This is a genomic window from Pseudomonas sp. NY15354 (genome assembly GCF_048068075.1).
Taxonomy (GTDB): domain Bacteria; phylum Pseudomonadota; class Gammaproteobacteria; order Pseudomonadales; family Pseudomonadaceae; genus Aquipseudomonas; species Aquipseudomonas guariconensis_C.
This window is the reverse complement of the sequence record NZ_JBLUPV010000031.1, coordinates 1-55,542: the sequence shown is the minus strand read 5'-3', so window position 1 is coordinate 55,542 and position 55,542 is coordinate 1. Positions and strand designations below refer to the sequence as shown.

At 60.3% G+C, this 55,542-nt stretch carries 56 protein-coding genes, 1 tRNA gene and 5 pseudogenes (1 of these 62 only partly in view); 24 read left to right on the top strand and 38 right to left on the bottom strand.

Annotation, left to right across the window (positions count from 1 at the left end; genetic code table 11):
• The 23 genes from ACNFCH_RS21995 to ACNFCH_RS21885 form a co-directional block, all read right to left on the bottom strand.
• Window positions 1-1,909 carry the 5' portion of a phage tail tape measure protein gene (locus ACNFCH_RS21995; RefSeq protein WP_182817609.1) on the bottom strand. Its footprint begins 113 nt before the window's first position, so the window shows 1,909 of its 2,022 coding nt (coding positions 1-1,909); the start codon lies at window positions 1,907-1,909; its stop codon lies beyond the left edge, outside the window.
• Window positions 1,910-2,038: 129 nt separating this feature from the next.
• Window positions 2,039-2,401: a phage tail assembly protein gene (locus tag ACNFCH_RS21990; protein ID WP_416743787.1), complete on the bottom strand. Its 363-nt coding sequence runs from the start codon at window positions 2,399-2,401 to the stop codon at window positions 2,039-2,041.
• Window positions 2,401-2,748 (bottom strand): phage tail tube protein, encoded by a 348-nt coding sequence (locus ACNFCH_RS21985; protein ID WP_416743785.1) that lies wholly within the window; start codon window positions 2,746-2,748, stop codon window positions 2,401-2,403. Before ACNFCH_RS21985 ends, ACNFCH_RS21990 begins: the two co-directional genes overlap by 1 nt.
• A gap of 58 nt (window positions 2,749-2,806) precedes the next feature.
• Window positions 2,807-4,309: a phage tail sheath subtilisin-like domain-containing protein gene (locus ACNFCH_RS21980; RefSeq protein WP_416743783.1), complete on the bottom strand. Its 1,503-nt coding sequence runs from the start codon at window positions 4,307-4,309 to the stop codon at window positions 2,807-2,809.
• Window positions 4,306-4,497 (bottom strand): DUF2635 domain-containing protein, encoded by a 192-nt coding sequence (locus tag ACNFCH_RS21975; RefSeq protein ID WP_416743781.1) that lies wholly within the window; start codon window positions 4,495-4,497, stop codon window positions 4,306-4,308. The genes ACNFCH_RS21980 and ACNFCH_RS21975 overlap by 4 nt, the downstream gene beginning before the upstream one ends.
• The gene (locus tag ACNFCH_RS21970) at window positions 4,494-5,090 is read right to left on the bottom strand and encodes a hypothetical protein (protein ID WP_416743779.1); all 597 of its coding nucleotides are present in this window, start codon (window positions 5,088-5,090) and stop codon (window positions 4,494-4,496) included. The genes ACNFCH_RS21975 and ACNFCH_RS21970 overlap by 4 nt, the downstream gene beginning before the upstream one ends.
• Before the next feature lie 7 nt (window positions 5,091-5,097).
• A complete protein-coding gene (locus ACNFCH_RS21965) occupies window positions 5,098-5,610 on the bottom strand; it encodes a hypothetical protein (RefSeq protein WP_416743777.1) in 513 nt (170 codons plus the stop codon).
• Window positions 5,588-5,971, bottom strand: a complete 384-nt coding sequence (locus ACNFCH_RS21960; protein ID WP_416743775.1) for a head-tail adaptor protein — start codon at window positions 5,969-5,971, stop codon at window positions 5,588-5,590. Before ACNFCH_RS21960 ends, ACNFCH_RS21965 begins: the two co-directional genes overlap by 23 nt.
• A 2-nt stretch (window positions 5,972-5,973) precedes the next feature.
• Window positions 5,974-6,522, bottom strand: coding sequence for a hypothetical protein (locus ACNFCH_RS21955; protein WP_416743773.1), 549 nt, complete (start codon window positions 6,520-6,522; stop codon window positions 5,974-5,976).
• A gap of 2 nt (window positions 6,523-6,524) precedes the next feature.
• Window positions 6,525-6,791, bottom strand: a complete 267-nt coding sequence (locus ACNFCH_RS21950; protein WP_416743771.1) for a hypothetical protein — start codon at window positions 6,789-6,791, stop codon at window positions 6,525-6,527.
• A gap of 48 nt (window positions 6,792-6,839) precedes the next feature.
• On the bottom strand, window positions 6,840-8,162 hold the full coding sequence (locus ACNFCH_RS21945; RefSeq protein WP_416743769.1) for a phage major capsid protein: 1,323 nt from the start codon (window positions 8,160-8,162) through the stop codon (window positions 6,840-6,842).
• A gap of 62 nt (window positions 8,163-8,224) precedes the next feature.
• Window positions 8,225-9,172, bottom strand: a complete 948-nt coding sequence (locus ACNFCH_RS21940; RefSeq protein WP_416743767.1) for a S49 family peptidase — start codon at window positions 9,170-9,172, stop codon at window positions 8,225-8,227.
• Window positions 9,169-10,434 (bottom strand): phage portal protein, encoded by a 1,266-nt coding sequence (locus ACNFCH_RS21935; protein ID WP_416743765.1) that lies wholly within the window; start codon window positions 10,432-10,434, stop codon window positions 9,169-9,171. Before ACNFCH_RS21935 ends, ACNFCH_RS21940 begins: the two co-directional genes overlap by 4 nt.
• A 2-nt stretch (window positions 10,435-10,436) precedes the next feature.
• Entirely contained in the window at window positions 10,437-10,613 is a 177-nt protein-coding gene (locus ACNFCH_RS21930) for a hypothetical protein (protein WP_416743763.1), read from the bottom strand.
• Window positions 10,610-12,451 (bottom strand): terminase large subunit, encoded by a 1,842-nt coding sequence (locus tag ACNFCH_RS21925; protein ID WP_416743761.1) that lies wholly within the window; start codon window positions 12,449-12,451, stop codon window positions 10,610-10,612. The genes ACNFCH_RS21930 and ACNFCH_RS21925 overlap by 4 nt, the downstream gene beginning before the upstream one ends.
• On the bottom strand, window positions 12,414-12,947 hold the full coding sequence (locus ACNFCH_RS21920; protein WP_416743759.1) for a phage terminase small subunit P27 family: 534 nt from the start codon (window positions 12,945-12,947) through the stop codon (window positions 12,414-12,416). Before ACNFCH_RS21920 ends, ACNFCH_RS21925 begins: the two co-directional genes overlap by 38 nt.
• 141 nt (window positions 12,948-13,088) lie before the next feature.
• Window positions 13,089-13,472, bottom strand: a complete 384-nt coding sequence (locus tag ACNFCH_RS21915) for an HNH endonuclease signature motif containing protein (protein WP_416743757.1) — start codon at window positions 13,470-13,472, stop codon at window positions 13,089-13,091.
• Window positions 13,444-13,785, bottom strand: a complete 342-nt coding sequence (locus ACNFCH_RS21910; RefSeq protein ID WP_416743756.1) for a phage holin family protein — start codon at window positions 13,783-13,785, stop codon at window positions 13,444-13,446. The genes ACNFCH_RS21915 and ACNFCH_RS21910 overlap by 29 nt, the downstream gene beginning before the upstream one ends.
• Window positions 13,786-13,968: 183 nt before the next feature.
• Window positions 13,969-14,517 (bottom strand): hypothetical protein, encoded by a 549-nt coding sequence (locus ACNFCH_RS21905; protein ID WP_416743754.1) that lies wholly within the window; start codon window positions 14,515-14,517, stop codon window positions 13,969-13,971.
• Between the two features lie 325 nt (window positions 14,518-14,842).
• The gene (locus ACNFCH_RS21900) at window positions 14,843-17,605 is read right to left on the bottom strand and encodes a bifunctional DNA primase/polymerase (protein WP_416743752.1); all 2,763 of its coding nucleotides are present in this window, start codon (window positions 17,603-17,605) and stop codon (window positions 14,843-14,845) included.
• A complete protein-coding gene (locus ACNFCH_RS21895) occupies window positions 17,602-17,805 on the bottom strand; it encodes a TraR/DksA C4-type zinc finger protein (protein ID WP_256815655.1) in 204 nt (67 codons plus the stop codon). The genes ACNFCH_RS21900 and ACNFCH_RS21895 overlap by 4 nt, the downstream gene beginning before the upstream one ends.
• Window positions 17,798-18,286, bottom strand: a complete 489-nt coding sequence (locus ACNFCH_RS21890) for a phage regulatory CII family protein (protein ID WP_416743750.1) — start codon at window positions 18,284-18,286, stop codon at window positions 17,798-17,800. Before ACNFCH_RS21890 ends, ACNFCH_RS21895 begins: the two co-directional genes overlap by 8 nt.
• Before the next feature lie 126 nt (window positions 18,287-18,412).
• Window positions 18,413-18,616, bottom strand: coding sequence for a Cro/CI family transcriptional regulator (locus tag ACNFCH_RS21885; protein WP_197853079.1), 204 nt, complete (start codon window positions 18,614-18,616; stop codon window positions 18,413-18,415).
• 115 nt (window positions 18,617-18,731) lie between these two features.
• Here ACNFCH_RS21885 and ACNFCH_RS21880 point away from each other — a divergent pair, with 115 nt between their 5' ends.
• The 10 genes from ACNFCH_RS21880 to ACNFCH_RS21835 all read left to right on the top strand — a co-directional run bounded on the left by ACNFCH_RS21880 (window position 18,732) and on the right by ACNFCH_RS21835 (window position 24,686).
• Window positions 18,732-19,427 (top strand): LexA family protein, encoded by a 696-nt coding sequence (locus ACNFCH_RS21880; RefSeq protein WP_416743747.1) that lies wholly within the window; start codon window positions 18,732-18,734, stop codon window positions 19,425-19,427.
• Between the two features lie 287 nt (window positions 19,428-19,714).
• Window positions 19,715-20,224: a hypothetical protein gene (locus ACNFCH_RS21875; RefSeq protein ID WP_416743745.1), complete on the top strand. Its 510-nt coding sequence runs from the start codon at window positions 19,715-19,717 to the stop codon at window positions 20,222-20,224.
• A complete protein-coding gene (locus tag ACNFCH_RS21870; RefSeq protein WP_196164228.1) occupies window positions 20,221-20,466 on the top strand; it encodes a pyocin activator PrtN family protein in 246 nt (81 codons plus the stop codon). Before ACNFCH_RS21875 ends, ACNFCH_RS21870 begins: the two co-directional genes overlap by 4 nt.
• 84 nt (window positions 20,467-20,550) lie before the next feature.
• The gene (locus tag ACNFCH_RS21865) at window positions 20,551-21,156 is read left to right on the top strand and encodes a hypothetical protein (RefSeq protein ID WP_416743743.1); all 606 of its coding nucleotides are present in this window, start codon (window positions 20,551-20,553) and stop codon (window positions 21,154-21,156) included.
• Window positions 21,153-22,193 (top strand): DHHA1 domain-containing protein, encoded by a 1,041-nt coding sequence (locus ACNFCH_RS21860; protein ID WP_416743741.1) that lies wholly within the window; start codon window positions 21,153-21,155, stop codon window positions 22,191-22,193. The genes ACNFCH_RS21865 and ACNFCH_RS21860 overlap by 4 nt, the downstream gene beginning before the upstream one ends.
• Window positions 22,194-22,325: 132 nt before the next feature.
• Window positions 22,326-22,529 (top strand): hypothetical protein, encoded by a 204-nt coding sequence (locus tag ACNFCH_RS21855; protein WP_416743739.1) that lies wholly within the window; start codon window positions 22,326-22,328, stop codon window positions 22,527-22,529.
• Window positions 22,526-22,711 (top strand): hypothetical protein, encoded by a 186-nt coding sequence (locus ACNFCH_RS21850; RefSeq protein WP_416743737.1) that lies wholly within the window; start codon window positions 22,526-22,528, stop codon window positions 22,709-22,711. Before ACNFCH_RS21855 ends, ACNFCH_RS21850 begins: the two co-directional genes overlap by 4 nt.
• Complete coding sequence (locus tag ACNFCH_RS21845) at window positions 22,708-23,190, top strand: hypothetical protein (protein ID WP_416743734.1); 483 nt, start codon at window positions 22,708-22,710, stop codon at window positions 23,188-23,190. The genes ACNFCH_RS21850 and ACNFCH_RS21845 overlap by 4 nt, the downstream gene beginning before the upstream one ends.
• A gap of 15 nt (window positions 23,191-23,205) precedes the next feature.
• On the top strand, window positions 23,206-23,460 hold the full coding sequence (locus ACNFCH_RS21840; protein ID WP_090346136.1) for a hypothetical protein: 255 nt from the start codon (window positions 23,206-23,208) through the stop codon (window positions 23,458-23,460).
• A complete protein-coding gene (locus tag ACNFCH_RS21835; RefSeq protein ID WP_102082134.1) occupies window positions 23,457-24,686 on the top strand; it encodes an Arm DNA-binding domain-containing protein in 1,230 nt (409 codons plus the stop codon). The genes ACNFCH_RS21840 and ACNFCH_RS21835 overlap by 4 nt, the downstream gene beginning before the upstream one ends.
• A 49-nt stretch (window positions 24,687-24,735) precedes the next feature.
• Here ACNFCH_RS21835 and ACNFCH_RS21830 read toward each other — a convergent pair whose 3' ends face one another.
• From ACNFCH_RS21830 to dapA, 7 genes are all read right to left on the bottom strand, one after another.
• A complete protein-coding gene (locus ACNFCH_RS21830) occupies window positions 24,736-25,632 on the bottom strand; it encodes an SDH family Clp fold serine proteinase (protein ID WP_102082135.1) in 897 nt (298 codons plus the stop codon).
• A 53-nt stretch (window positions 25,633-25,685) separates the two neighbouring features.
• Complete coding sequence (locus ACNFCH_RS21825; protein ID WP_102082136.1) at window positions 25,686-25,880, bottom strand: hypothetical protein; 195 nt, start codon at window positions 25,878-25,880, stop codon at window positions 25,686-25,688.
• Window positions 25,881-26,474: 594 nt separating this feature from the next.
• A tRNA-Ser gene (locus ACNFCH_RS21820) sits at window positions 26,475-26,564 on the bottom strand.
• Between the two features lie 92 nt (window positions 26,565-26,656).
• Window positions 26,657-27,367 (bottom strand): phosphoribosylaminoimidazolesuccinocarboxamide synthase, encoded by a 711-nt coding sequence (purC, locus tag ACNFCH_RS21815; RefSeq protein ID WP_043213139.1) that lies wholly within the window; start codon window positions 27,365-27,367, stop codon window positions 26,657-26,659.
• Window positions 27,368-27,396: 29 nt separating this feature from the next.
• A complete protein-coding gene (locus ACNFCH_RS21810; RefSeq protein WP_196162694.1) occupies window positions 27,397-28,155 on the bottom strand; it encodes an MBL fold metallo-hydrolase in 759 nt (252 codons plus the stop codon).
• Window positions 28,156-29,271 carry an outer membrane protein assembly factor BamC gene (bamC, locus tag ACNFCH_RS21805; RefSeq protein ID WP_070094604.1) on the bottom strand — a complete coding sequence of 372 codons (1,116 nt, stop codon included), beginning with the start codon at window positions 29,269-29,271 and terminating at the stop codon, window positions 28,156-28,158. It lies immediately after the preceding gene.
• Window positions 29,272-29,288: 17 nt separating this feature from the next.
• On the bottom strand, window positions 29,289-30,176 hold the full coding sequence (gene dapA, locus ACNFCH_RS21800; RefSeq protein ID WP_337160297.1) for a 4-hydroxy-tetrahydrodipicolinate synthase: 888 nt from the start codon (window positions 30,174-30,176) through the stop codon (window positions 29,289-29,291).
• A 259-nt stretch (window positions 30,177-30,435) separates the two neighbouring features.
• On the opposite strand from dapA, the gene ACNFCH_RS21795 reads away from it, so the two are divergent.
• Together ACNFCH_RS21795 and ACNFCH_RS21790 are read left to right on the top strand one after the other, a co-directional pair.
• A complete protein-coding gene (locus ACNFCH_RS21795; protein ID WP_043213129.1) occupies window positions 30,436-30,996 on the top strand; it encodes a glycine cleavage system protein R in 561 nt (186 codons plus the stop codon).
• 11 nt (window positions 30,997-31,007) lie between these two features.
• Window positions 31,008-31,481 carry a peroxiredoxin gene (locus ACNFCH_RS21790; RefSeq protein WP_196162695.1) on the top strand — a complete coding sequence of 158 codons (474 nt, stop codon included), beginning with the start codon at window positions 31,008-31,010 and terminating at the stop codon, window positions 31,479-31,481.
• Window positions 31,482-31,528: 47 nt separating this feature from the next.
• Here ACNFCH_RS21790 and ACNFCH_RS21785 read toward each other — a convergent pair whose 3' ends face one another.
• Window positions 31,529-32,599, bottom strand: a complete 1,071-nt coding sequence (locus ACNFCH_RS21785; protein WP_070094607.1) for an AI-2E family transporter — start codon at window positions 32,597-32,599, stop codon at window positions 31,529-31,531.
• A gap of 21 nt (window positions 32,600-32,620) precedes the next feature.
• Window positions 32,621-32,860, bottom strand: a complete 240-nt coding sequence (locus ACNFCH_RS21780) for a sulfurtransferase TusA family protein (protein ID WP_043213126.1) — start codon at window positions 32,858-32,860, stop codon at window positions 32,621-32,623.
• Window positions 32,861-32,977: 117 nt separating this feature from the next.
• Between ACNFCH_RS21780 and ACNFCH_RS21775 the strand changes: the two genes are divergently transcribed.
• Window positions 32,978-34,414, top strand: coding sequence for a M48 family metalloprotease (locus ACNFCH_RS21775; protein ID WP_043213125.1), 1,437 nt, complete (start codon window positions 32,978-32,980; stop codon window positions 34,412-34,414).
• A 49-nt stretch (window positions 34,415-34,463) separates the two neighbouring features.
• Here ACNFCH_RS21775 and nadA read toward each other — a convergent pair whose 3' ends face one another.
• Together nadA and ACNFCH_RS21765 are read right to left on the bottom strand one after the other, a co-directional pair.
• Entirely contained in the window at window positions 34,464-35,522 is a 1,059-nt protein-coding gene (nadA, locus tag ACNFCH_RS21770) for a quinolinate synthase NadA (protein WP_337160296.1), read from the bottom strand.
• 226 nt (window positions 35,523-35,748) lie between these two features.
• A complete protein-coding gene (locus ACNFCH_RS21765; RefSeq protein WP_337160295.1) occupies window positions 35,749-37,257 on the bottom strand; it encodes a YdgA family protein in 1,509 nt (502 codons plus the stop codon).
• Between the two features lie 507 nt (window positions 37,258-37,764).
• Here ACNFCH_RS21765 and ACNFCH_RS21760 point away from each other — a divergent pair.
• The 4 genes and pseudogenes from ACNFCH_RS21760 (at window position 37,765) to ACNFCH_RS21745 (ending at window position 42,322) form a co-directional block, all read left to right on the top strand.
• On the top strand, window positions 37,765-39,117 hold the full coding sequence (locus ACNFCH_RS21760; RefSeq protein WP_337160294.1) for an APC family permease: 1,353 nt from the start codon (window positions 37,765-37,767) through the stop codon (window positions 39,115-39,117).
• A 47-nt stretch (window positions 39,118-39,164) separates the two neighbouring features.
• A pseudogene (locus tag ACNFCH_RS21755) lies at window positions 39,165-40,403 on the top strand (chemotaxis protein); the annotation flags it as partial.
• A 390-nt stretch (window positions 40,404-40,793) separates the two neighbouring features.
• Window positions 40,794-41,309: pseudogene (locus ACNFCH_RS21750) on the top strand (methyl-accepting chemotaxis protein); the annotation flags it as partial.
• 65 nt (window positions 41,310-41,374) lie between these two features.
• Complete coding sequence (locus ACNFCH_RS21745; protein WP_196162700.1) at window positions 41,375-42,322, top strand: cation diffusion facilitator family transporter; 948 nt, start codon at window positions 41,375-41,377, stop codon at window positions 42,320-42,322.
• 34 nt (window positions 42,323-42,356) lie between these two features.
• On the opposite strand, the gene ACNFCH_RS21740 is transcribed toward ACNFCH_RS21745, so the two are convergent.
• A complete protein-coding gene (locus ACNFCH_RS21740) occupies window positions 42,357-43,157 on the bottom strand; it encodes a polysaccharide pyruvyl transferase family protein (protein ID WP_337160292.1) in 801 nt (266 codons plus the stop codon).
• 269 nt (window positions 43,158-43,426) lie between these two features.
• On the opposite strand from ACNFCH_RS21740, the gene ACNFCH_RS21735 reads away from it, so the two are divergent.
• The 3 genes from ACNFCH_RS21735 to ACNFCH_RS21725 all read left to right on the top strand — a co-directional run bounded on the left by ACNFCH_RS21735 (window position 43,427) and on the right by ACNFCH_RS21725 (window position 48,616).
• Window positions 43,427-45,199 carry a phosphoethanolamine transferase CptA gene (locus ACNFCH_RS21735; protein WP_416743726.1) on the top strand — a complete coding sequence of 591 codons (1,773 nt, stop codon included), beginning with the start codon at window positions 43,427-43,429 and terminating at the stop codon, window positions 45,197-45,199.
• A 493-nt stretch (window positions 45,200-45,692) separates the two neighbouring features.
• Window positions 45,693-47,252 carry an amino acid permease gene (locus ACNFCH_RS21730; RefSeq protein WP_416743724.1) on the top strand — a complete coding sequence of 520 codons (1,560 nt, stop codon included), beginning with the start codon at window positions 45,693-45,695 and terminating at the stop codon, window positions 47,250-47,252.
• A gap of 74 nt (window positions 47,253-47,326) precedes the next feature.
• Window positions 47,327-48,616, top strand: coding sequence for an FAD-binding oxidoreductase (locus tag ACNFCH_RS21725; protein WP_337160289.1), 1,290 nt, complete (start codon window positions 47,327-47,329; stop codon window positions 48,614-48,616).
• Window positions 48,617-48,640: 24 nt separating this feature from the next.
• Here ACNFCH_RS21725 and ACNFCH_RS21720 read toward each other — a convergent pair whose 3' ends face one another.
• Window positions 48,641-49,357 carry a glycosyltransferase family 25 protein gene (locus ACNFCH_RS21720; protein WP_337160288.1) on the bottom strand — a complete coding sequence of 239 codons (717 nt, stop codon included), beginning with the start codon at window positions 49,355-49,357 and terminating at the stop codon, window positions 48,641-48,643.
• A 327-nt stretch (window positions 49,358-49,684) separates the two neighbouring features.
• Between ACNFCH_RS21720 and ACNFCH_RS21715 the strand changes: the two are divergent.
• The 4 genes and pseudogenes from ACNFCH_RS21715 to ACNFCH_RS21700 all read left to right on the top strand — a co-directional run.
• Window positions 49,685-50,092, top strand: a pseudogene (locus tag ACNFCH_RS21715) (ParA family protein); the annotation flags it as partial.
• Between the two features lie 159 nt (window positions 50,093-50,251).
• Window positions 50,252-50,956: a DUF2786 domain-containing protein gene (locus tag ACNFCH_RS21710; RefSeq protein WP_337160405.1), complete on the top strand. Its 705-nt coding sequence runs from the start codon at window positions 50,252-50,254 to the stop codon at window positions 50,954-50,956.
• A 404-nt stretch (window positions 50,957-51,360) separates the two neighbouring features.
• Window positions 51,361-51,513: pseudogene (locus tag ACNFCH_RS21705) on the top strand (prepilin peptidase); the annotation flags it as partial.
• A gap of 22 nt (window positions 51,514-51,535) precedes the next feature.
• Window positions 51,536-52,747, top strand: a pseudogene (locus ACNFCH_RS21700) (helicase-related protein); the annotation flags it as partial.
• A gap of 261 nt (window positions 52,748-53,008) precedes the next feature.
• On the opposite strand, the gene ACNFCH_RS21695 reads toward ACNFCH_RS21700, so the two are convergent.
• Both ACNFCH_RS21695 and ACNFCH_RS21690 read right to left on the bottom strand, forming a co-directional pair.
• Complete coding sequence (locus ACNFCH_RS21695; protein WP_155418818.1) at window positions 53,009-53,377, bottom strand: hypothetical protein; 369 nt, start codon at window positions 53,375-53,377, stop codon at window positions 53,009-53,011.
• Between the two features lie 143 nt (window positions 53,378-53,520).
• A complete protein-coding gene (locus ACNFCH_RS21690; protein ID WP_416743721.1) occupies window positions 53,521-55,272 on the bottom strand; it encodes a putative bifunctional diguanylate cyclase/phosphodiesterase in 1,752 nt (583 codons plus the stop codon).
• Between the last annotated feature and the right edge of the window lie 270 nt (window positions 55,273-55,542).

Genomic DNA, 55,542 nt, shown 5'->3' with positions numbered 1-55,542 from the left:
TGGAACCCTCCAGGCCCTGCCGCTGGCTTTGGGCGGTCTGCTGGATCAGCGAGCCCGGTACCGGCCCGCCGGGAGCGCGCAGCAAGTTGGCCGAACTGGCCATGCCGGGATACATCTCCGGCGTGGCTCGCATCGGACGCACCAGGGCGCCCGCCTCTCCCGCTGAGGCGCCGTTACGCGCCTGCTGCTCGGCCGTCCAACTCTTCACCTTGCTGGTAGCGGCGCCGATCACACCCTCACCGTCCGGGCTGATGTTGAAAAACTTCATCATCGGCTCGACGATGGGCTTTAACCGCTCCCATAGCCCCTTGAAAAAGGCTGTGATCGGCTCCCAGTGCTGAATGATCATCCCCAGCGGGGTGAAGTCGAACATGCTTTTCAGGTAACCCAAGAAGGGATCGGAAAGCGCCTTGATCAACTCCCAGCACGCACCGAAGAATTCCGTCAACGGCCCCCAGTTCGCAACGATCATGCCCAACGGGGTCCAGGCGAAGGCCGTCTTGAACCAACCCCACAGGACCATCGCCGGCCCCTTGATCATGTCCCAGAGTTTCTGGAAGTACGGCCCTACGGTTGACCAGTTGGCGATCAGGAAACCCGCCGCGAGGGCGATACCCCGCACGACCAAACCAATCGGGCTCATGGTCGCTACACCGTTCATCAAAGCCAGTGCCGCCGTGGCGGCGGCCGTGGCCAGACGCAGCACGGTGAAGCCCACGGCCGCACCCAAAATGCCCTTGACCAAGCCAGGATGAGCCGCCGCCAACTCAGACACCTGACTCACCAGCGGCCCAACGAACTCAAGGAAGTCATTGAACGGCGGCAGCAAGATGGAGCCGACCGAGATACCCAGGCGGGTCACACGGTTCTGCAGCAGCTGGATGGCGTTGGCGGTCGTTTCCGACCGCGACTGGTATTCAGCCTGCATCGACCCAGCAAACTCGCCTTGTTCGCCAACGTTCTTGAAGTTCTTCTGCAGGGTGTCAAGGTTGGTCAACAGGGGCGCGATTGCCCCCACCGACTCCTTGCCAAACAGGTTGGTCAGCACCGCTGCCTGCTTGCTTTTCTCCACCTTGGCCAGCGTCTTGAGCACGCGGTTAATCGTGCCTTCGCTGTCGGTCTGCATGCCCTTGGCGATTTCGTTGGCGTCCAGGCGTAACGCCTTGTAGGCCTCCTTCTGCGACTTGGTGGCCGCCGTACCGGCGGTCAAGGTCAGCATGAAGTTCTTGATGCCCGTGGCGGCCACATCCTGGGCAATGCCCACCCCGGCCAGGGCTGAGCCCATGGCAGCCAACTGCCCCGCGTTAACCCCGGCTACTTCGCCCAACGGACCGATGGCGGTCACGATGGCCGAAATCTGCGCCGTACTGGCCGCACCGGTGTTGCTCAGGTAGTTAATTTTGTCGGCCAGAGTGACGACTTCGGCCTGATTGAGGTGGAACGCGGTACGCCACTTCGCCATCATCTCGCCCGACTGCTCGGCGGTCTGATCGAAGGCGACACCCATTTTCACAGCGTCTTCCGCGAACTGGTTTAGCTCTTCACGGGCGATGCCGGACTGGCCACCGGCGGCGACAATGGCGGCAATGCCCTCGGCCGCCATCGGCAAGCGCTCGGACAGGTCCAGCACGTCGTCGTTCATCGCCTTGAACTGCTCGGGCGTTTCGAAGTTGACCACCTTCTTCACGTCCGCCATGGCGCTTTCGAAGCCGATTGCCGCCTTGACCCCCATCACGAAAGGCGCCGCCAGGGCACCGCCCTGCAGCGCATCGGCAAAGGTGATCTTGCCCAGGCCCGAGGCGTTCAACTGCTTGCGCAGCGTGGCCACGTTCTTGCGCACACCGGTCAGTACCGGCGAGAGCTTATCGACGCCGGTGATTAGCGCCTTGAGCTGGAATTTATCCGCCATCCCCTGCCCCTGCTATTGATTGAATTCGGCTGGCATTGGCGTAGCCCTCCAGTAGGTCGTCCAACGCCCAGTCCTTGACGTGCTCAGGGCTGAGCTTCCAATACCAGGCGAGGTCGTAGACCAGCTGGATTAACCCGCCGAGGCCTCCGCCTCCACTGCCGCTTTCGCTTCCTCGGCCTGCTTCTTCGGGGATGCCATGAAAAAACCGGCCAACGCCCAGCCGATGGTGTTGAGGTCGGTCACGTCCATCTGCTCGACCGACGAACCCGGAATGCCGGCGCAGACGATGATGTATTTGACGACCACGTCCAGGTTCAGGCCGACCGACTCGTCTTTCTCGATGCGGTACGGCAGCTGGCCGATCTCGCGGCACTGGCGCACCGTGGGGCGTTTCAACGTCACCGACAGGACCGGCTCACCGTGCGCCTGGATCGGCTCCAGCAGCTTGAATTCGTTGGGGTTGGTTTTCGGGGTTTGAGCTTCGGTGTTCATTACTGCCAGTCTCCTGAAACGCCTTCGAAGTTGAGTGGCACCTTGCCGTCGTCAGCAGTGAGGTTGATTTCATCTACCGCATAGGCACCGGACAGCACGTAACTGCTGCCGTCCTTGAACTCGCTGGTCACGGTCATGTTGGTGCCCTCGGCGATCTTTTCGAACGGAAACCCAGGGGTTTTCACCGCATCAACCTTCGTGAACGGGGCGCGATCTTCTTCCTTGAAGTAACCCGGCACGATGGTTTCGCGCTTGGTCTTCGACAGTGGCACCTCGACGCCACCGGTAATAACCAGCTGGACACCATCAACCTTGATGTAGCAGGTGCCCGCGACTTTCTGACCCATAAAAGGCCCTCACAAAAAAGCCCGCACAGGGCGGGCTCGGGGTGGAATGGAGCGCGGCTTATGCCGCTTCGGCGGCGTACTGCAGGCGGAACTGGTACAGCAGCGCGAACACGCGCAGCTGGTTGACCAGATCCGGTGGGTACAGCACGTTCAGGCGGTTCGGATTGGTCGCGTCGCGCTCCACGATCAAGTTGGCCTTGAACGCTTCGGTGTTCTCCACGATGCCGAGGGTTTCGAGGTAGCGATAACCCGCCACCAGTTCGCCACGAATCACCAGCGGGGTGACGATGGCCTGGCCAGGGCCGAAGACGGTACCGTCGTTGGCCAGTTTGTGGCGGCCGTACTTGCTGGTGATGATGCTGGCCAGGTAACGCAGCACGTAGGCGGTCTGGTGCAAGGGCTCGCTGTCCAGATACGAGTCGTCCGGCTGGCCGTAGGCGTTCTTTTGGTAGGTGGTCACGGCCCGCTGAATGCGCATGTAACCGCCTTCGTAGTAGAGCGTGCCGAGGCCTCGGCTCAGCAGCGATTGCCGCTCGGTCAGCGTGAAACGATCACTTGCCGGCGCTGGATCAATTGCCGGCAAAGTACCGGTCTGCGTCGGACGCGCCGGATCTGCACTGATGAACACCGCCGTGCGCGCCGCCACCTGAGCGGCGACAATCCAAACCGGCTGCGGCACCTTGGTTTCGAAGCTAACAACCGTCACATGCGGGTCATTGCGCTGCTGAGAGAAGGCCGCCAGCTGACCGACGGTGCCGCGCTTGGCGCTGTACACGTGACCCCACAACTGCTTGGCCCAGGACCAGCGACCGCTGTTCTCGTCCATGGTGTCTTTCCAGGCGTCCAGGCTGTCGCTGTCGGTCCAGGGCTGCGCGCAGAACTCGAACGGCTCATCGCCCAGCGCCGCGAGCAGCACCGCCATGTCAGGGCTTCCGACGCCGCCCGCCATGGCTGTGACCGCCAGCTGCAGGCCGCCTGGGGTTTCCTCGCCGTTGGCGCGGCCACGGCGATTCAGCTCGATACGCAGATCGTTGCCCAGCTCGCCCTTGAATTTTGCTTCCAGGGTGACCACCGCCTCGGCGGCAGTCGCCTTGATCGGCAGGTCGGGCAGCGCATTGACGCTCGCCGCCACGGCGGTGGCCACCGCCGCCGCACTCATGGTCGCGGTGACCGTGGTGCGCACGCGCATGCCGCCCACATACAGATTGATCAGCCCTGTCGCCGAGACGGTCCCCGTTACGGTAACGGTGGATTTGGCGGCAGCGCCTTCGCTCACCTTCACCGGCAGACACCAGACTTCGCCGACGACATCGATAGCGCGGTGAGCAGCGAACATACCTGCCAACATCGAACCGGCGCCGGCAATCTCGAGCGCCTCGGACTGACGGGACACCAGCACCAGGGAGCCAATTTCAGGGCTGTCAGCGTCGTCATTGACCTGGCCAACGATCAGCCGGCGCAGCGCACCACCGGCACCGCTGTTGGCCATGCTGTTATCGACCTCGGCATAGAACAAAGGCACCTTGAGGTCGCTGGGGATGAAGCTAAACGGGACGGTCATGCCGCGCTCTCCTTCGCAGCCTTAGCGGCTTTCTTGGGTGTCACCAGCAGCGCGTCGCCGTCGGCGATACGGCGCTGCCAATACGCGTTATGGGGGACCGTATCCCCCGCCTCGGGCAGCAGCTCGCCGCCCTTTTCCGGCATCGGGCAGGCACGCCCCGGCGCCGGTTTCACCGTGATCATTTTCATTGCGGTAAATCCTCGCGGACTTGGACCTCGATCCGGCCATCGGGGCCAGTCGGGCTTAGGTTGTGATCGACCATGGGATCGATGAAATCGACGCGCGTATCGATGCCTTCCAATGGCGGCAGGCGGCTTTGTTCCAGTTCCTGCCAGGTTTCCGGCTCGTCATGGGCATCGGCGCCATAGCTGCCGATCTGGCAATCCGCATAGAAGCGGTAGCCGTAGACCACCCTGGCGCGGTCCATCAGGATCAGGTCACCCCGGTCGTAACAGATCAGGTCAGAGTCGCCGACCCGAAACCCCATCAGCGCACGGCACAGCGTGGTGCGGATCAGGTGGACCAGATCCGCTGCCGCTTGGCCGCGCTCATCCTTGTTATCCAGCACGACGCACACGTCGAACGAATCGCGCACCGACTGCACGGCAGCATTCATTGCCTGGGGCTCGTCGGCGCTGTCTCCCACGGGCAGCACGAAAGCTGCCGGCGGCTTCACCTGCTGGCAGCCCGCGACCGGATCCCAGTCCAGGCCACCCGCGATGCGCCCGCCGAACTGCGGGCACTCCGCCTTCAAGTGCTCAATAATTGGTGTGATTTGCATGTCGCCCTCAGTTATCCAGCAGCGCACTGGCAAAGGTGCGCGTGAGGATCTGCTGCACCTCGGCGCGGGAATCGGCCAAGGCATCGGTCATGTAGTTGTCACGCGGCGCGATACGCCACCCGTTTTGCGCTCGCGCCGCGACCAGAGCCTGTCGCTCGCCACGGGCCCGCCGCCCTTTTCCGGCACCGCGACCAGTGACACGGGAACCGAGTCGCACGCCGTAATGCAGGTAGGCCGGGTAGAACTCCTGCATGCCATCAGTCTTGGTCGGTGAAATCCGCACCAGAAAGCCGGCACGCGAGACGCGGTACTTGATCGAATCGACCGTCTCCCCGGTGCGATTGACGGGATACCCCGACCGACCACCCGCGAGCGCCAGATTCATCTGAGCCCGGCCCGTAATGAGCTGGCCCACCTTGCGCATACCAGCGCGCACCTTGCGCATGTTGAAGGCTTCGCGGTCGAAGGCCTCATAGCCTTCAACGTGCAGGTAGCCGTCAACCGAAACCGAATTGGCCATCTTCTTCCCCTCCAGTTGCGGGGGGCGCATCCGGCCCCAGTTCTTCCACCTCAATCACCGACCACACCATGCGACCCGCCAGATCGGTGGGCCTGCGAACACGGAACACACGGCCACGCCAGACAAACTCATGAGCCGAATCCAAGCCAGGAATGTGGCGGCAGTACAAGCGATGGGTGATCTTGGTACCGGTTTGCTGGGTACTGGCGTAGGTCGCCGTACCCAACGGCTCGACCTTGACCCAGCGGTTGCAGACAGGGGTGTACTCAGGCGCTAGGCTCACCCCAGACGGCTGATCAACACGGACACGAACAGCCATCCGGGCGGTGAGCTCGCCCGAAGCAGGCTCTCGAATCGCCATGGTTAGAACCTCGGGGGAACGGTGATATCCGCCAACAGGTGGTCAACGAAGCTCGACGGGATCTCGGCGAGGGATTGCCCCACGACCAAAAGCCCCCGGTGGGTGAATGCCGTTTCCGCCGCCATCAGCAGCCAGCTGAGCACACCGGGATAGGCCTCCAAGTCCACACCGGCGCGGTAACGAATACGCAACCGCCCGGCAGGCCGGCCACCAGGGAAGTGCAGGTAACTTTCCTTCCCGCCGTGGCAGAGCTCCACCGCGCCAGCGAAGGCTGATGCATCGCCGCCATCCAGCATTGTCACAGACTCGATGGCAACCACCTGGCCAACGTCCAACGAATGGCCCGATGGGTACGTCGCCGGCCAGTCTTCCTCATAGATCGCTTCACGAATCGCCGCCCCCGTCTTCGATTCGCCCTGGGCGGTAACGCCAGGGATGATGATCTGGTCGATCAGTTCGGGCTGCAGGTCTTCCGGCTCAGCCTTGCACTGAAAGGCCACCTGCTCCAGCGTCAGCACGGGCGCCCCCGTGTAGGCGATGCGGCGCGCCATGATCAGGGCTTGACGTCATCGTCGTCCGCGCCGGTAGTGTTGCCCCCACCGTCAGGCGTCGACTCCGACGATGGGCCGGGCTGAGTCGACTCTTTCGCCACCGGGGCCGTCTTGCTTTTCGCGCCGCCAGACTTGGCACCTTTCTTATCGTAGAGCTGAGCACGACCGCCATCGATCAGCGACTGCGCCACCTCCTCTTCGAAGCCCGCGACCTCGCCCTTGCCATAGCCGCGCCAGGACCCGGTGAATTCCACAATTACCTTGGCCATACACATTCCTTATAGTTGAGCGGCCCCGGCGCATCCGGGGCCAGGGGATTACATGCCAGCGCCCCACTTCACGCCGGTCGCCACCACGATGCTTTCAACGTGACGCGGGCCAAAGTCGTGTTTAGCGATCACGCGCACCAGGGTCTGGTTACGCTGGAAGGCGCTGACCATGTTGCCCTCGGCATCCTTGTAGGAGGCTTCGCTGCTGAAGCTCAGTGTCAGGTCCATGTCTTCGCCGATCATGCAGTCGGCGAAGTTGACGAAGTAGATCTCGGTTTCATCGCCACCCGCGCCGAGGTTTACCGGGATCTGGTTGCTGAGTCCGACCGGGTAGCCCTTGAGCATGCCGCTGTCGATTTCCGGGTAGGCCTTGTTGCCGTTGCCGTCACGCAGCGCTTGCAACCAACGCAACACACGCGGCGCCATCAGCCAGCCGCACGACTTCATCATCACGTTCGCCGTTTCCAGGCGCAGCATCATGCCGCCCAGGAACAGGTCGATTTTCTCCAGCGTGAGGTCAGCAACGGCAGGAGCGGGAAGAACGTTGAACGCCGGTGCCCAGTGACGAAGCCCCTTCGGCAACACGCCGGAACCATCGGCACGGATGAAGTGGAGGTCTTCCGACAGGCCCATGCTGACGGTGAGGTCGTTGGCGACCAGCGCATCGACTCGAGGGTTCACACCACTCATGGCCAGCAGATCGTTGGAGATCGGCACGATGGCCGCTGCCGTCTTGGCCGACAGCTTGGTATCGGCGAAGGTCATGCCGGTGATCGGGATGTCAGTATCGCTACCGATATAGCTGACCACCGTATTGCCGGTAATTCGTGGCATGGTCAGGTTGCCATTGTTCAGCGGCAGGCTGGTCACGCCCATCTTGCGCACGATGGACACCGGGCGCAGCGACTCGATGATGTCAGTGGCGAAGTTCTGCGGCACCAGCACGCCGCCGGCGCCGGGGGTGACCACGCTCAACGCCATATGCACATCGGACGGATAGCCACCGTCCTTAGCCAACTGCGCGGCCATCTGCTGGTTACCCTGGGCCGATGCCAGCAGACGCGCCATTTGCGCCATACCGGTACCCGGCTTGGCCTTCTCACTGAATGGACCAGAAATGCTGCCGGGCGGCGGGCCGGTTACGCCTTGGGCCGACTCAGTGACCGGCACCGCGCCGGCCGCCGCCAATTGTTCGGCCGATTCGGCGCGCTTGATCTTGGCCGTCAGGTCGTTGATCTGTGTTTCGAGGCTGGTGAACTGCTGCAACTGCTCGGCATTCAAGCTGCCGCCTTCGGCCTCGATCTTGGCCAGGGCCTGCACCTGAGCGACCAGGCCGGCTCGCTCGTTACGCATTTGAAGTACAAGGGACATGCTGCCTCCTGGGCATAAAAAAACCCGCACTAAGCGGGTCTGGATTCAGTTGTTTCGGTTGGTCAGACGAGGGACTGCATCGCCAATGCGGCTGCTCGCACGCTGATGCGGCCCGCCTGGCGTGTTGCGCGGTTCTGCGCAACAGCCCGCGACAGTTCGTCGACGGTATGTTGGGGGTTCTGCAAACGGTCAGCTAACCCCGCATTGATCGCGTTCTGACCGCGATAAAGCGCGGCCTCGGTGGCAATCACCTTGTCGACTGACAGGCCGCGATACTCGGCCACAGCACTGACGAACATCTGGTAGCTCTCCTGCACCAGCTCGTTGAGGAACTTCATCGACTGCTCGGTGATGGGCTCGTGCGGGGAGAGGTCGTTCTTGTGGGCCCCGGCATACACCGTGGTCACCTTCACGCCCATCCCCTCCTCCATCTTCGAGCGGTCCATATGGCTTGCAATCACCCCGATGGAGCCGACGCCGCTGGTCTTGCTGACCACCAACTCGGTGCAGGCCGAACCGATCAGGTAGCCACCGCTGTAGGCCATGTAATTGACCAGACCGGTGATGGGCTTCTGTGCGGTCATCGCACGGATGTCCTCGGCCAGCTCGAAAGCACCGACGGCAGCGCCGCCCGGGCTGTCGATGTCCAACACGACGTGCTCCACCAGCGGATCGGCCACGGCGCGCTGCAGCTGGGAGCGCAGCCCCTCATAACTGGTCATGGTCTCGCAGGCGTTGAGGTGACTCCCGCGGCTGACCAGTACACCGCTGACCGGGATAACCTCGATCCCGGTCTGGGCAATGACGTTGCGCCGCTGCTCGTCCGCGTACGCTACGCGGTCGATAGGATCGTCGTCCTTCCAGAGCTGGGCCGAGCTGCCGCCGAGGTTGATGATGTTGAGGCTCATGGTCTGGTTAGCCCAGCGCACGCCCAGGTCGAGCATGTCGGGAGTCACCAGCAGGGGTTGATTGAACAGCAGGCTGGACGCCCGCAGATGTCGCTTACTCATTGGGCGAGGATCCTCCCGATCTCGGCGTGCTGCATCTCCAGCTGGGCGCGCACGGTAGGGTTATTGAGGTCGGGCTGCTTGCCAGCATCGACCATGTTGAGGGGCTGCAGGTAAATGTCGCCGCCTTGCACGGGCGGCATGTTCTCCAGGCGCCGGATGTCGTTCACGCTGAGCCAACCCCACTGGCGACCGATGGCATAAGCCTCGTACCGACTTTTCTGGTCACCGCGCAGCAGGCCGGACAGGTTGAACTCAATGAAGTAGTCGCGCCGATCCTTCGGCAGAAGGAAGTCGCGCATCATTGCCTGTTCATGGCGCTTCACCCATGGCAGCAGGGCGAACACCACGAACTGGATCATCAGCTGTTCCAGGGTGTTGTAGTTCGACTTCTCCAGGTCGTTCACCATGGGCAGCGGGATCTTATAGATCCGCGCAATGTCCAGGCCCGTCAGCTTCATGATGCCAACGATCTCGGCGTCGACGTTGGTCATCGACACCGGCTTAAAGGTCATTCCCTCCTGCAGCAAGGCGACCTTCTTGGCATTGTCCATGCCGCCGAACTTCTGCCCCCACTGATCGACGATCTTGTCGATGATTCCCTGATCTTTGATCGCAGGCGCCTCGCGGGGCCGCTCGATCACACCGGACACCGCCACACCGTTGGCGAAGCTCTTGCTGGTGTACTGGCGAACCGCCTGAGTCAGCCCGATTGCGTCAGCGTGCAACTCAATAGGCGAAAGCCCCAGATAGGGGTTCGTGCCGAACCAACGGACATGGTGAATCATCCGCATCGGCACCGCCTCGGAGAGGCCAACCCGGTAATACGGCAGCAGGTCAGCGCCTTTGAGCACCTGCACCTGGTCGTTTTTAAGCGACCAGAGCGCCGTCACGTTGCCGTCTTCACGCCGGTCGATAAAGCTGAAGGCGTTCCCCCGCAGCCCTGCCGCCCCCTGATGCCGCTCCATGTACTCGCATGGCGTCTGGAACGGGTTAGGCTGATAACGCAGCACGTCGTACAACGGATGATGAATCGCCGCCTCCCGCTGCCCGTTGCCCTTGCGCTGATACATCTCCAGCGGCAACTGCGCCACCGTCTCGGCCAGCAAGGTCACGCAGTTTTGCAGGATGGGCAGCGCAAGCGCGCTTTCGGGCGTTACCGCTACGCCCGCAGCGCTTCGACCACCACCGAGACGACCACGCCAGGAACCATCAGGACTGGTCAAGGTGCCCGCACCCGAGGCGCGCAAGCCGGAAAAGAACATGCTCAGCCCCCTTCCCTTGCCACCTGGCTAGCCGCCGCCTGATCAGCCAACTTGGCCCAGACCAACAGCCCCACTCCCGCGACAATGAATGCAGAGGGTCGATGCACCATCCAGACACCCGCTACCAGCAATGCAAAGCCCAGCAGGCCCGCCAGCCAGGACGCAATTACCAACTTCATATACCTACCCCTTCGTCGTAAACCGACGTGCCTGATGCTTCGGAAATATCGCCGCTGATGCCAACCGCCATCACGGCAGCGACAATGCCGTCGATACGGCCTGTGGCTTTGGATTTGTCGACCTTCCGGTTGTTGGCGGGGTCGAAAACGATCACCGCGTTGCCGGCATTCCAGGTCATGACAGGGTTGTCATCGTGCAGCAGGGTCTCGACCACCTCGGTGGAAGCGGTGACCTCAGACACGACTTCGTAATCTTCCGGGTCCAGCTCGATGACATCCGGTGGCTGGGCCGGATCGGCCTTGCGGCCCAGCAACCGCCGCTCGAACTCATCCACCGCCGGCCCCATGTCCTTGAAGCCCTGGCCGAAGGGCTTGAGTTCGGGCAGCGTGATGGCGTTGTCGGTCATCAGCTGCAACAAGTCCTCGATCCGCCAGCGGTCATAGGCAATTCGCCGCACGTCGAAGTAATCGCAGATCGTCTGCAGGCGCCGCAGCACGTGCAGCTTGCTGATCGCCCGGCCCGGTGTGGTTTCCAGATGGCCTTCCTTGACCCACTGCAGGTACGGCACGCGGTCGCGCTTCTCCCGCCCCGACAAGTCATCGTCAGGAATCCAGAAGTACGACAGCGAGCGCCAGTGCGGGTCGTATGGCATCGGGCTGAACATCAGTACGAACGCCGTGAGGTCCGTGGTACTAGCAAGGTCGAGCCCGCCAACGCATGGGCGGTTACGCAGGATGCGCATCGGCACCTGTTCGGCAGCGCCGCGCCAGATCTCCCACGACAACCACGGCGATGTCGCCTGGGTCCACTCGCAGAAGTTCAAGCGTCTGACCACGGCCTCCTTGGCCGGCAGGCCTTTCGCCTCGGCCACCTGCTCCCGAAGGTATTTGCGGCCGGGGATGCCGTCGGTCTGACCCTCAAGGATGTAGTCCAGGGACGGGTTCACCTTCGGCCAACACGCCTCATCCTTGAACGGATCGTCACCCTTATCCAGCGAGCAGATGAAGGCAAAGAACGCATCGTTGTGCTCCTTGCCTTCGCAGATTCGCACGCCCAGGTCGTGATACTGCCCGCACACCGAGCCCTTATCGGAGCCGCTGTTGGTGATCATCACGATCAACGCTCGGCGGCGGAACTTGGTACCGGCACGCATCATGTTCACCGCGCTGGCGGTCTTGTGTTCGTGCAGCTCATCGATCAGCGCCACATGGGGCCGAGGGCCGGACTGGCCGTCGTCAGAGCTGATCGGGCGGAAGAAACTGTTGGTCGCGGGGTAGAACAGGTTCCAGACCTTCTCGTCGCGCCCCGACTGAACCAGGCGCCCAGCAAGATGCGGCGCCATGTTCACCATCGCCACTGCATCCCGAAACAGGATCTGCGCCTGGTCCTTCTTCGTGGCGGCCGCGTAAACCTCGGCCCGCTGTTCGCCATCGGCAACCAGACCGTACAGGCCGATGCCGCCGACCAGGGGCGACTTGCCAGAGCCCTTGGCGGTTTCAATGTACGCCTGACGAAACCGGCGGTACCCATCATCGGTGTACCAACCAAACAGGCTTCCGACGATGAACGCCTGCCACGGCGCGAGTCGGAAAGGCAGGCCCTCAAAGTCGCCGCCGTTGAGGCGCAGCACGTCTTCGAAAAACCCGATGGCGCGCTGGGCCGCCTCGGCGTCCCAGATCAGTCCGCGCTCATGCCCCGCTTCAAGATCCAACAGATGGCGCCGCGCAGCGTTGCGAACGGCTGGGCCGGCGATGATCGATCCAGCCAGCACCCTGTCAGCAAACGCCTTTACCCGGCAGTCAGCTGAAATACTTTGAGGCAGCGTCTCGTTCTGCATTCGGGAACAAATCTCCTTGCGCCGCCGGTGCGGCTCTCATGTTCCGGCGCGCCAGTGGAGACAACCCGAACTGAGCACCGGCGGCGTTGGCACGCTTCTCGGCGTCGTTGGCCAGTTGCCGCAGCACATGGGTTTGCTGGGCGCCAGTCTTGAAGGTCTGAACCTCACCGCCCAAGCCGTCTGCCGACTGGGTGTTCTTTTCGGCGATCAATCTCTGGAACCGCAACCAGTCGCCGTAGGCCTGGCAGTACGTGGCGAGCGCCATCTGATCCAGGCGCGACACCCAACCCAGCGCCAACAGCGCCTCGGTGATCCGGGTCCACTCGGCTGCCGCGTCGCCGGTAAGAAAATCCGGCATCGGCGGCACACCGACTGGCACCGCAGGGTCTTTGATTTCGTTCATCAGCTGCGCCGGCGAAAGCTTGCTGCGATTGCCATTGAGCAGATGCACCGAAGCGGGCAGACCTGGCCGCCCGGAATTACCGTTTCCGGCCATGGGAACCTCCTGTTCTGATACCCCCCTCCCTCATTTTTCCCGGTTTTGCACGCGGAGTTGGGCGAGCGGTCAATGAGAGGACGAGGAAAAAGTTTTTCACCCCCCCCTACCCCGGCAGACCAGGGTGGCAGGGCGCTGGGGTCAGCGCCGATTCCAGTGGTGGTTCGGGTCGAGCGGCAGGCCGGAAGCATCGCAACCCGCGACTCGACCGCTGCGCTCCAGGCGCTGTTTCACCGAGTCGTGGCACAGCTTGCACAGCGGCTGCCAGTTGCCCTGATCCCAGAACAATTTCCAGGCAGTGCGCAGCTTCTGGGGATCGCCGCTTTCCTTCGCCTCTTGCAGGCGAGGCGCTGTCTTGTGGTCCACCACGGTGGCGGCCACCGGGCGACTGGCCGTAGAACACATGGAGCAAAAAGGATTGGCCGCAAGGAACACTTCCCGAGCCAACCGCCAGCGATGACCGTAGCCACGGGACGCGCTGTTCCCGCGACGGTCGTCAGCCTTCATGACTGGCAGGCGGTACATCGCACACGCCCAGGCGCTTTGCAGCCCAACGCTCATACAAGCTGATCGCTACGTCGGCGCCGGCCATCGCGGTCAAACAACCGAACGCCGACGCCGCCCAGAGCGATGCCCCCATCGAGTACAGCAGCATGATGGTGGACAGCCCACACACGATGCAGGCACCAGACCGCAGCACTATGCGGCGAACCAATGCCCAACCACGAACCCCCGCTTTGTCCGCCCGCCACATCTCACCCGAAACACCACCGACCAAGGACAGCAAGATCACCATCCAGATAGGCAGCTCAACTAACGCTTGTTGCTCGCTGTTCATGTCAGCCTCATTTGCAAAGCACAGCGCCGGAAACAGAAAACCCCGCCAATCGGCAGGGTTCTCGGTTCTTATTGCAGTGCTGTTGGGAGAGCGCCTAGGCGCACTTTTCATATCGTGGCGACTTTTTACCTGTCTCCGGAAAAACCGAAAAGGGGCAGTTTTCGGTACGTTGTCATGTGGTGGCTATGTCGCATCAATGTTGCACGCAAGTCGCATAGCGACCCGACGAACGGTCTGTTGGCGAACGCGACCAGCACGGGCGGCAAGTTGGGCAAACACCTGCAGGTGCAAGGCCTTGACCCAATTCCGGTAGGTACGGTCGGCATCCTCGGCAAGCCCTACCTCGCGCATCTGCTCCCTGATCGTGACCTGGTGGACGTAACGCAGCTCGGCCAACTTGGCCAGCGTTGCCCCACGCTTATCCCGGCGATCCAACTCAGCGACAGATGCATCGACTTCAGCGGCGGCGTGATCCAGGCCTGCGCCCGACACCAAGATTCGAGCACCAGAAGAACCGGTGCGGGGCGCCGCCCCCTTCCATTCCATGATCGTACCCATCTGGCTGCCGAGGCTGGCCTCCAATCCCAGCTGCCGCCGCTGTTCGCCCCAGTGCTGCATCAATTCGCCCACCAGGCGCAAGCGCTCACCTTGGTCTATCAACTCTGCCATCTCGGACTTGTGCGCCGCCTCGCGCCACAGGAGCAGATTGTGCAATCCACGGTCTGCTGTCATCGCGATCCCTCCAAAAAGTGCACCCAACACAAATTCACACAACCCAACACAAACCCAACACACTTAAATACCAATGAAATCAGCGAATTACTTGATGCTGTGTTGAGTGTGTTGGGTTTGTTGAGTTTTTGAGTGTTCGCATGGGATTTATTTGCGCCGTCAAAGGCACCGCTAAAAACGTCGCGCCTGCGCGTGCGCGAAAGCAAACCCAACACACCCACCACGGACCCCGCACAAGGCACAGCAATCGCGGCATGCACGTGTGTTGGCCCGCAAAAATCAACGCAACACAAACCCAACACACCCGACACACAAATAGGCGTACTCATGCGGCAAGCCCTTTCACGTGGTCCCAACCGTCGACGTTCCAACCCGCGAGCTTCGCCCGCTTCCGCCACTCGACAACGGTCTTGCCCAGCTCGGCCGACACCAAGGAAGGGGGAAGGGAAGGATCGCCATCACTCGGGACGAAGAACGCGGCAAACCGTCGATTGGTTCCATCCATCCAAGGAATGGCCCGAGTCTTCTCCACCGTCGCACTGATCATGAGCGAGAACTTGGTCTGACTCATGGAGTGCTCCTTGTTGCGCGCGCACCATTCAAGGAAAAGCGCATACACGTCGGTGGAGAGGCAGCAGCCCCATAGGCCGTACCCCAGCTCGCCTGTGCGCCATAGACTGAGGAATGTCTGCCAAGCCGTTCGGCTCAGCGCGACCAGCCGCTGCCGGGCTTCTGTCTCTGGTGGTCGCGTGCGCTGGTCGAATTCGCCCAGATCAATGCTGAGCAGCCAGCCGTAAAGGGCTGCCACACCTCCATTGGCCAGTTCCCTACCAATGGCCTTTTGCCTTTCGCGTGGCAGCGTCTCCATTGGCCACATCACCAACATGCGGCGGTCGCTATCGCTAATCGGCCAAGGCAGGATCTCGTTACTGAGGAAGACCGCATTCATGTGGTTGGACTCCTCCCAACCATTGATGAACTTGGACTCCATCCGCACCGTTTTGCCGGTGATCAAGTGCTTGATCTTGCCGACCTGGTTGTAACGCTGATCACGACTGACAACTTCCTCGAACACGGCCCAGAGCTTGCCGCTCTGCCAGGCGTTAAAGCTGCCCTCCAGCTGCGTCTGGCCTACGACTGCGGCGTATTGGCCATACAGCTCACCAAGAACATCGGCAAAGAGAAGACTCTTGCCCGAGCCCTCCATGACTGAGTGGGCCAATACTGCCGTGTCCATCTTGGCCCCCATGTGCTGCAACGGATAGGCGAGCCATTTAGTCAACCACTCGATCTCGACCTGGTTGTGGTTACAGAGGAACGAAATCAACCACCGCAGGTTTTCGCAGGCTGCATCATCACGCACCGGCTCAAGGGGCAAACCCTCGAAAGTGTTGATGTACTCATTGGGGTCTTTCTTCATCGCTGGGTCGAACACAATGTTGTTGACGTCCACCACCCGGCGATCCTGGCTGTTCAACCACCACTTGTAGTCCTCCCCTATAGCCATCTTCACAGCACCTTCGGGGATGCGACGCTTCTTCTCACAGTCCCAGACATCCTTGGTGCCGTCGATGTAGACATAGCGCTCCAAGGGATCGAGCTTCAACGCTCCACCCTTCTTCGCAGCCATGCGCCGCACCTGATCCAGTTGCTGCGCCTTCTCAGGGGCAATCAACTTTTTATCAGTGCTCTCCATCCACGCCTTCGCTACCGGCTTCCCTACAAGAGCCTCCAACCCTGTCCGCTTCATGGGCCTTGCCCGGTCCAGATCCCACACATTGGTGGATCCTTCGATCAAGGCAAAGCGCCGCAGCGCATCTGCCATATCCGCACCACCGCCCCCCGCGCCCCCTGCATCGGAGGAGCCGGCCGGGCCGGAGGCGCTGTTGCCCGATGGGGCGTGGGGAAGCTGGTCACCCATGCTGTCGTCGGCAATCGGCGCTATCTGACCAGACGACCCAGTCGCGGAAGGAGGCCCCCCCAACGGCGGAGGACTGGGCGGGCGTGACGCAGCATCAATACCAAGCATACGGGCTGCTGCTTTGGTCGCCGCCTTTTGGTCGCCGCCATGTTCCAGGATGCAGTACACGTCGAACGCATCGTTTCGATGCCCATTCGCCAAAGGATCGGAGCTGTGGTGCGAATACAGCTTGCCTTCGCTGATAGTGACGCCTGGATCGCCGCTGGTACTCTGGGGACAAAGCCATTTATCTCCCTTGCGCTCGTAGCCATGCGCCTCGATCAAAGCGGCGAGATCATGGCTCTCATTGAAGAGGGGAATTACTGCAGGCAAATCCGAGCCACTGCGCCCCTGGGCAAGCCGAGACTTGTGTTGCTGAGGGCGAGCGACCGGCGGGACCGCCTTCGGCAACCATGGGCAGAGCCCTTCAGCCCTCGGCTTTACTTCGTCCCAGCCCTGCCAGATGGAAAGCAATTCGGGCGGCAACACGGGCAAGCCATCAGCGCTTGGAGGGGTACGCCAAGTGTATGGTTTACCCGTGCCAGGGTGGATGGAAGGCGGGAGCACGTCCTGCACCAGGCCGGCGCGTAGTTCAAAGACAGTGATTCGCTTGAATGGCTCTGCAGCCATGCGTAAAGCATCCACCCGAACTGCATCCCCAGCATCTTTGGCCGCCTTGACCTGGGCCATGAGCGCTTTCAACACAGACCCGTCGACATCTGCCGGGTTAGGCCACGCAAGAGACCGGCGACTCAGCTCAATTCCTTCAGGCAGCCTGAACATGATGCGAAAACGCGCCGGATTACCCACCGTAGTCGGGTAGGCATCTGCGAGCGCGTCCACATCCAGGTCCAGCAACTCCCTGAGTACATGACGGGTCCACTGCACGTCGTCTACGTCGAGCGAACAAACGCGGCTCGGCCCGAGCACGACACCCAGATTGTGTTTGGGATGCTTCTGCCAGAAGCCTTCAGCAGCATCCGGATCTGTGAAGTATCCGCCCGGCTGGTTCCAAGCTTGACCCTTCGGCCCTTTCTCACCTGGCTCAATAGGGACCAGAGCAAGACCGAAGGTCTCAACGTAACGACGCGACCAATCGGCCGTGGTGGGAGTTTGACGCTCACTCATCGGCGCCGCTCCCGCAGCTCTTGGCAGCTGACGCAGGTCTCACAACCTGCGACAGCGTGCTGTCGCAGAAGCGGGATCGGCTCGTCACAATCCTCGCAAAACTGCGCACTAGGGCCCACCGCCTTACCAGCTTGGCGCTTGAGTGCAGCCTGCAGGAAATACTCGGCCTGGTCGTTGGCGCGATCAATGTCATCAGCCATTGGTGCGTTCCTCCATGGCCTGACGGGCACCCGCCATGATCGCGAGCACTTGACGTATGACATCCACGCCACGCTGCTCAAGATGCAGTACTTCATGGAGCTCCCATACGTTGTCGGCAGCACCGTCATGCATGCTTCCAACGAACTCGCCAGCCTCATCCAGCAGTTTTCCGACTGCCTTGAGTGCGCCATGCGTCGCAGGCATAGGTTCTGGGCGGTACCAGACGACCCCTGCAGCCCTGCCAATGGCGTCAAGGACGCGGTCGGACTTGGTCCACTGAAGGACTTCCTCCAACTCGTCTGGGGATAACCAGCGACGCTCTTCGTCGTGCTTGAGCTTCTTCTGCAGGGCATCAATATCAATGCCCATGTCATAGGCGAGCGCGGTGATTCCGCCCGGATAGTCACGACCAGCGCGATAGAGCGCCTGCCGCAGGGAAAGCACCGGGCCTGCGCCCGGCAGAAGATCAATTCGACTCATAACCGTAAATCCTCGGTTTACGGTGTAGCCATAGGAACAGGTAAGACCTATCCTAGAGCCACGACCGTACTGTGCTGTGCGTCGTCGTAGCTGGGCTGGGGAGGTGAGAGTCCCCAGTCCAGCACCTTAGTTTTTTGGCTTACGTTTCCGCCCTATTGGACGGATTTCGACTGCCGAACACTCCCCCGCTTGACACCGCACACGGATATCGCGCGATGAATTGAGCATCTGGGAAACCGCGCTCTGGGTCACCCCAAGCATTTCAGCCAGCTCCGGCTGACTTTTGTCCTTCGCGAACTCTCGCAAAGGCTTACCAAACTCGCTGTCCATCCCAATGTCCTCAATGGGTTAGTGCGTGGATATTAGTTCTACTTCTTTTTTTGAGCAAGAGAAAAATAAGCGTCACTCTTTGAACGCAATAAGTCATGCTAATAGGCTGGCTGGCATGACAACCAAACCTCCTTACCAGGCTGAAGAAGCCGCCCGCCTTAAGGCGATTTACAAAGCCCGCAAGGCTGCGGACCCCTCTCTCAACCAAGACCGGGTTGCCCATGAGTGCGGCTGGTCGAGCCAGAGCGTGGTTAGCCAGTACATGAATGGGAAGATCCCGCTCAATATCACCGCGCTGGTGAGCCTAAGCCGCGCTTTGCGGTTTTCCCCTGATGAAGTAAGCCCCCGGTTAGTCAAAGCCCACCAACTGGACGATGTGCAACGGGCCGCTCAAAACACTACGAATCTCGGCCCCGCTGGACGCCTTCTCCCGGTTGTCGGCTATGTGAAAGCCGGAGCGTTCTGTGAAGCCATCGAACTCTTCCCGCCTAACGAGGCTGATGAGTGGGTGGAGGCAGGAGGCCCAGCCGGGCCTCGCTCCTTTGTCTTGCGGGTTGAGGGCCTCAGCATGGAGCCTCACTTCTATCCCGGCGACAAGGTCGTGATAGACCCAGATATGCAGTGGGAGACAGGTGACTTTGTGGTCGCCAAACGCAGCCGAGACCAAGGAGCAACCCTCAAGCAAATACGGCTCGAGGGCGGCGAGTACTACCTTTACGCGACCAACCCAGATTGGCCAGAACGCATCATAAGAATGAATGAAGAATGGACAATTTGCGGGAGAGCCCGACGAAAAATAGTCGACTTATAACCAATCAAAGCCCGCTAATGCGGGCTTTTTTGTACCCCATCCTCACAAATATCAGTAGTGCTGTTGACTTATTAAATCAGTGATACTAATTTTGCCTCGGCTTCACTACTCTCACTGAAGGGCCGAGATATGACTTCTGCACAGCACCCCCCTACTTGCCAGGTCTATTTGCATCCGACTGCATGCAGCCGGGCCAACATCAATGCCTTCCAACGTCGCACTGGGCTGCACATCGTCGCCACTGCCAACGGCTACGCAAAAGCCGTTCCATTCAATGGAGACGCCGCATGAGTGAGTACAGCATCCCACTCCACCGCGTAATGCTGCTTAAGCACACTCTTGAGCAAGGCGGCGACATCACCTGCAAGCTACAGCGCCCCGAGGCAACTGTAGTTGCCCAGATCAACGTCGAAAACGACGATAGCTCCCACCACATAAAGGTGACGCTTGGACCACGCGCTAGCACCCTTACCTTGCCCCGAGCGCCAGCAACCAAGTACCAGCGACTGCGGGACTTTCTGCAAGACCTAGCCAATGGCCGAGATGAATCGGGAAGCTTGTCTGAGGAGGCAGTCGCCTTAGCGGAGGCCCAGGAGGTCGTTGAGGGGGTAATCCTTAGCGGTCAACGCGTGTACATCATCCCCACCATCAATCCGTCGCTCCCGCTCGGCGCAGTAGTGACAAACGACTCGGGCGAAGTCTGTGCCGCCGCCACCGGGCGGGACAAAGAACATCTAGCCGAAGTCATACGCGCCAAGCTCCGGCCTGCTCGAGAGGGGGCTGGGGAGTACGCATGAGCACATTGGAACAGTTGCGCATCGAGTGGACGACTCCCTGCCCAACGATGACCGCTGTACGGGAGCGATATTTCCCACACATCAGGTCAGACCGCCGGTTCAGAGAGCTGATCAACAAAGGCGAGATCCGCCTAAAACTCAGCAAGCTGCACAACTCAGCCAAGGCACAGCACGTCATCTACTTGCACCACCTAGCCCAGTTCCTTGATCACCAAGCAGAACAAGCCAAGCAAAGCGCTTGAGCATGGCGACCCCGGCCATCAGGGGCAACCTGTTCGCCACTGGCTCTCACATTCCTTGTGGCGGACGATTTTGGAGCACACCAAATGCAACCTTATCAGTACACCCTCGCAGCCGGCATTGCACTGCTTCTCACCCTGACAGTCCTGCCATGGCTGTTCGCCGTCGCCAAGCGTCGGGCCTTCGACCTGGGCAAGGAAATTGGCCTCAACACCCGCGACGCCGCCCATGCCCAGCAGATCCGAACGCTCAAAGGCGAGCTGGAAGATATCGCCACCCACCGGGAAGCCGAGCAGCGGAAACACCACACCACCAAGGCTGATCTCCAGCGTGAAACCCTCGCACTGGAGCACCGCATCAACGCACGGGACGCCCAACTGCGCGAGGCGACTGATGCCCAGGCCAAGTCCGACCAAACCATCGCCAATCTCAAACTCACCATCACCGAGCTCGAGGAGCGAATCATGTCCTACACCGGCCTGCCGGTGACCAGGGCTGACCATGACTTGCTGATCAGCGCCGCCGAGTCCTTGGAACTGGCCGAGAAGACTTGGAAAGCCCTTCCGGGCACTGAGCCAGGGCGCAAACGGGCAGCCCAGCAACAGCAGGACATCCAGGCCCTCGCCATGCGCGTCCACTTCCAACTGCGCAGCACCCCTGCCACCGCCACCCGTACGGAGGAGGCAGCATGAAGACGCTCTGCATCTATCACGGCAACTGTGCTGACGGCTTCGGTGCCGCCTGGACTGTGCGTCGCTGCCTAGGCGCAAAGAATGTCGAGTTCCTCGCTGCTCACCATGGCATGACCCCACCGGACGTAACTGACCGCGCCGTGATCATCGTCGACTTCTCCTTCCCCCTGGAAACGCTCCAGGTGATGGCCCAGCACGCCCAAGCCGTACTTATCCTCGACCACCACAAAACCGCAGCCGAGGCCCTGGCCGAGCTGGAGCGTGCCCCGACCCACTTCCATGCTTGGACGTATGACTCGCCCAAGTTGAGCGCCGTGTTCGACATGAACCGCAGCGGCGCCGGCATTGCCTGGGACTTCTTCTTCCCCGAATACCAGCGCCCGGCGTTGATCAACCACATTGAGGATCGCGACCTCTGGCGCTTCAAGCTGGACGGCACCCGCGAGATCCTGGCCAACCTGTTCAGCCATCCACAGGACTTCGAAGTCTGGGATGAGCTGATGCAGCAGCCCATGCGCGCCGCCATCGCGGCCGGAACGGCCATCAACCGGAAGCACCATAAGGACGTAGCCGAGCTGGTGGCCAGCAGCAAGCGCCGGATGCTCATCGCCGGTCACGACGTGCCAGCAGCGAACCTGCCCTACATCCACGCCAGTGACGCTGGCCACCTGATGGCACAAGGCGAGAAATTCGCCGCCTGCTATCAGGACACCGCCAACCACCGTTACTTCTCCTTGCGCAGCAGCGACGAGGGGATAGACGTAGGCGAGATTGCCAAGCAGTACGGCGGCGGCGGCCACCGCAACGCAGCGGGCTTCAAGGTGCCGTTCGACCACGAACTGGTACGCGGCACCGAAGCCCATGAAGTCCCAGCGCCGGACGCAGACTCCAGCACCACCGCTTGGCTCGGCCAGGCCGGGCTGTACCGCACTCGCCTTGAAGGCGTGCAAAACGGTGAGCAGCGCATGTCACCCGTTTCCATCGACCAACTGTTTGAGCACGCCCGTAGCCACCTGTTTCCGGAGGCCAACGCATGACCAGTAAACCCAAGATCATCATGGTCCATGCAACTCCGATGATGGTTGTTGGCCTTGGTTTTTGCGCAGGACTCGGCTTCCTCACTGCACAGGAGTTGTGGTGGGCCGTAGGCGGTTGGGTAGGGCTGTGCCATGGCTAACACCAAACGCACTTGGCAGCTGATCAGCCTGATTTTGGCCTGCGCGCTGAACGCCGCGCTGATCAGGTTGCACCAGGTCACCGCCGCTCCCCGGCCCGCCCCAGGCACGTTACCGACCGTTAACAAAATGGCCGGCTACGAGCACCTGGCCCTGAGCCCAAACGCTCGCCGCGCCTTCGAGAGGTATTCGCTGTGATCACCACAACGACCTACACCCCGAACACTCGCGATCCGAAAGGCGTGCAGACCTTTATGCGCCCAGCCATGGGGGTTCACTGCGACGTCTGCAACATCCCACGGCCCCGTGGCAACCATGAACGCTGCAGCAAGATCCGCCAGGCGGCGGGCTTCGCAACAACTCGGGAGCGCAAGGCATGAATACCAACCTACCCAAACTTAAAGACCTGGCCCAAGCCGCCCAGCAGAACCAATACGACCCTGTTGCGCTCAACGATTACGGCATGGCGGTACCGCCTGCGACCGTGCTGGAACTGACCGCCGAGATCGAGCGCCACCGCCTGGACGAAGCCGAGGGCTGGAAGCCCGAGATCAGCAACCGGCCTGTTGGGGGCCATACCTCCGATGAGCTGGTCATGCACAGCCTCGACAAGGCGGAGGGCTGCAAGCCCGACCTCAACAATAACCGCCCCGCGCAACTAACAAGGCCACGCATGGCCACCCACAGCCTTGATCTACCCACGATGTGTGACATCTGCGGAAAAGCGCGCTCGACCCGCAACCACACCAGCTGCAGCAAGATCCGGCAGCAACGGAAGAACGTCGAGTGGCAATCCTACATGGCCAACGTGGCCGCTAAAAAACTCCAGCAGGTACTGCGCCTGCGCCCACTTCGTTGAGCCGGAGAGAGCATTATGGCAAAGCAACAAGTTAAGCCCATGCATGAAGCAACCAATCAAACTTCCGAAGCATTGCAACTACTTATTACGCCGGCTGTATGGATTCGAAAAGAGTTGCTATTCCCGATCTTTGGACTCAGCACCGAAGCCGTACGCAAGTATCGTGATCGCGGAATTTGGCTTGAGGAAAAGCAGTGGCGCACAGACCCTGCAAACGTGATTGTTTACAACCGCCTCGAGATCGAGAAGTGGATGGCTGGCCACCCATGAAAGAAAAACTGCCTGCTGGCATCGACGCCCTCCCAAGGGGCGTCGACATCAATGGTAACTTACTGCGGATCGCCTTCATGTACGAAGGCGAGCGCCGCCGCGAGCCGCTGCGCAACGTCGCCAAGATCAACAAGGCCTCCATCGCCTACGCGGACAACAAACGCAGAACGATACTTGCCGAGATCAAGGAAAACCGCTTCGACTATGCGGCCCACTTCCCCGACTCGGCATGGCTTAAGGCTAGACAGGCACTGCCGAACGAGCCGGCCAAAAGAACTGTAGACGAAGGGATAGCGCAGTGGCTTGAAGTTGCCAAGGTCAAAAAAGCCCATAGCACATTCATCAACTACAAAAGCAAGTCCGAACACGTTAGAAAAAAGTTCACCGGCCGAACAATCGCAAGCATCCCAAAGAGTGAGCTTGAATTATTCCAAGCCGAACTACTCACCAAGGGCCTCAAACCGAAAACCGTAAACGACGTCTTCACTATTATACGGGGTGTGTGGGGGGATGCGTTCAGCGATGAAATCATCAAGCTCAACCCCCTGGAGCGCATCGAGAACATCCAGTCTGACAGCGACAGCGAATTCGCCGACCCATTCACCCGTAGCGAGATCGAGCGGATAGCTGCGGCAGACCCCGAGCGAATGGCAGACAGTCGCATGATCGTCTTCAACTGTTGGGCCGGGCTGTCTCTGTCTGAGTTGATCGCGGCCGCTATAGAGGACGTCGACCTGGTGGCCGGCACGCTATCAATTAGGCGCGCTCTGGTTGCAGGTGAATTCAAGGTACCGAAGGAGCGTTCACGCATTCGTACGGTTGAACTCATCGAGCCGGCTCTGGAGCTGCTGACCGCGATCGTGGCCGATGCCAAGGACGACGAACCCGCCCACATCACCGTAGTGCAGCGGGACAACATCACAAAAAAGCATGAGCGTGTTCGCTTCCTGTTTCGCAGTTCCACCAGCGGCCTGCTGTGGAACGGAAAAACTGTAAGCAACTGGTTCACCGCCCACCTCGAGAAAGCAGGCATTCGCCATCGAGGAGCGAACCAAGCGCGCCACACGTTCGCGAGCCAAGCACTGTCGAGCTATGTCCCGATTGAATGGGTTGCGCGCCAACTCGGTCATAGCGACACGACCATGGTGCGCAAGCACTACGGTCGCTGGATCTCGAAAGACACCAAAAGTATGGCAGACATAGTGAACAGGATGATGGGGTTCTAAATCTACAGCGCACCGGCCGATGCAGTAGGATTGCAACGGCCGATTGAAATCACTGAGCAAGAAGGGCGATACACGCGCCGTCATGGTTCTCGATGATTTTACCAGCCGCTGAGTTTGCGAAGGAATGCATATAGGCATGATGAACAGTCAGAACCAGGTCCTGGAGCTCAGCATCATCTTCTAACTGCTCAATCTTTAGACCGAACCCTACCGCATCTTCCACGTGGAAATGCCGAGAATGCGTTTTAGTACCGGCGTGATCATTCAACGCAGCGACGATTCGATCAGCCTTATCAACCGCATCCGGATCACCACGGAACATGCCGGTAATCAGCCAACCTTTGACGATTGCGCCTGCCAACTCGATGGCTTTCTCACACTCCCCTAGGAAGGAGGGGTGGTATTTACTCACGACTGTTTGCCAGATTGCCGTAGTGCGTGGATCGTTCTTCACCGCTTCGATAGCTTTTTCGAACTCTTCAAGAACGCCATACGCCGGGATACCGCCGAACTGGGGATCGAACGGCCCGATGTTCGACTGCTTACCCATAACAATGCTGCTACAAGCGCAAGCCAACATCGTGCCCGCAGACATTGAAATCTGAGGAATGATCGCCCGAATGTCAGTCCCAAACATCTGCCGCAGGTAGTGTACGATTGACTCCGCAGCCGACAGATCCCCGCCTGGCGTGTGAAGGATCAGATCAAGCCCACGAGAACGATCCAAACCATGGATGGCGTTCATCAGACCATTTTTGTCGTCATCGTTGACATGGGCAAAAGCATAGCCTGGCTTCTGAAGAAAGCCCGAATAATAGGCAATCACGTTGCGACCAGTCTTTTGACCAAGCAGTCGAAGGTACTTCTTCCGAACAATGTCGATACCGCTTCCGCCTGCTTGCTGAGTAACGACGATCTCTTCTAAAACCTGTGTCCAATTCGGCATAGCTTCATCCATAAAAAAGCCCGGAAATCCGGGCTCTTGAAAAGCAACAAAAATTATTTCTTGTCGGTTTTCTTGATTACGTTGTTCGCAGAAGTACTCGACGAGTAGCTAACGTTGACATCCGTCAGAATAGAGCACTTTTTGAACTGTCGGGCATAGGCCATAGCACCTGGGTAGTGCAGCCCTGGGTTCGGATTCACCCCCAACAGCGCGAAACCAGCCTCGAAATCAGTACGATTAGTTTGCATGCTCTGCTCCAATGAGGCTCCACGCGGGGGAACCCCTAAAATTTGGGTGCGTATGCTAGCAAAACGGAATCCGCCCTGCAAGCTTACCCTTCAAATCCGTCGAAAAGAACCGGCGTTCATACGGTACGACCGCCGCATCCATCGAAACGTTCCACGTTGTGAAACACTTCGTACGGCAGAATGTAGCTTATCCATTCATGCACCGCTATAGGATTTTTCACCTTTCATCTCTACGAACATGCGAGCAACCCTCGCCCTAGGAGCCACTCGAAAAACAGGCCGAAAAGGCCCTATGCCATCACCAGTAAAACGATTTCACCGAAGAAGCCCCGGGAGCAGCCCCATCGCGCTTTCACTGCGAGAGCCCCTGGCAGCGCCTTAAAATGATTTTCTAAATTACACCGCACACGACGAAAGGCTGATAGTGGAGACTATGGGGTACTCTCTATTGCACAGACATAGCGGTTAGCCTAGTGCGGCCAAATGCGCCCCAGCGTAGTGCTGATATGCCCTAATTCTGCCCTAAAGCACACCGCTAAAACGACGAAGCCCCTGAAAACTCAACGTTTTCAGGGGCTTCGCCTACTACGCGTATGGCGGAGAGATAGGGATTTGAACCCTAGGTACCCGCGAAGGTACAACGGATTTCGAATCCGTCCCGTTCGACCACTCCGGCATCTCTCCAGTGGCGCGCATTATACCAGCGATTTCGCGAAAGGCAAACCCTTCTTTGAAAAAAATCCGCGTGGTATCAGGCGCTTGCGTGAACGTGTCGCTTAGAGCGGCACGCCCAGACGCTTGGCCACTTCCTCGTAGGCTTCGATGACATCACCGAGGCCCTGGCGGAAGCGGTCCTTGTCCATCTTCTTGCGGGTTTCCTTGTCCCACAGACGGCAGCCGTCCGGGCTGAACTCGTCACCCAGGACGATCTGGCCGTGGAAGACACCGAACTCCAGCTTGAAGTCCACCAGCAGCAGGCCGGCGTCATCGAACAGCTTGCTCAGCACTTCGTTGACCTTCAGCGACAGTTGCTTCATGGTCGCCAGTTGCTCGGCGGTGCCCCAGCCGAAGGCAACGACGTGGGATTCGTTGATGAAGGGGTCGCCCTTCTCGTCGTTCTTCAGGAACAGTTCGAAGGTCGACGGCTCCAGCTTGATGCCTTCTTCGACGCCCAGGCGCTTGACGAGGCTGCCGGCAGCATAGTTACGCACCACGCATTCGACCGGGATCATGTCCAGCTTCTTGACCAGGCACTCGTTGTCGCCGAGCAGCTTGTCGAACTGGGTTGGAATGCCGGCTTCTTCCAGCTTTTGCATGATGAAGGCGTTGAACTTGTTGTTCACCATGCCTTTGCGATCGAGCTGTTCGATACGCTTGCCGTCGAACGCCGAAGTGTCGTTACGGAACAGCAGGATCAAGCGGTCGGCGTCGTCGGTCTTGTAAACCGATTTGGCCTTGCCGCGGTAGAGTTCTTCGCGTTTTTCCATGATGGGCTCCGCTTGCTAGAGTGGGTGGGCTAGGCGATTTCGCGCCAGTCGAGCCCATGATCCTGATTCGCCACCTGGAGCCAGTCCGGGTCGCACCCCAAGGTGTCGACGAAGCACTGGCGGGCCAGTTGTGGCCGGTTGTTCTTGCTGCTGAGGTGGGCCAGCACCAAATGTTGCAGGTGTTTCCAGCCCAGCTCGGCCACCAGGCTCGCGGCCTGGTGGTTGTTCAAATGTCCCTGGCTGCCGCCAACCCTGAGTTTCAGGAAGTGCGGGTAATGCCCGCGCGCCAACATGTCGCGACAGTGGTTGGCTTCGATCAGCAGGGCGTCCAGGCCTTGGTAGCGTTCCAGCAGGTGCATGTCGTAGGAGCCGAGGTCCGTGAGCATGCCGAAACGTCGGCGCCCATCGCTGACCACATACTGCAGCGGCTCGAGCGCATCATGTTCGACCCGCGCCGCGGTCACTTCCAAAGCGCCGATACGCAGGCTGTCACCACACCGGAGCAGACCGCTGGCCTCCACCGGTTTGCGCATGCCACGCAAAGTCCCCTGGCTGAGATAGACCGGTACATTGTAGCGCCGTGCCAGCAGCCCCACCCCATGCACATGGTCGGCATGTTCATGGGTCACCAGCACGGCGCTCAGTTGTGCCGCGGACACCCCGAGCAGCGCCAGGCGCCGCTCGGTTTCTCGCAGGGAAAAGCCGCAGTCGACCAGGATGAACGTGTCACCACTGGCGATCAGCGTGCCGTTTCCCTGGCTTCCGCTTCCAAGTACCGCGAAACGCACTTAGCCCAGGTGGTCCTGAATCATGCTCAGCACGCGGCGGGCCACATCGGCCGGTGCCACGGTGTTGATGTTCTTCTCGACGGTGACCTGCACGCTTTCGCCAACCTTGCTCAGGCGGACCTGATAACGCTCGGCGCGCGCTTCACGCTCTTCCTTGCTCGGCTCGCTGCCGAACAGGCGACCGAAGAAGCCAGGCTGGTCCTGCTTGTCGTCGGGCTTCTCGGACAGGTTGATGTAGTACAGGCCCAGGCTGCGGTTGATGTCCTCGACACGCCATTCGCCCTGCTCCAGGGCGCGGCCCACACTGGACCAGGCGCGATCCAGGTCGGCGCCCAGGTAAAGCACCGGGTTGCCGCTGCCGTCTTCGGCCAGGCTGACGCGGCTTGGCGCGTCGAAATCACGGGCGGCGAGCAGCGAGACCGAACCGCCCTTCTCGGCGCTGCGGTTCATGCTGGCCAGCATTTCATCGACCAACAGTGCATCGGCACCGGTGTTAGTGGAGCTGGACGGGAAATCAGGCTCGGTGGTGCTTCCGGCCGGACGCTCGACGCTGACGATGTACACCTCGGAGGTGTTGCGCTGCACGCCTGGCTCCATGCGTACACGGACGCGCACTTCGCTGTCCGGGCTGCTGGAGGCGCTGGCAAGACGCTGGCCCAGGGACGCGGAGAGTTCGTCGAAACGCTGCCAGGTGGTGTTGAACTCACCGGTCTGCGGACGCTCCTCGGCGATGCGGAAGCCGTTGTCCTCGAAGAACTGGCGCGCCACCGGCCAGACTTCCGCCGGCGAACGCTGGGCCAGCACCCAGCGGCTGCTGCCGCTGCGCTGGAGGGTGAAATCGCTGGCCTCAGCCGTGGCGGTCAGCGGCTGTGGACGGGGCACCTCGAACTCGCCAGTGGCACGATCGTCGGCAACGTTACGCGGGATCGGCAGCAGCGGATCCAGGCGCTTGGGGTTGCTGGCGTCCGGCGGCAACTGCATCGGCGCGGTCGGGTGCGCCTGCAGGTAATCGCTGCCGCGGTCGCGGAAATAGCCATCCTCGCCCCACAGCCAGCCGCAACCGCTGGTGCTGGAAATGATCAGGGCAAGGGTGGAAAGACCAGCCAGTCGCTTCATGCGGAGTACTTCCTCGATTAAACCAGTACGCCGGACTGGCGCAGGGCCGCACGGACTTTTTCGTGACAGCCTTCGCTCAGCCAGGTGAGCGGCAGGCGGATGCCTTTTTGCATCAGGCCCATTTCCACCAGTGCCCACTTCACAGGAATCGGGTTGGCTTCGCAGAACAGGTCCTTGTGCAGCGGCATGAGTTTTTCATTGATTGCGCGGGCCTTCTCGGCATTGCCCTCAAGGGCGGCCTCGCACAGATCGGCCATTTCGCGCGGGGCGACGTTGGCAGTGACGGAGATGTTGCCCTTGCCGCCCATCAGGATCAGCTCGACGGCGGTCGGGTCGTCGCCGGACAGGACGATGAAGTCCTTGTCGACGCCGTCGAGGATGGCCTTGGCGCGCACCAGGTCGCCGGTGGCTTCCTTGATGCCGATGATGTTCTTGACCTTCGACAGGCGGATGACGGTCTCGGCCTGCATGTCGCAGGAGGTGCGGCCGGGTACGTTGTAGAGGATCTGCGGGATGTCGACGGCTTCGGCGATGTGCTTGAAGTGCTGGTACAGGCCTTCCTGGGTCGGCTTGTTGTAGTACGGCACGACGAGCAGGCAGGCGTCGGCGCCTGCGTTTTTCGCGTTCTGGGTCAGGTGGACGGCTTCGGCAGTGGAGTTGGCACCGGTACCGGCAATGACCGGGATGCGGTGACTGCTGCGCTTGACGCGCTCGACCACGTGTTTGATGACCAGGATGTGCTCTTCGACATCCAGTGTGGCGGACTCACCGGTGGTGCCAACAGCGACGATCGCGTGAGTGCCTTTTTCCAGGTGGAAGTCTACAAGTTTGTCGAGGCTGTCCCAGTCAAGACGCCCTTGTGCATCCATGGGAGTGACCAATGCCACCATACTGCCCGCAATCATGTAACTGCTCCTGCCGGAAAAAGAGAGCGGTAATGGTACTGGCGCCATCGGCCTTGCACAAGCGAAGCAGGCGGGCGGAGCATTCCCCTTCGCGCTGCTTTTCGCTACCCTTCTCCCTTTGATCGGCGCAGCGTGGCCCGCCGGGCCGTCGACAATGCTCCGCGCCAGCGTCCACGACCTCGAATGCGAGCCCGGGGCCCTGCCGACAGGAGGCTTATGCCTGTCCTGTGCCGACCGCTCATCGCTTTAGGAATGCTGCATGTCCACCCCCACTGTCCGCGAACAATTCCTTGTCATCAGTGCCTTGGGTCCCAACCCCATGGAGCTGGCCAACGTTCTCAGCCGCGCCGCCTTCGACAATCGCTGCGCGGTGATCACTTCGCGCCTGACCCGCCATGGCGAGACCAGTGCCCTGGTCCTGCAGGTCGGTGGCAGCTGGGATGCCCTGGCGCGCCTGGAGGCGGTACTGCCAGGTCTGGGCAAGAAGCACGGCCTGACCCTCGATGTGGTGCGTAGCGCCGATCAGGAAGTGCGCCCCCAGGCCCTGCCCTACGTGGCCTATGTCAGCGCCGCCTATCGCCCGGATATCGTCAGCGAGCTGTGCCAGTTCTTCCTCGACCACCGCGTCGAGCTCGAGAGCATGACCTGCGACACCTACCTGGCCCCGCAGACCGGCAGCAGCATGCTCAACGCCCAGTTCACCGTGATCCTGCCGGCCGGCACCCAGATCAGCTGGTTGCGTGACCAGTTCCTGGACTTCGCCGATGCCCTGAACCTGGATGCGCTGATCGAACCCTGGCGCCCACAGAACCCCATGTAAGGAAGCCCCCCATGGCCGTAGCACTCGACCAATCCGTCGCCGACTTCCAGGTCCAGGCCACCAGTGGCCAGTCCGTAAGCCTCGCCAGCCTCAAGGGCCAGCAAGTGGTGCTGTACTTCTACCCCAAGGACAGCACCCCAGGCTGCACCACCGAAGGCCAGGGTTTCCGCGACCAGCACGAGGCCTTCCGCGCCGCCAACACGGTTGTGTTCGGCGTCTCTCGCGACGGGATCAAATCCCACGAGAACTTCAAGGCCAAGCAAGGCTTTCCATTCGAGCTGATCAGCGACAAGGACGAGGCGCTCTGCCAGCTGTTCGACGTGATCAAGCTCAAGAAGCTGTACGGCAAGGAATACATGGGCGTGGACCGCAGCACCTTCCTGATCGACAAGGACGGTGTGCTGCGTCAGGAGTGGCGCGGCGTGAAGGTGCCCGGGCATGTGGATGCCGTCCTGGCAGCTGCCCAGGCGCTGAACAAAGCCTGATATCGACACTGGCTTCTTCGCGGGCTTACCCGCGAAGAAGCCAGCGCTTAAAGCATTGGCGCCACTGAAGGCTCTTGCCTTGGCCACGCATCGAGCACGGCCTTGAACAGGGTCGCCAGCGGGATCGCGAAGAAGATCCCCCAGAAGCCCCACAACCCGCCAAACAGCAGCACCGCGCAAATGATCGCCACCGGGTGCAGGCTGACCGCCTCGGAGAACAGCAGCGGCACCAGCACGTTGCCGTCGAGCGCCTGGATGATCGCGTACACCGCCATCAGGTAGATGAACTGGTCGCCCCAGCCCCACTGGAACAACGCAATCAAGGTCACCGGCACGGTCACCACCACCGCCCCTACATAAGGCACCACCACCGACAGCCCCACCAGCAAGGCCAGCAACGCCGCATAGTTGAGTCCCAGGCTGATGAAGGCGATGTAGGTGGCGATGCCGCAGATCAGAATCTCGATACCCTTGCCGCGGATGTAGTTGGCGATCTGTCGATTCATCTCATCGCCCACACGATTGAGCAGGGAGCGCTGGCGTGGCAGGTAGCCACCGACCCAACGGGCGATCAGCTCGCGATCCTTGAGGAAGAAGAACACCAGGATCGGCACCAACACCAGGTAGATCATGGCGTTGACCAGCAGCGGCAGGCTCGACAAGGAGAACGTCAGCGCCCACTGGCCGAACTTGCCGATCTCACCACGCACCGACTCGATGGCGCGCAGTACCTGCTCGTCGGAGACCAGGTGCGGATAACGTTCCGGCAGCAACAGCAGCAGCGACTGCCATTTGCCCAGCATGCCCGGCAGCTCGTTGAACAACGTGATCAACTGGTGCCAAAGCAGTGGCACCAGCACCAGCAGGAACACCGCCAGCGCCCCCATGAACAGCGCGAACACCAGCCACACCGCCAGCCGTGAGGGAACGCGCAGGCGCTCCAGGGCATTGACCAGGCCCTGCATGAGAAAGGCCAGGACCATGCCCGCCAGCACCGGCGCGAGCATGCCACCCAAGGTCAGCACCGCGGTGAAAGCCAGGAACAGCAAGACCGCCAGCACCACCGCCTCCTCGTCGGAAAAGTAGCGCTGCATCCAGTCGCGAAGCACTTTGAACATTGACGATCCTTGGAATAAGACTCAGGCCTTGCGCAACCAGTAGGTGTAGACGCCGGCCTCGGCGGTTTCACGAAGCAGCGTATGACCGGCGAGCTGGGCAAAAGTGCGGAAGTCGCGTTGGGAACCGGCATCGGTGGCGATCACCTTGAGTACCGCGCCGCTGGCCAGCCGATTGAGTTCCATCTTTGCCTTGAGCAAGGGCAAGGGGCAATTGAGCCCACTGGCATCGAGTTCGGCATCGCAGGTGGGGGTGTCGATCATCCGGGCATCTCCTGGCAGGGCATCAGCATTGCAGACAAGTTCGCTAGGATAACGCCACTGGTCGCCAACGTGTGAGCCAGCTACAGTAAGGCTCTTTGATCGATGCGAGCTTCATGCATGAATCTACTGCGCCCCACCCTGTTGACGCTGGCCTGCCTGATGGCCCTTCCCGGTCATGCCGACGACCTGCCGTCACTGGGCGACGCCAGTTCCGCGATCGTCTCGCCGCAGCAGGAGCACCAACTGGGCCGTGCCTGGCTGAGCCTGCTGCGCGGCCAGGTCAACCAGTTGAACGATCCGCAACTCAAGGACTACGTCGAGACCAGCGTCTACAAGCTGGCCGAAACCAGTCAGTTGCAGGACCGGCGCCTGGAATTCATCCTCATCGACAGCCGTGAGCTCAACGCCTTTGCCGCCCCTGGCGGGATCGTCGGGGTCAACGGCGGCCTGTTCCTCAACGCCCAGACCGAAGGCGAGTACGCCTCGGTCCTGGCCCACGAACTGGCGCACTTGTCCCAGCGCCACTTCGCCCGTGGCGTCGAGGCCCAGCAGCGCATGCAACTGCCCATGATGGCCGCGCTGCTGGCCGGTATCGTGCTGGCGGCCGGTGGCGGTGGCGATGCCGGCATCGGCGTGATCGCCGGCACCCAGGCCGCAGCGATCCAGGAACAGCGGCGCTTCTCCCGACAGAACGAGCAGGAAGCCGACCGCATCGGCATTCTCAACCTGGAAAAAGCCGGTTACGACCCACGCAACATGCCCAGCATGTTCGAGCGCCTGGCCCGCCAGTATCGCTATGACGCCAAGCCCCCGGAATTCCTGCTCACCCACCCGGTCACCGAATCGCGTATCGCCGACACCCGCAACCGCGCCGAACAAGCGCCCAAAGGCGGGGTCGAGGACAGCGCGCGCTATCAGTTGATCCGCGCCCGCGTCGCGCTGATCTACGAAGGCACGCCAGGCCTGGCGGCCAAGCGCTTCCGCGCCCAGCTCGACGAAGACCCGACCCTCGATGCCGCGCGCTATGGCCTGGCCATCGCCCAGATCAAGGGCGGCCAGCTCAACGAAGCGCGGGCCAACCTGCAACCGCTGCTGGCCAAGGCGCCCAATGACATCACCTACAACTTGGCGCAGATCGACCTGGACATCACCAACAACCGCCTGGCCGACGCCCAACAGCGGGCCGAGCGCCTGCGCGCGCTGTACCCGAGCAGCTACCCGCTGCAACAGATACGGGCCGACCTTCTGATCAAGCAGAATCGCCCCGCCGAGGCGGAAAAGGTATTGGATGATCTGATCAAACGCCGACCGGACGATCCGGACGTGTGGTACGACGTCGCCGAGGTGCGCGGACTGTCTGGCAACACTATTGGCCTGCACCGGGCACGTGCCGAGTACTTCACCTTGGTCGGCGACTTCGACCAGGCCATCCAGCAACTGGATTACGCCAAGCGCCGCGCAGGCAGCAACTTCCCGCTGGCCTCGCAAATCGATCAGCGCCAGCGCGAGATCATGGAGCAGCAGCGGATGGTCAAGGAGATGATGGGGCGCTAGAGGCAGAGCCTAAGGCCTGAGGGGCGTTTGCGCCCCTCAGCCACGCAGGTCAGGCGTTACCGGAAAGCTTCAAGCGTGCTGCCTGGGTGAAATCGAGCATGCGATTGAGCGGCTTCATCGCCTTGGGCACCAGCGCAGGATCCACGAAGATCTCGTTGCTGCCCTTGCGCAGGCAATCGAGGGTGCGCTCGAGGGTGTTCATGGCCATCCACGGGCAGTGGGCACAGCTACGGCAGGCCGCACCGTTACCTGCGGTCGGCGCTTCGACGAACTCTTTGTCCGGGCACAGCTGCTGCATCTTGTAGAAGATGCCGCGGTCGGTGGCGACGATGAACGTCTTGTTCGGCAGCGTCTGGGCTGCCTTGATCAATTGACTGGTGGAGCCCACCGCGTCGGCCAGTTCGATGACCGCCTCCGGCGACTCCGGATGGACCAGGATCGCCGCATCCGGATACAACGCCTTCATGTCGGCCAACTGACGCGACTTGAATTCTTCGTGGACGATGCAGGCGCCATCCCACAGCAGCATGTCTGCGCCCGTCTGCTTCTGGATGTAGCGTCCCAAGTGCTGGTCCGGGCCCCAGATGATGGTCTCGCCGTTGTCCATCAGGCTCTCGACGATTTCCAGCGCGCAGCTGGAGGTCACGACCCAGTCTGCCCGCGCCTTCACCGCCGCCGAGGTATTGGCATAGACCACCACGGTGCGCTCAGGGTGCTGGTCGCAGAAGGCCGAGAACTCCTCGACCGGGCAACCCAGGTCAAGGGAGCAGGTCGCTTCCAGCGTCGGCATCAGCACACGTTTTTCGGGGGTGAGGATCTTGGCGGTCTCGCCCATGAAACGCACGCCTGCCACCACCACGGTACTGGCGGGATGGTTCTTGCCGAAGCGAGCCATTTCCAGGGAATCGGACACACAGCCACCCGTCTCCTCGGCCAGCGCCTGGATCACCGGGTCGCAATAGTAATGGGCCACCAGCACGGCGTTCTGGGCCTTGAGCTCGGCAGCGATGGCCGCACGGTAATCGGCCTCCTGCTCGGGCGTCAGCGGGTTGGGCTGCTTGGCATCAAGATGGGCTTGAACCAACAGGCGTTCGGAAATCTGGGTCATGATCGCTGAACCTGCGGGCGCATGTGCGCGTCAGTCGAGTGTATCACCCGGCCCTGGCAGATCGGCTAAAGGGTGCCGGATGGCCGGGCGGCCACCGCGGCCCATCTGCGGGCACGGACTATTATCGGAGGCCGAAGGCTACAGACAATCGCGGCAATTCAAAAGCCTTTTTTACGCCCCAGGCCAAGGCCGACGGGGCGTCGGCAATGGCCTGGGAGAAAGCGCCTCACCCTTGCGAAGACAGCGCCGCCAGATGGGCGCCCACCAACGCACCGAACTCCTCGAGCGTCATCTTCCTGCCGTTGAAATCGACGATGCCATCGGCATAACTCAAGCTGGAGACCACATCGTCGCCCTGCACGGTGCCCATGCCGCTCTGCAACGCCATCATGCCGACCATTTCGCCCGCCTGACGCGACTGCATCGCGATGGCCTGGGCATCGGTCTGACCTTCAAGCAACGCCTGCAGGGTCGCCAGGTCCCCAAGCATCGGCTTGGAGACGGACAGCTTGCTTTGCAGGCGGCTGACCATCTGCTCGCCCACTTGGGTCGGTGTCAGATCGAACGAGGGCGGATTGGCCAAGTCCACCGCCAGGCTGAAACGACTCTCGCCATTGGCCGTCTTGAATGACAACTCCTCCAGCGCAAGCTGGGGCTTGGCTGCAAGCATCTTCTGCAAGTCCGCCTGAACCTTCACCCGCTCTTCAGGCGTCATCTCGAACGATGGCAGCGCTTCACCTTGGGCTGCGGCCTGCTGCGCTTGTGGCATGTGGGTCTGGTACCAGGCGATCAACCCTTGCATCGCCGGGATGTCGATGGACTTCATGCTCCAGACCATCCGCCCGCTGCCCACCGCGCGACCGGCGTAGGTGATATCGGCGACTTTGTATTCCAGGCGGCCGGACAGCTTGTCTTCGCCTTCGGCGTCATAACGGTTGTTCTGCTCCAGCCCCTTGAACAGCAGCACATCCTGCTTGTCACCCAGGGTCACCTGGGTTTCAGCCAAGGTCATGTCGAGATTGCCGACATAGATCATGTCATGGCCTGTGCCCTTCAGGTCGCCGGCGACCTTGAAGCCGTTGAGCAGCACGTTGACCGGAGGCTGCTCGCCATCCACCAGGTTCAACGCCAGACGCTCGGCCTTGCCGTCGACCCTCACCGACTTGCCCTCACGGTCACCGCGCAGCAACACACGCATGCCGGAAAATTCCAGGCTGCTGCCGTCATCTTCGCTGAACTTGACCGGCGCCAGGCGGATGTCGCTGGAGACGCTGCCGTCGTAGCCCAAGCTGACCTGGCCGGAAATCGGGGATTGCTCGCCTGCAGCGGCGTACCAGGACGCCGTGGCGTCGTCTTTGTCCAGTTGGCTATTGCTGGTGGCCAAGACCGGCGCCAGGTTCAGTGCCTTGACCCGCGACCAGGGGAACGGCCCGTGCTCGATCCGGTCGGTCACACCCAGATCGAAGCTCAGCGGCTCGCCCTCACCGAGCCAGAGGTCCTTGGCCTTGATCCGGTAGTGCGCGGTACTGGTGAAGAAGTGCTGATCCAGCGAGACCAACTCGAGGGTCATGCTGCCCCCGGTACCGGCGATAGCTTTCTTCAGCTGCTCGTTGCCATTGGCAACGGAACGCTCCAACTCTGCGGGCAATTGCTTGCCGGTATACCAGGCGCCGCCAGTGGTGACGACGGCGATGGCGACGGCCAGACCGCAGAGAATGCCTACTGATTTCTTCATGAATAAGACCGATTGCTGTCCATAGGAGGCTGATACGCGGCACGCAGCGCCACGCGGGACGCCAAGATTATCACCGCCTGCGAAAGGACGCCCGAGCGGGCGATCTTTGCACCGCTGCAATGTAAACTTTTACGAACACAATAATCGACATAACGACGACAACATTCCAAAAAACGACCACTCGTCCGAATAAACCGTCGATAAACCTTCATCAAAGTTACATCTTGTCACGTTTCACTTGACACCATCCCGCCCTTCGTTTTTTATTTTTCCCACCCGCCCAGCGCCTCACAAACGAAGAAGAACAGCGCCGCCATCATGACCTCAGTCCGCCCTTGCCCCCACGCGCCGCCTTCGACGTTTTAAGCCCTGCCAGCCAGACACAGGCGCCCCTCGCGCCCATATCCGCTCCGACAAAAAAGGTGAACAACATGGAGCCCACCCGCTCACCCCTGCCGTGCCTGTCGCACACCGTGCCCGCGTCTCAGCCCCAGGAGCGCCGCCCGCATGCAGCCTGACCACAGCACTCACGGCACCGCCCAACTGAGAAAGTCCCTGCGCCTCTGGCATGTGGTTGTCATCGGCCTGGCCTACCTGACGCCGATGACTGTGTTCGATACCTTCGGCATCGTCTCCGGGATCACTGCTGGTCATGTACCCAGCGCCTACATCCTGGCGCTGGCCGGCATCCTGTTCACCGCGTTGAGCTATGGCACGCTGGTGCGTCGATTCCCACAATCGGGCTCGGCCTACACCTACACCCAGCGCGCCATCAACAAGCACGTGGGCTTTCTGGTGGGTTGGGCGTCGCTGTTGGACTATCTGCTGCTGCCGATGATCAACGCCCTGCTGGCCAAGCTGTACCTCTCGGCGATGTTCCCGGAAGTTCCGGAGTGGATATGGGTCGTGGGCTTCGTCGCCCTGATCAGCCTGATCAACATGCGCAGCATCAACCTGGTGGCGAGCTTCAACACCCTGTTCGTCGGCGTGCAGATCGTGATCATGACGGTGTTCGCCTACCTCTGCGTGCGCGGCCTGAGCCAAGGTGAAGGGATGGGTACCGCCTGGACCCTGCGTCCGTTCGCCGACGATCAGACTCACCTCAACGCCCTGGTCGCGGGCGCGACCATCCTGTGCTTCTCGTTCCTGGGCTTCGACGCGGTCTCCACCCTGTCGGAGGAGACCCGTCACCCCGAGAAGGTCATCCCTCGTGCGATCTTCCTGGTGGCGCTGATCGGCGGCCTGATGTTCATCCTGATGTCGTTCTTCATCCAGGCATTCTTCCCGACCATGGAACGCTTCCACGACCAGGAAGCGGCCCTGCCGGAAATCGCCCTGTACGTCGGCGGCATGCTGTTCCAGTCGATCTTCATCGTCTGCACCGTGATCAACACCATCGCCTCGGGCCTGGCATCGCAGACCAGCGTCTCGCGCCTGCTGTACGTGATGGGCCGCGACAAGGTCATTCCCCAAGGCCTGTTCGCCCGCCTGCACCCACGCTACAAGACCCCGGTGCTGAATATCGCCGTGGTCGGCCTGATTTCCCTGTCGGCGATCTTCTTCGATCTGGTGACGGCCACCTCGATCATCAACTTCGGTGCGTTGGTGGCCTTCAGCTTCGTCAACCTCTCGGTGATCAGCCACTGCTACCTGCGCGAAGGGCTGAACAAGGGGCTGGCGAACAAGGTGAAATACCTGGTACTGCCGACCATTGGCTTCTGCATCATCGCCATGCTCTGGCTGAACCTGAACGTGGACTCGCTGCTGTTCGGCGGCGTCTGGGCTGCATGCGGCCTGCTATACCTTGCGTGGTTGACCAAGGCGTTCAGGGTCGCGCCGCCGACCTACATTGCCGAATGAGACTGCCTGTCGACGACGCCCGCGCTTGATCGCGGGCGTTGTCCTTGATGAGAAGGAAAGCTCCCATGTTCCTGCGCCGCCTCTCCATCCAGTGGAAGATCACCCTCCTTGCCGGCCTGTGCCTGTTGACCATCGTCGTGTTGCTAGTGGCCACCTCGCTATTCCAGGCCAAGCGCAGCGCGGTGCAAGTCTTCCAGGCCAACACCGAACTGCTCGACCAGAGCGCGCGCCTGCGCCTGCAAGCCCACGCCGAAAGCCAGGCTTTGCGCGTGCAGCGCTATTTCATGGACGCCTATCAGTACGGCAACGGCTTCGCCCGCCTGGTGCAGGCGCTTAGAGCGCGCGGCGGTGACGACCTGCGCGCCGACCTGGTCAAACAGGCCCGTCAGGCGCTGGCCGGCAACCCGGACCTGATCGGCCTGTACCTGGTGTTCCAGCCCAACGCCCTGGACCAGCAGGACGCCCGCTTCGTCGGCCAGGACGCCAGCGGTAGCAACGACATCGGTCGCTACTCTTTCTATTGGTCACAGCCGAGCCCCGGCACCCTCGAATCCGAGGTCATGCCCGAGTCCATGCTGGCCGACACCAGCACCGCCGCCAACGGCTCCCCCTACAACCGCTGGCTGACCTGCCCTCTGGAGACCGCCAAAGCCTGCGTGCTCGACCCTTACTTCGACGAGGTCAGCGGTCGCCAGGTCCTGATGACCAGCATTGCCCTGCCCTTGCTGGAAAACGGCAAGGTGATCGGTGTCGTCGGCCTGGACATCGGCCTGGACAACCTGCAGCAACTGAGCCTGGCCGGACGCCAGGAACTGTTCGACGGCCAAGGCCAGGTCAGCATCGTCAGCCCTGCCGGGCTGCTGGCCGGGCACAGCCAGGACAGCGCCCAACTGAGCAAGACACTGGAACAAGCCTTTGGCGATCAAGCCGGCGAACTGGCCGGGCCGATACGCGCTGGCAAGGCCGTGGAGCGTCTGGAGCATGGGATGATGCGCATCTCGCGTCCCTTTGCGCCGATTCCGCAGGCTGAGTCCTGGCAGGTGCTGCTGGAGTTGCCGGAGGCGGTTCTGCAGGCGCCAGCGGTTGCCCTCAACCAGCGCCTGGACGCACACAACCAGACCGCCAACCTCACCAGCCTGCTGGTTGGCCTGGTCGCCGCCGTGCTGGGCCTGCTGCTGGTATGGCTGACAGCCCGCGGCGTGACCCGGCCGATCCTTGCCGTGGCCGAGCGCCTGCGTGACATCGCCAGCGGCGAAGGCGACCTGACCCGACGTCTGGACTACACCCGCGAAGATGAGCTGGGCCAACTGAGCGGCTGGTTCAACCGCTTCCTCGACAAGCTCCAGCCGGTGATCGCCCAAGTCAAAGGCTCGCTGCAGGACGCCCGCGGCACCGCCGACCAGTCCGCCGCCATCGCCAGCCAGACCAGCGGTGGCATGCAGCAGCAGCAACGGGAAATCGAACAGGTGGCCACCGCCGCCAACGAAATGAGCGCCACCGCCCAGGACGTCGCCCGCAATGCCTCCCAGGCGGCCCAGGCCGCTCGCGGCGCCGACCAGGCCACCCACGAAGGGCTGGAGCTGGTGGCCGTCACCCGCCAGGCTATCGACCAGTTGGTGAGCGACATGGACACCTCCATGAGCCAGGCCAGGGCGCTGGCCGGGCGTAGCGAACAAATCGGCTCGGTGCTCGAGGTGATTCGCTCGATTGCTGAACAGACCAACCTGCTGGCGCTCAACGCCGCCATCGAGGCCGCGCGCGCGGGCGAAGCCGGGCGCGGCTTCGCGGTGGTCGCCGACGAAGTGCGCAGCCTCGCCCAGCGCACCCAGGTCTCGGTGCAGGAGATCCGCCAAGTGATCGAGGGGCTGCAACAAGGCACCCACGATGTGGTGGGCGCGATGCATGAGGGCCAGCGCCAGGCCCAGGACAGCGCCACGCGCATGGAGCAGGCCTTGCCCGCCTTGCAGCGGATCGGCGAGGCGGTGGCGGTGATCAGCGACATGAACCTGCAGATCGCCTCGGCCGCCGAAGAACAGAGCGCCGTGGCCGAAGAGGTCAACCGCAACGTGGCCGGCATCCGCGACGTGACCGAGTCGCTATCCGGTCAGGCCGACGAATCGGCGCGCATCAGCCAGGCACTGAACCGCTTGGCCAATCAGCAACAGGCCTTGATGGAACAGTTCAAGGTCTGAGGCCCCACTACCGGGGACGACACTAAAGGATGGCTGCCCTTGGGCAGCCTTGATGGAGCCCCACGATGGGAAAACCGTTTTTCGACCTGACCAGCGAACAAGGCGTGCTGCGCCTGTCCATCGCGGTCACCCTGTTCATCGCCGTGATCGGGATCGCCTTCGGCCTGGCGTCAGGCTCGTTCTCGATCGTCTTCGATGGCGTCTACTCGCTGGTCGACGCCAGCATGAGCGGACTGTCCCTGGTGGTGGTCAAGCTGATCACCTCCCACGCCCGCGCAGAGCGCATGTCACGCAAGCTGCGCGAACGCTTCACCATGGGGTTCTGGCACCTCGAACCCATGGTTTTGGCGCTCAACGGCATCCTGCTGACCGGCGTTGCGCTCTACGCCCTGATCAACGCCGCCAGCAGCCTGCTCGAGGGCGGGCGGGACCTGGAGTTCGGCGTGGCGCTGGTGTACGCCGTGGTCACCGTCAGCGCCTGCCTGGCCATCGCCATCGCCGAGGCCCGTGCCAATCGCAAGATCGGTTCGGACTTCGTGCGCATGGACGTCAAAGGCTGGGTGATGTCAGCCAGCATCACGGCAGCGCTGCTGGTCGCCTTCTGCGTCGGCTATTTGGTGCAAGGCACCCAGTGGGCCTGGATCTCGCCGTACATCGACCCGGCGGTGCTGGCGCTGGTCTGTCTGGTCATCATTCCGTTGCCGATGTCAGTGGTACGCCAGGCACTCTCGGAGATGTTCCTGGTGACCCCGAGCGACCTGAAGCAGCATGTGGATGATGTCGCCCAGACCTTCGTCGCCCAACACGGCCTGCAATCGTATCGGGCCTACGTCGCCAAGGTCGGGCGCTCGCGGGAAATCGAACTCTACTTCATCGTCCCGGCCACCATGGCCGCCAGAACCATCGCCGAGTGGGACGCCTTGCGCGACGAGATCGGCAACGCCATCGGCGGCGAAGGCCCGGACCGCTGGCTCACGGTGGTGTTCACAGGGGATCCGGAGTGGGCTGAATAGCATCAGCCCCTCGTCGCCGCGACAGGCAGGCCCCTCAGAGAGACGGAAACGCCTTGACGAGGCCTTCCTGCAGGCTTTCAAGGCCCGGGCGGGAATAGCCCTCAGTGCTGCGCTCGATGGACCAGGCCTTGTCCAGGTGAATCTGCTCCGGGGTAACCGGCACGGGGTCGACGATCCCGAAACTGGAGTAGTAGTCCTGAAACTTGAACTCCCACTGCGGGTACCGCTTCATGCACAGCCATTGGTTCGGGACGCCATAGGAGTCCGCGACGATCAGGCCATGCAGGCTCGTCGACAAGACGAACTCGCACGAAGCGATCTCCTCGAGCACCTGCGTGACGGGAGAGAACACATCGATCACCCGCGAACCCGGGATCAGCGACAGCAGGTTGGCGATTTCAGGCGAATTGCGGTGATTGATGTGCGGGATGATCCCAACCCGGATGGTCTTCAAGGCCGGCTTCCTGACCAATGAAGAGGCCAACAGGCCCGGATCGCCCAGTACCGGCTGCCCCTTCAGGCTCTTGATCTGCTCCAGGCACTTGCGGCCACGGACCGCGTGATAGTGATGGTGGCCGGAAAACACATCGCCCGGGGTGCTGGACCCGGTGCCCCAGACGTGCAGTTTGCGGCGAAACCCCCAGGTCTTGGCCTTTTTTTCCCGGGCCAGAATACTGCCGATGGCGATCATTTCGGCGTCTTTGACCGGGCTGTGCACCACCTTGCGTCCCGAGACCAACTCCACGGTCAAGGCGGAAAGATAATCACCAAAGTTCTGTTTGCCGGCATCGTCGCGCCCACTGCCGCGACTCCAGAAAAGCTTGATCGGTTTCATGCCCGAGTAAATCCTCTCGCTCGCGGTACTTCGCTCGAGCCAACAGGACAGCGAAAACAGCGTGTTTAATTGGCGGGGAATATATAGGAATTTACTTATTGACGGGAGCGACTTCGACCCGTTAATACCCGGCGAAAAAATACGCCTATTCAATACCCTTTGTTCCTCCATGGATATTCGTTGACGTTATTTTCACGCCCGTTCCGCTAGCGTCGCAGCCTTTCCGGCAGCCGGCCCCTTGGCTGCCATCGAGGTTCAACGAGGCACACGTGGCAAGCACTACATCCCCAACGATTCGCAAAGGCATGGACTGGGCCGGGCTGGGCTGGCTCCTGCTGTTCTTCTGGTACTTCTCAGGCGTCACCCAGGCGCTGCTCATGTTCAGCGGCACGACCGGTTTTTCCGGTTTCCGTGATGCGTTGTTCCTCAGCACCTTGTGGCTTGCCCCAGTCCTGCTGCTACCCCGCCACACCCGCCTCATCAGCGCACTGATCGGCCTGGTGCTGTGGGCTGCTTCGTTGGTGGGCCTGAGCTACTTCGGTATCTACCGCCAAGAGTTTTCCCAGAGCGTCATCTTCGTGATGTTCGAGTCCAATACCGCCGAGGCCGGCGAGTATTTCAGCCAGTACTTCAGCCTCTGGCTGTGCCTGGGCCTGGTGCTGTACACCCTGGTCGCGGTGGCCCTTTACAAGCGTGTCCGACCGGTCACCCTCTCGCTGCGCAGCCGGATCCCCTTGGTCATCCTGCTGCTGGCGGCCAACCTGGTCTTCCCCTTCTACAAGCAGCTGGTGACCCAGCAACGCACATTCACCGAGGCCGTGGAAAAGGTTCAACAACGCATGGAGCCGGCCGTGCCTTGGCAACTGGTGGTCGGCTACCAGCAATACCGCCAGCAACTGGACAACATGCAGAAGCTGCTGGAGCAGAACGCAGCCTTGCCGCCGCTGCAAGACCTCAAGGACAGCAGCGGCGAAGCCCCGCGCACCCTGGTGCTGGTACTGGGCGAGTCCACCACGCGTGAACACATGCACCTGTACGGCTATGGCCGGGACACCACGCCAGAACTCGACGCCCTGGCAGCCAACGACAAGAATCTGAGCGTGTTCCGCAACGTGGTGTCCCCACGCCCGTACACCATTGAGGTGATGCAGCAGATCCTGACCTTCGGCGACCAGAAGAACCCGGACCGCTTCCTCACCGACCCGTCGCTGATCAACCTGATGAAACAGGCCGGTTACAAGACCTTCTGGATCACCAACCAGCAGACGATGACCAAGCGCAACACCATGCTGACGACTTTCTCCCAGCAGACGGATGTGCCGGTCTACCTGAACAATCAGCGCAACCAGAACGCCAGCCAGTACGACGAAGTGGTACTCGCGCCCTTCGAAAAAGCGTTGCAGGACCCTGCGCAGAAGAAGTTCATCATCGTCCACCTGCTCGGCACGCACATGGACTACCGCTATCGCTATCCGGATGCCTACGAGCACTTCAAGGACAGCCACGGTGTGCCTGATGCCCTGACGCCGGACCAGGTGCAGACCTACAACTTCTATGACAATGCGGTGCGCTATAACGACTATGTGGTCTCGAGCCTGATCAAACAGTATTCGGCCACCACGCCCAATGGCTTCTTGCTGTACCTCTCCGACCACGGCGAGGACGTCTACAGCTCCGGTGATCATGATCGTCTGGGGCGCAACGAAGGCGCACCGACCCGGCCGATGTACACCATCCCGTTCCTGCTCTGGACCTCGCCAAGCTGGCAGGCCGCACACCCACGCGACTTGCAGGCCATGACCGACCGGGCCTACAGCAGCTCCCATCTGATCCACACGCTGTCCGACCTGGCAGGTCTGAGCTACGACCGTTACGAGCCCGCCAAGAGCCTGGTAAGCCCACAATTTGTCGTGGCACCCCGCTGGATCGGCGACCCCTACAGCAAGAATGGGCTGCGTGAGTTCGATGCCCTGCCTGCGGACAAGGCCGACAAGGCGCAGCAGACCGTGACCAGCGCCAAGGTGCAGCCGGACAAGACCTGACCCCTTCTCCCCTCCTCAAAAATAAAGCCGATGCCTGGATCGTCCAGGCATCGGCTTTTTGCGTTTTGGGCTGCCTGCAGCGCCCCATGTTTATGAGTTTTTTTCCGTCTATTTGCAAGGCGTGACTGACAAGTCATACAAAGTGACGATGAAAACAATCTTTTTGACGCCTATAAATCCCCGAGATAGAGCAGTAAAAGGTAATTACCCAACTGGAGCAGGCAAACGTTGACCTACATTATGACAGGTCAAAAAACAAACAATCATTCCAAATAAGAATGATGTCTTGCCTAAAGGTCGTTTGTTCGAACCTCATATGCAGACCGATACTGATCTCGATCAATAAAAACCCGCGATTGCACAGGAGACGCCGAACGGTTGACGACCGGCTCAACGCGCATTGGGCCTTGCTGCCTGGCCATCCCCGAATCACAGGCGACGCCAGGAAAAAACAACAACAAATCCAAAATGAACGCAGGTCAAAAGGTTGCCCATGACCCATTCCAATAAAAACGCGAGTTCGGCTACCACCAGCAACACCTCCGGCCACCTGAAGAGAACCCTGAACAGCCGCCACCTGAACATGATTGCCATAGGCGGCTCCATCGGTACCGGACTCTTCGTTTCCTCAGGCGCCACCATTGCGCAATCCGGTCCCGGCGGCGCACTGCTCTCCTTCGCGATCATCGGCTTGATGGTCTATTTCCTGATGACCAGCCTGGGCGAGCTGGCTGCCTGCATGCCGGTCAGCGGCTCGTTCTCGACCTATGCCTCGCGTTACGTGGACGAAAGCTTCGGCTTTGCCCTGGGCTGGAACTACTGGTACTCCTGGGCCGTGACCATTGCGGTCGACCTGGTGGCCGTACAGATCATCATGTCCTATTGGTTCCCCGACACGCCCGGGGTGATCTGGAGCGCCCTGTTCCTGAGCCTGCTCTTCGCCCTGAACGTCGCCTCCGTGCGCTTTTTCGGCGAAACGGAATTCTGGTTCGCCCTGATCAAGGTCGTCACCATCGTCGCCTTCATCATCACCGGTGTCCTGATGCTGCTGGGCATCCTCGACGGCGGCCAGGAGGGCGGTGCACACCTGTGGCAGATCGGCGATGGCCCGATCGCCGGCGGCCTGCCTGCACTCATCGGCGTGGCCATGATCGTCGGCTTCTCGTTCCAGGGGACCGAGTTCGTCGGCATTGCGGCCGGGGAAACTGAAAACCCGGGGCGCAACATACCCAAGGCCGTCCGCCAGATCTTCTGGCGCATCCTGTTGTTCTATGTCTGCACCATCGTGGTGATCGGCCTGCTGATCCCCTATACCGATCCGCGCCTACTCAAGGACGGGCTGTCCGACATCACCATCAGCCCCTTCACGCTGATTTTCGAGAAAGCCGACATGCTGGCCGCAGCCGCCCTCATGAACGCCGTCATCCTCACGTCCGTACTGTCGGCCGGCAACTCGGGGATGTACGCCTCGTCGCGCATGCTCTATAGCCTGGCTGTCGAGCGCAAGGCACCGGCCCTGTTCGCCAAACTCACCCGCTCGGGCACACCGGTCTGGGCACTGCTCGCCACCACCGTGGTCGCAGGGCTGTGCCTGCTGAGCTTCCTGTTCAGCCCCGGCAAGCTCTACCTGTGGCTGTTGAATACCTCCGGGATGCTGGGGTTCATCGCCTGGCTGGGCATCGCCATCAGCCACTATCGCTTCCGCCGCGGGTACAAGCTGCAAGGCAACAGTCTCGACAAGCTGCCGTACGTTTCGAAGTTCTTCCCGTTCGGGCCTTTCTTTGCCTTCGCCCTGTGCATGATCGTCATGCTGGGCCAGAACTACCAGGCCTTCATCGGCGACAGCATTGACTGGATAGGCGCGGCAGCCACCTACATCGGCTTGGTGCTGTTCGTGGTGATGTGGTACGGCCACAAGCTGATCACCCGATCGCGCATCGTCCGCTACCGAGAAATGGACTTCAGCGTGATCGAGACCAGACGCATGCAAGACGAACGAAAGGCCCAGAGCAACCTGGATGGCGTTGCGCTCGGCCAACAAGCCTCAGCCTGAACCGCCAAGGCGCCGAGCACCTGCCCGGCGTCGTCCCGCCCTGAGCGAATGCCCACTACCGTGTAGGACCACCGATGAGCACCGATTTCAGCAAATCCTTCTACGAAGCTTCCGTCAAACGGGCTTCGTACCCCGTCCATTCGGGCCGCACCGATACCCGGGTGTGCATTCTTGGCGGCGGCCTTGCCGGCCTTTCGACCGCCTTGGGGCTTGCCGAACGCGGCGTCACTGACGTGGTGGTGCTGGAGTCGCAGCAAGTAGGGCATGGCGCCTCAGGGCGTAACGGGGGCTTTGTATTCGGTGGCTACAGCCTGGGCAACGCGGACCTGCTGTCGACCTTGGGCGCCACCGAAGCACGCCGGTTGTATCAGCTGACCGTCAACGCGGTCGACCTGATCCGCACCCGCGCCCGCCAATACGCCATCGACTGCGACCTCGTCGACAAAGGCGTGATCCTCGCCAACTGGTTCAACGACCCGGCCCGCTTGGAAAAACCGCGCCAATTGATGAAGCAGGCCTATGGAGTGGAGTGGGAATGCATTTCTGCCGGCAAGCTCAAGGAAATGCTCAACACCGACCGCTATTACGGCGGGCTGCTGGAGCGCAACGCGTTCCACTTCCACCCTCTGAAGTATGTGTGCGGTGTGGCACGCACCATCACCGACCTCGGCGCGCGCCTGTTCGAACACTCCCCCGTGCTCGACATTGAAAAGCGCTCAGGCAAATACGTTGTGCGGACCCAAGGCGGCGAAGTGCACGCCGAAGAAGTGGTGTTCTCAGGCGGTGGCTACGCACGAGGCGTCTATCGCCCCATCGAACGCGCGGTACTGCCGATTGCCACCTACGTCGTCGCCACCAAGCCCCTGGGCGGACGACTGAAGGACGCCATTGCCTGCGAATCGGCTGTCTATGACACCCGCTTCGCATTCGATTACTACCGCCCCCTGCAGGACACCCGCATCCTGTGGGGTGGGCGCATCTCTATTCTCGATCGCGGACCCGAGGCCATCGCCAAGCTGCTCAAGGCAGATTTGGTCACGGTCTACCCTCAGCTCGAGGATGTAGAGATCGAGTATTCCTGGGGGGGCCTGATGAGCTATGGGCGCCACCAGATGGCCCAGATCGGCCAGGATGACAACGGCATCTGGCACGCGGTCGGCTTCGGCGGTCACGGCATGGCACCGACCACGGTCGCCGGCGAAGTACTCGCCGACGCCATTGCACGCAGGCTGCCCGTACCAGAAGGTTTCGGACAATTCGGCCTGACCCGCACTTTCGGGCTTGCCGGCCTGATGGCCGCCCAGGCGACCTATACCACCTACCAGGCCATCGACGCCTTCGATGCCCGGCGCCTGAACAAATGAAACCGAGCGCGTTTCGCGAGCCGACTAACGCGTTCTTCTGAGCAACGTTGCCTTGAGCTTGCGCAGATTGTTCATCACCGGACGCAGGAGCCGGCTTCTGTCCAGGACCGACAGCTCATGCAGGTCAGTGCGCGAGGGACGTTGATAGCCGAGGTTCCAGGTGAAATAGAACGCCCGCAGGTCCTTATGCGTGTGGATCAGCGTATTGAGGGCGGCGTCGTAGTGCATCGGCCCACCGTCAGGGTGCCCCGGGGGCCGTTCCAGGATCTGGAATAAAAAGTCTCTCAGCCGCTCGATGCACTTGCCGTTCACTGCATAGAAGTGGGAGAGATGGATGGGGCGATCGACTGCCTGCCAACCCGGCACATTGGCGTCGCCCTCGAAGGGATGCCCGAAATAGACGATGTCCCACTCCATCCCCTGCAGAGACTCGATTGCCTGCTTGCCGTACTGGGCAATGCGCCTGGAGAACTGGATATCGTCCTCCAGGATCAGGATGTTGTTCAGCTTTGAGTGGATGGCATCTTCCAGTATCCCCAAGTGACTCAGGAAGCACCCTCTCGCCCCGGCACTGGGAAAACCCGCACTCTCACCGGGTGTAACTGCGTCGAAAAAGCCTATTTTTTCAAAATCGATGTTGAAACCGTGACGGGAAAACTCTTGCACGGTTTCCATACGGCGATCATTTCGGGAAGGAATATTGATGATTCGTGCGCGATCAAAGTAGTCGATCACATTCATCCAGCAGGCCCTCGGCGCAGGGGGTCAGAGCGATTGGAGGTGAGTATAGGAGACTTCGATCGAACCACCACCGGGCGCCGGGGCATACCTGAAACCGAGAATTGTCAGGCTTTTTGGGCTGCCTCTGGTGGCAGCAGAAATGAAAAAGCCCGCCTTGATAGGCGGGCTTTTTCATGAAGATGGTGGGTCGTGTAGGATTCGAACCTACGACCAATTGGTTAAAAGACAATTGGCTCCGACGGTCAGAATCCGACTAGAGAAGGAATCTCAGTACAAGCTCTGCCTACCTACGCAGCCTCTAATGACCTTCACATTAGAGGCCTGGAAATGACCCAACCAACCAAAGCAAAACGCGTCGGGAAGATCTCCACCAAAGGTGGTACTGGCAAGACCACCGGCTCGACTAACCTCGGAGCCTTCACCGCTGACGCAGGCCTGCGCACCCTCCTAATCGATCTGGACCCCGTCCAGCCATCCGCCTCCTCGTACTTCCCTCTGGAGCACACTGCCGAGGGCGGTATCTTCGAGCTGCTCGCGTTCAACAACACTAATCGCGACCAGATCATCTCCCGAACCACCATCCCCAACCTCGACGTCATCGTTTCGAACGATGCGAACAACCAACTCAACAACCTCATACTGCAGGCGCCCGATGGCAGACTGCGCTTGGCGAACCTGATCACAGCGTTTGAAGATGATTACGACTTGATCATCTTCGACACCCAGTCATCTCGCCTACGACGACGGTTCGTCGGTTGAGGAACGCCTGCGACTCGTGCAGGAGAAAGTGGCCGAAGCTGTTGCCATGACCACCCTGACTGCTGACGAGCGCGAGACACTGCGCCTCTGGCAAGAGGCCCTGGTGCCTGCAGCGAATAGGCAGGAGGGCCAAGCATGAGCATGGACAAACAGAAGGTCCTCGAAAAAGTCACCAAGCTGCTGGCCTTGGCCAACAACCCAGGTGCGAACAGCAACGAGGCCAGCATCGCGCTGCGCCAAGCCCGCACGCTCATGGCGCAGTACAACATCGAGTCGGAGGAGCTTCGAGCGGGCCAGGTCGCTGAGTCCAGCATTCGCACCGGCACCCGTCGCTCTCCAGCTGACTGGCTGCATTCACTTGCCGCCACCTGTGCAGCTGCTTTCGACTGCAGCCACCTCTCCTACTACCACCCATCGATGGGGTACTGCTTCAAGTTCCTGGGCAAAGGTATTGGTCCAGAGCTGGCCTCCTACGCCTACAGCAGCCTCGCCCTACAACTGCAAAAAGCCCGTCGTGAGCATGTTTCACAACAGAAACGCTGCCAACTCAAGACCAAGCGCCGTCGCGGCCAGCTGTTCGCTGAAGGGTGGATTGGTGCAGTGGCACACAAGGTTCGCCAGTTTGCAGGGGAGCTGGATCCTGAAACTCAGGCCGACATCACGGCCTACCTGACTCTGCACCACCCTGACCTCAAGCGCTTCGACATCGAACCTACCGAGGCCAAGGGCCATGATCGTGGGTCCCTGCAGGCAGGTTTTGAACAGGGTCGCCATGCCCTCCTCCACCGTGGGGTTGGACGCAACCCACACCCAGCCATTGCCCATGGAGGTGCAAGATGAGCGTCCTTGGCCACCCAGTATCCCGGTAACAGCCCTGAGATCGTCGCCATCCAGGCCGGGAATGTCCTGAGTGCTGGAGGTGGCCAATGACTCTCGCAGTGAAGTGCGTCGTGAAATTCGACGGTGCACCTATGAAGACATTCTGCTGGAAATCACTCAGCAACAGGACCAGCTTCGCCGCTCCACGCCTGTGATTGAACTGCCGGCCACTGATCCTTCTCATCCCACCACGGCACCAGCGGGCAACGGCGGCTCAACGCTGTCCCCACCGGCAAAAGCCGCGGGGGGTGGCCAGATCACAACCTCGCCACAGGGCAGCCAGCCCCCTGGCGGAGCGCCGTCCCCGCAACCGGCACCAGCTTCGAGCCCCAAGCTGACACCAGAGGAGCAACAGGCCCGCATCGATGAGCTTGATCGACAGCGAACATCATTTGCTGCCGGACGTGCTGGTAATACCTGGCCTCTGGTTCGGCCTGATCCTCAACTCGTTCGGTGTGTTCACCTCCCTGCCTGAGGCACTCTGGGGAGGTGTCATTGGCTATGTGAGCCTCTGTTTGGTGTTTCATCTGGTCAAGCTCTGTACCGGAAAAGAGAGCTTACAAGAACAGTGGTTCGGCCCAGGGCCAGGCCATGGGGGTGTTGGCCGCGAAGGCGCGCAAAACCTTGCTCCTGACCGGGACCTTGATGGGTGGCTACGCCGACGACCTGTTCTACCTCCTGTTCCGCATCCTCACCAGGCGCATGATCGAGGACGGCTATCGACCAAACGCACGTGGTAGCATGGCTCCTGCAGCCATGTCGTTCATGCGCGATCACGGCGTGCTCAAGGACATCTACACCGAGCGCGATGGCGATTCGCACAAGACCGCCAAGGGCAAGAAGCTCTCCGTCCGTACCGTGAAAGCCCCAGGCTTCGGCCCTAAAGGCATTCACCGGTTCGTGCTGCCGTTCACCGTGTTCCTGAAGCTCAAGGATATCGGCGGCAATGTGCTGCCCAGCTATCAGGAGGAGTTCGTCGACGTGCCCATGGCGCCGGAGCAGGACTCGGCCTACCAGCGCCTGGCTGGAACATTGACCACGGCACTCCGGCAAGCCTTGGCGCGTCGCGACACTACCTTGCTTGGGGTCGTGCTCAATGTGCTCCTGGCCTGGCCAGACTGCTGCTTCCGACCGGAGATGGTCAAACATCCCCGTACCCGCGACACGCTGGCCTTTGTGCCGGCGCTTTTCGGCGACGATGAGCTGATGCCCAAGGAGCAGGCGCTGCTGAACCTGTGCCTCGAGGAGAAAGCGAAAGGCCGCAAGGTCCTCGCCTACACCGTCTACAGCGGGACGCGAGATACCACGTCCCGATTGAAGAAGGTCCTCGAGCAGGCGGGCCTGCGCGTGGCGGTACTGCGGGCCACGGTTGAAACGGCGCGGCGAGAGGATTGGATTCTCGACCAGGTCGACCGCGGCGTCGATGTGCTACTCACCAACCCGGAGCTGGTTAAGACCGGGCTGGATCTGCTGGACTTCCCGACCATCGCGTTCCTGCAGACGGGGTACAACGTGTACACCCTGCAGCAGGCAGCGCGGCGGTCATGGAGGATCGGACAGAAGCACCCGGTGCGCGTGATTTTCTTCGGCTACGCCGGCAGCTCGCAGATCACCTGCCTGCAGCTGATGGCCAAGAAGATCGCAGTGGCGCAGAGCACTTCGGGTGATGTACCGGAATCAGGGCTCGACTCCCTGAACCAGGACGGAGACTCGGTTGAAATGGCGCTAGCTAGACAGCTGATCGCGGCATAGCATATGGCCACCTTCGGGTGGCCTTTTTTCCCGCCTGCGGATATGACATTTTGACGAGAGTTTGACCATTGATGGAAATATCGATGAAAGGACAACTGCAACGATGCTCGACAATCTTACAATGCTTGCCTGCTAGAGCGGACTTGTCGATCCGGCTTTTGGAGAAACTATAGGCATCTATTATTTATGTACTCATGAAATTTAAAGATGGCTCATTACCACTCACTTTCTTCTATATGCCCTAGTAACCCTCAACCAAAATCAATTATCGTTGAATTCATAATTTAAATTATATATTAATAACGCCCTATTAAGTAGATCTATAATTTCAACCAAGGAGCTCGCCTCAAATTCGGCCTCTCCGATTTTTAATCGTAGTGATCGTTGAGCATTTGCCGCCAGCCAAATAGCAATGATCTTCCAGATCTCAGGTACTACTGCTTGAGAAAATGGCATGAAAATATGGTTTTGGGTCGAGGTAAAAACAGCCATATCATTACGATTCGCAGGACTGCAAAAGCATCTATCATTTGCGCTTAGCGCATTAAAAATATCGACCCAATCCGACGAGCCGGTTGTTTCGACACCAGACTCCATTAACACCAGGAAAACACCACTTAACTTTTCCACACATCCCACCGCTTCGAATTATAAAGCATAATCAAAAACATCGGAGTCGTACAGCCATGTATATACAAGCGCGCTTTCAAAATTTTCGCACAACACGAAACCTCAGGACAAAAACCGCAACGACATAGCCCATTCGTACATGATTACGCAAATGATGAATTTTCGCAGTAATTCTCCCTCTTTATAACCAGCAAGTTTTTTAACTTGGGTAGCGGCAAGGGTTCTGCATACCAATAACCTTGGCCATAGGTGCAACCATTTTTCTGCAAAAAATCTAGCTGCTCTGCATTCTCAATTCCTTCAGCCACCACTTGCATACCAATGCTCTTGGCCACTATGAGCGTGGCCTGAACAATTGCACGATCAAATTCATTGTGCGGCAGTTCACCAATAAATGTTCTATCAATCTTCAAACGATCTATTGGCAGCCTTTTAAGTATTCCAGGAGAAGAATAACCAGTACCAAAATCATCCATGGAAACCTCGACGCCAAGATCATGCAATGCCAATATAGTCTTAATCGCAAGAGATATATCGTGAATTGCAATGCTTTCAGTTATCTCTATCTCCAAGCGACTAGGAGGGAGCCCGACGCGCCTAAGGGTAGCGCTCACCTGCCCAATAAAGTCACTCTGCAAGAATGAATTACTACAAATATTGACTGCCACCGGCACATCAAGTAAACCTTCAGAGATCAGCTCCTTGTTATCGCTACATGCACGCTCAAGTACGAGGCGGCTGATCGCCGGCATTAGTCCATACTCCTCGGCCAGCGGAATAAAATTGGCTGGCGATATTGTCCCATGACAACCATCATTCCACCTAATCAAGGCTTCGAGACCAGAAGGCCGATAAGGTGGCACCAGCTCGAACTGTAGCTGATAGTGCAGTTCAAATTGATTTAGCTCAATTGCTTTTCGTAGACGGCCGACAGTCCGGAAAGTACTTTCCATCTTATCGCGTAGATCAAGACGGAAGAAACGTATACAATTCCCACCTTCTGCCTTAGCCTGATACATAGCTATGTCCGCATCATTAATCAGTTGATCGCTGTTTTGGCTATGCCCTGGGGATAGGCTAATACCGATACTTGCGCGAACTCTAATCTCAATACCTTTAATATTAAAAGGTGTTGAAAGGCAGTCTAGCAGGCGCTGACCTAACCTACGAGGCGCATTACGCTCACGTGGCTGAATCGAGGCTATGAGAAACTCATCACCCCCCATCCGCGCCAACAGGTCACTCTTACTCAGATTCTTTTGAAGTCTCTGCGCCAGATCGCTAAGCAAACGATCACCAACATCATGATCATAATGATCATTAATTTGTTTAAATCCATCCAGATCAATAAAAAGTATGACTAACTGCCACTCACCACCCTGACAAAAAAGTATGAGATCCCGCAACCTTTCATGAAGATTATTTCGATTTACACATCCCGTCAGACTATCATGAGTTGCCATGTATGTTATTTTTTCAATCATTTCTTTACGAACAGTTATATCATGACAAATCCCAACATATAGCTTCTGCTCGCCAACACTTAGTTCACCAATGCTCAAGTGCATTGGAAATAAGCTACCATCCTTTCGTTTGCCTACAACCTCTCGCCCTTTGCCGATAATCTTCTTTTCACCGGTTTTGGTATAGGCGCGCAGGTAGTCATCGTGTCTACTAGAGTCCGGATCCGGCATGAGGGTCGAGACATTCCTTCCGATAAGCTCTGTGCGGAGGAATCCAAAAATTGTTTCTGCCGCTGGATTAAGGGCACAAATTATACCGGCCGTATCGATAACGATCATCGCATCTACAGCCGCTTCGAAAATGGCATGAGATAGATCCCCCAAAGAGAGCTCCTGGGATGTAGACTCATTTGATGTAATGAAGGTTTTCATTGACGTGATCTATCCCTTAAAGCGTTCAACTAGTACATGTAGAGCATGCGCTGTACCCTCTAATTCTTTGCCTGTGCTTGAGGACTGTTTAGCAATGTCAGCGTTTTGGTCAGATACCTCTGCAATTGATGTAATCTGGCGTGAGATATCCTCAGCAACGTGAATCGCCCCTGGTTTCGTAGACACCTCCAAGCCTCATAATGAGGCCCAAATAGGAGGTGCCATGAGTCGTCAGCGTTACCCCGAAGAATTCAAGATCGAAGCGGTCAA

Coding starts and splice junctions, on each gene's coding strand:
- ACNFCH_RS21990 (WP_416743787.1), bottom strand. CDS start 2,401: ATGAACACCGAAGCTCAAACCCCGAAAACCAACCCCAACGAATTCAAG.
- ACNFCH_RS21985 (WP_416743785.1), bottom strand. CDS start 2,748: ATGGGTCAGAAAGTCGCGGGCACCTGCTACATCAAGGTTGATGGTGTC.
- ACNFCH_RS21980 (WP_416743783.1), bottom strand. CDS start 4,309: ATGACCGTCCCGTTTAGCTTCATCCCCAGCGACCTCAAGGTGCCTTTG.
- ACNFCH_RS21975 (WP_416743781.1), bottom strand. CDS start 4,497: ATGAAAATGATCACGGTGAAACCGGCGCCGGGGCGTGCCTGCCCGATG.
- ACNFCH_RS21970 (WP_416743779.1), bottom strand. CDS start 5,090: ATGCAAATCACACCAATTATTGAGCACTTGAAGGCGGAGTGCCCGCAG.
- ACNFCH_RS21965 (WP_416743777.1), bottom strand. CDS start 5,610: ATGGCCAATTCGGTTTCGGTTGACGGCTACCTGCACGTTGAAGGCTAT.
- ACNFCH_RS21960 (WP_416743775.1), bottom strand. CDS start 5,971: ATGGCGATTCGAGAGCCTGCTTCGGGCGAGCTCACCGCCCGGATGGCT.
- ACNFCH_RS21955 (WP_416743773.1), bottom strand. CDS start 6,522: ATGGCGCGCCGCATCGCCTACACGGGGGCGCCCGTGCTGACGCTGGAG.
- ACNFCH_RS21950 (WP_416743771.1), bottom strand. CDS start 6,791: ATGGCCAAGGTAATTGTGGAATTCACCGGGTCCTGGCGCGGCTATGGC.
- ACNFCH_RS21945 (WP_416743769.1), bottom strand. CDS start 8,162: ATGTCCCTTGTACTTCAAATGCGTAACGAGCGAGCCGGCCTGGTCGCT.
- ACNFCH_RS21940 (WP_416743767.1), bottom strand. CDS start 9,172: ATGAGTAAGCGACATCTGCGGGCGTCCAGCCTGCTGTTCAATCAACCC.
- ACNFCH_RS21935 (WP_416743765.1), bottom strand. CDS start 10,434: ATGTTCTTTTCCGGCTTGCGCGCCTCGGGTGCGGGCACCTTGACCAGT.
- ACNFCH_RS21930 (WP_416743763.1), bottom strand. CDS start 10,613: ATGAAGTTGGTAATTGCGTCCTGGCTGGCGGGCCTGCTGGGCTTTGCA.
- ACNFCH_RS21925 (WP_416743761.1), bottom strand. CDS start 12,451: ATGCAGAACGAGACGCTGCCTCAAAGTATTTCAGCTGACTGCCGGGTA.
- ACNFCH_RS21920 (WP_416743759.1), bottom strand. CDS start 12,947: ATGGCCGGAAACGGTAATTCCGGGCGGCCAGGTCTGCCCGCTTCGGTG.
- ACNFCH_RS21915 (WP_416743757.1), bottom strand. CDS start 13,472: ATGTACCGCCTGCCAGTCATGAAGGCTGACGACCGTCGCGGGAACAGC.
- ACNFCH_RS21910 (WP_416743756.1), bottom strand. CDS start 13,785: ATGAACAGCGAGCAACAAGCGTTAGTTGAGCTGCCTATCTGGATGGTG.
- ACNFCH_RS21905 (WP_416743754.1), bottom strand. CDS start 14,517: ATGACAGCAGACCGTGGATTGCACAATCTGCTCCTGTGGCGCGAGGCG.
- ACNFCH_RS21900 (WP_416743752.1), bottom strand. CDS start 17,605: ATGAGTGAGCGTCAAACTCCCACCACGGCCGATTGGTCGCGTCGTTAC.
- ACNFCH_RS21895 (WP_256815655.1), bottom strand. CDS start 17,805: ATGGCTGATGACATTGATCGCGCCAACGACCAGGCCGAGTATTTCCTG.
- ACNFCH_RS21890 (WP_416743750.1), bottom strand. CDS start 18,286: ATGAGTCGAATTGATCTTCTGCCGGGCGCAGGCCCGGTGCTTTCCCTG.
- ACNFCH_RS21885 (WP_197853079.1), bottom strand. CDS start 18,616: ATGGACAGCGAGTTTGGTAAGCCTTTGCGAGAGTTCGCGAAGGACAAA.
- ACNFCH_RS21880 (WP_416743747.1), top strand. CDS start 18,732: ATGACAACCAAACCTCCTTACCAGGCTGAAGAAGCCGCCCGCCTTAAG.
- ACNFCH_RS21875 (WP_416743745.1), top strand. CDS start 19,715: ATGAGTGAGTACAGCATCCCACTCCACCGCGTAATGCTGCTTAAGCAC.
- ACNFCH_RS21870 (WP_196164228.1), top strand. CDS start 20,221: ATGAGCACATTGGAACAGTTGCGCATCGAGTGGACGACTCCCTGCCCA.
- ACNFCH_RS21865 (WP_416743743.1), top strand. CDS start 20,551: ATGCAACCTTATCAGTACACCCTCGCAGCCGGCATTGCACTGCTTCTC.
- ACNFCH_RS21860 (WP_416743741.1), top strand. CDS start 21,153: ATGAAGACGCTCTGCATCTATCACGGCAACTGTGCTGACGGCTTCGGT.
- ACNFCH_RS21855 (WP_416743739.1), top strand. CDS start 22,326: ATGGCTAACACCAAACGCACTTGGCAGCTGATCAGCCTGATTTTGGCC.
- ACNFCH_RS21845 (WP_416743734.1), top strand. CDS start 22,708: ATGAATACCAACCTACCCAAACTTAAAGACCTGGCCCAAGCCGCCCAG.
- ACNFCH_RS21840 (WP_090346136.1), top strand. CDS start 23,206: ATGGCAAAGCAACAAGTTAAGCCCATGCATGAAGCAACCAATCAAACT.
- ACNFCH_RS21835 (WP_102082134.1), top strand. CDS start 23,457: ATGAAAGAAAAACTGCCTGCTGGCATCGACGCCCTCCCAAGGGGCGTC.
- ACNFCH_RS21830 (WP_102082135.1), bottom strand. CDS start 25,632: ATGCCGAATTGGACACAGGTTTTAGAAGAGATCGTCGTTACTCAGCAA.
- ACNFCH_RS21825 (WP_102082136.1), bottom strand. CDS start 25,880: ATGCAAACTAATCGTACTGATTTCGAGGCTGGTTTCGCGCTGTTGGGG.
- purC (WP_043213139.1), bottom strand. CDS start 27,367: ATGGAAAAACGCGAAGAACTCTACCGCGGCAAGGCCAAATCGGTTTAC.
- bamC (WP_070094604.1), bottom strand. CDS start 29,271: ATGAAGCGACTGGCTGGTCTTTCCACCCTTGCCCTGATCATTTCCAGC.
- dapA (WP_337160297.1), bottom strand. CDS start 30,176: ATGATTGCGGGCAGTATGGTGGCATTGGTCACTCCCATGGATGCACAA.
- ACNFCH_RS21795 (WP_043213129.1), top strand. CDS start 30,436: ATGTCCACCCCCACTGTCCGCGAACAATTCCTTGTCATCAGTGCCTTG.
- ACNFCH_RS21790 (WP_196162695.1), top strand. CDS start 31,008: ATGGCCGTAGCACTCGACCAATCCGTCGCCGACTTCCAGGTCCAGGCC.
- ACNFCH_RS21785 (WP_070094607.1), bottom strand. CDS start 32,599: ATGTTCAAAGTGCTTCGCGACTGGATGCAGCGCTACTTTTCCGACGAG.
- ACNFCH_RS21780 (WP_043213126.1), bottom strand. CDS start 32,860: ATGATCGACACCCCCACCTGCGATGCCGAACTCGATGCCAGTGGGCTC.
- ACNFCH_RS21775 (WP_043213125.1), top strand. CDS start 32,978: ATGAATCTACTGCGCCCCACCCTGTTGACGCTGGCCTGCCTGATGGCC.
- nadA (WP_337160296.1), bottom strand. CDS start 35,522: ATGACCCAGATTTCCGAACGCCTGTTGGTTCAAGCCCATCTTGATGCC.
- ACNFCH_RS21765 (WP_337160295.1), bottom strand. CDS start 37,257: ATGAAGAAATCAGTAGGCATTCTCTGCGGTCTGGCCGTCGCCATCGCC.
- ACNFCH_RS21760 (WP_337160294.1), top strand. CDS start 37,765: ATGCAGCCTGACCACAGCACTCACGGCACCGCCCAACTGAGAAAGTCC.
- ACNFCH_RS21745 (WP_196162700.1), top strand. CDS start 41,375: ATGGGAAAACCGTTTTTCGACCTGACCAGCGAACAAGGCGTGCTGCGC.
- ACNFCH_RS21740 (WP_337160292.1), bottom strand. CDS start 43,157: ATGAAACCGATCAAGCTTTTCTGGAGTCGCGGCAGTGGGCGCGACGAT.
- ACNFCH_RS21730 (WP_416743724.1), top strand. CDS start 45,693: ATGACCCATTCCAATAAAAACGCGAGTTCGGCTACCACCAGCAACACC.
- ACNFCH_RS21725 (WP_337160289.1), top strand. CDS start 47,327: ATGAGCACCGATTTCAGCAAATCCTTCTACGAAGCTTCCGTCAAACGG.
- ACNFCH_RS21720 (WP_337160288.1), bottom strand. CDS start 49,357: ATGAATGTGATCGACTACTTTGATCGCGCACGAATCATCAATATTCCT.
- ACNFCH_RS21710 (WP_337160405.1), top strand. CDS start 50,252: ATGAGCATGGACAAACAGAAGGTCCTCGAAAAAGTCACCAAGCTGCTG.
- ACNFCH_RS21690 (WP_416743721.1), bottom strand. CDS start 55,272: ATGAAAACCTTCATTACATCAAATGAGTCTACATCCCAGGAGCTCTCT.